The following is a 57,671-nucleotide window of genomic DNA, read 5'->3' on the forward strand; positions in this document are numbered from 1 at the left end:
GCGTCATCATCCCCTTTAGAGCGCGTGTCTGGGCGCACAATAATTACGGCAAAATCTATTAGCCAGTACTGTCTTAATCCCCTTTAGATCGGGTCTAGGTTCGGACCCAAAAACAATTTAAGGTCAACCATCAAAATGGGTCTTAATCCCCTTTAGATCGGGTCTAGGTTCGGACGCCTAAGGCTGTCGAACTCGCCAATTGGCTTGGTCTTAATCCCCTTTAGATCGGGTCTAGGTTCGGACCATGGACAAGGCACGACTACAGGAAAGCAAGAGTCTTAATCCCCTTTAGATCGGGTCTAGGTTCGGACGAGTCGATCAGTCAACTAGCATCGAAAGCAAGTCTTAATCCCCTTTAGATCGGGTCTAGGTTCGGACCTGCTCGACGCCAGGGAGCCTTTATAATCAACAACCTGCAAAGGGGGTTGCAGAAAATTTTGGCGACCTGAAAGTTCACATGCAGCGCATCGGTATCGAGCTGTCCAGATCAAGAGGTTAGAACCGGCAGACGGAGCGGTCAAGCGCTGGGTGTCGATGCTGATCGAGCCGCCAACTGCACACTCGAGGTAGAGGGATGTTGGGCTCGGCACATCGCGGCTTCCGCACGTCCCCCTTAAGACTTCAGTAATGCCTTCATCAAGGCCTTGGCCTGATCGTACTTGTCGGGGTTGGTCTTGTTCGAGAGGTTTTCTCGTGGCTTACGACCAAGGAAATAGGCGATGCGCTCGGCGTTGCTGCCAGAGGGATGCGGCATGCCGCGCAGAACCCGCGGTGGCCGCACGCCATGATGCGCTGCAACCCAGCCGATGGCGGCCTCTGGCTTTGGACCGAGCGGCACGATGACCGCGTTTTGCAAGGTGTCGAGCATCGGCATCAGGTGCGAGGTCATCAGGTCGCGCAGCGCTGGATGGCCGGTCAGCGTTGGGCTGCTGCCACCATAATTCTTGCCGTCGACGAAGGTCGGAAAGACGATGGCCGACAGGGATTGCAGCCAGTCGCGGTGCTCGCCGAACAGACTCGCGCAACTGTTGATCCCGAGATAGGCATTGAGGCCGACGCTGTCGAGCATGGCGATCAGCGGCTCGCGCATCGTGCCGCTGAAAGCCGCACCTTCCCTGGCCTTACGCAAGATGTCCTGCTCGGCGCTGCCAGCCTCGATCTCGGTGCGGGCAATGCGCAGCGCGTTATCGGCCTGCGTCAAACCGGGGGTGATGCCGAGCAACACGACCTTGGCACTGGGGTTCGGGTATTCAAACGGCGCGTAGTAGATGCTCAGTGGGCCGTCGCGGCTGATCAGCAGCTCATCGGGTAGGGCTGCGGGCTTGCGCGCGCCGGCGCCCGAAGCGAGCGGATAGCGGGCAATGGCATCGCGGTAGCGTGGAAAAAGAGGCTGGAACATCTCAATGACTCCTTTTGGGTGGACGGCCAGGTCGGCCTTTGTGCTTGGTACGCGCGGGCGGTTCTTCAGCCGCGCGTCGGTCCTGCTCGGCGACCATCGCCAGCAGGGCTTGGGTGAGACTGGCATCGGAGGGGAGGTCAATGCCGCCGGGTAGCCATTGGCGGCCATACTGCTCGGCATCGAACTGCATTGGCAGCGGATAAACACGGATGTCATCGCGCGCGGGCTGGATGATGTCATCCAGGGCGGCGAGCAGCTGATCAAGATCGCGCGTGGTCCCCACCACCAGGAACACCGAATACTGCAGCGCCATGCCGGAACCGCGCACGGTGCGATGCACGCGCACCAGGCGCTTGGGATCGGCGATGTCGTAGGCCAGCAGATAGGGGCGGCGTTGATTGGCGGGCATGATGGGGGCCGGTGCTAGGTCGCGTTGATGAGCCAGCGATGCAGGCTGTTGGTGATGTCGCGTCCGCGTTGGGAGATGCGCGCGGCGCGCGACTCGAACAAACGCACCGTGTCGATATGTCGCGGCAGACGCAGCGGCTCGCGGCGATGCTGCGCAGCATCAAAACGCCGACGCAGCCAGCCGATGCGCGGTGGTTCCAGATACCACATCAACAGCTCAGCCAAGTCCCGTGCCAGACTGGGCTCGCCGATCTGGCCAAGCTCGGTGTTGCGACCGAAGCCCAGATCGTGCAGATGCGCTGCGGTCCATTGGTAGGCCAGCGAGCGCAGCCATTGGCGGGTGCGCTCGGCGCCACGGCTGCCACCATATTGCTGTGCCTGATGCTCGATCCAGGCGCGGCCGGTGCGCGAATCGCGCGCGCCCTCGGGTGCGCCAAGCCGAGCGCTGGCCCAATAGGCGATGCGAGCGCGTGTTGTGGCGAGCCAACGCCCATAGATCGCCTCAGCCTGCGGCAACATGAGCAGCTCCTCGAAGCGCCACAGCAGTTCATCGCGCTCGCCGGGACGACCCAGCAGGCGTGCAGCGATCTCACCGTCGTCGCTGACAAAGATGACACTGATGCCCTGCTCGGCACAGGCCAGCAGGGCCTCGCTGCTCCAGGACACACGGGTGCTGCTGTGCACGCGCGAGAGGCGTTGCAGCGGAAAGAACTGTTCAGCGCGCTCCTCGCGTTGGATGCCCAGCGCGCGCCCGGCAAGCCAGATGCGGGTATCGCTGCCGGCGGCGATGTAGAGCGGCCGGGCGTCGAGCCGCACTTGCTGCGCCAGTTCAAGCGCCTGCGGCTGACGGTTCTGGGCGGTACGTACCATCATCGGTTTGCAATCTCCTTGGCATCCTCGGCGGCGAGCGTTGGCAGGGTCTTGCTCGCGACGGCGACCTGAGCGCCGGAGGCGGCGAGGCGCACCGCCAGGGTCCGACAGAGCCGCCGTAGCAGCCGACGCTGCGAGCGCACAAACAGCTCCCAGGCCGCATAGAAGTGTTGCCGTCCGCTCTTGCCGAGCAAGCAGGCCTCACCGTCGCGGCTGAACTGATCGGCGCGCAGATGGCGGCTACGGAACTGCGCCCAGACCCAGGCGTCGACCAAGGGGCGTAGCGGCTCGATCAGGTCCGAGGCCAATGACTCACGACCGAAGTCGAGCACATGGTAGTAGCCGATGATCGGGTCCAGGCCAGCGCCATAGCAGGCGCGCACGGCTTCCGAGTGCAGCAGGGTGTAGCTGAGCGAGAGCACCGCGTTGACGGGATCGCGCGGTGGCCGGCGGTTGCGGCCGGTGAACTGCAGCTCAGGCGCGAATAGCGCGCAGTAGGCGCTGAAGTAGGCCGCCGCGCCGCCACCCTCGATGCCGCGCAGGCTGTCGATGGCGCTCGTGCTGGGATCGGCCGCGCGCCGGCGCGCTTGCTGCAACTGATCGCGGGCCTTGAGCAGGGCTTGGCGCAGGTCCGGGCGTGCCTCCAGTGCGCTGACCAGCAGGCGTTGCTGGCGGCGCAGCTTGCCGCTGACCAGCCGTCGGGTCCAGGCCAGGCACCAGGTAGGATCATCGACCCGGCGCAGTTGGCCGATGCGCCGAGCGCCGTCGTTGTGAGACGGACCATGCACCTGCGCAACCTTGCGGGCATGGCGGCCACCGAAGATCACCACGCTGACACCGGCCTCGGTCAGGTTGGCGAGCAGGCTACTCTCCAGCGTCACGGCACTGCGCATGATCACCGACTCAAGGAGGTTGATCGGCACCGTGCCACGGCGCTGCTCATCGGTATAGATGGCCAGGGCGCGGCCCTCAAGCTTCAGGCGCGTGTCGCGGCGATCGAGATACAGGGTCGTCATCGGCGTTATCCCACATAGAACCAGGGTGGATCGACGGGCTTGAGGCCCTTGCCGCGCACGCGCACCTTGCCGCGCGGCTCTAGGCGCAGCAGGAAGAAGCGGTCTTCAATCGGGTCGAGCAAGTCTTGGATTTCGCTGACCAGCGCGCGACGCTCGGCGTCGGTCAGGAAACACTCGAACACCGACTTTTGGCGGCCGCTGGCATAGCCCTTGAGGACCTTCAGGGCGTCGCGCAGCCGAGCGTTGTCGGAGACGTCGTAGGCAGCGATGTAGAGCGTGCGGTGTGGCATGCAGACAGGCTAGCGCCGGTCTGCCGGGAGGGCTGGAGCGGCAAGGTTGCCGGCGACCGGTTGATCCGTCTGGGGTGGATTAGCGTTGCCAGAATGGGGCTTGTGGCAGCTGTGGAGCCAGGCGCTTGAGGCCGGCGCGCGCCGCTTGGGTGTGCAGCAGTGGGATCAGCGCAGCCTCGATCCAGCCGCCAAAGGCTTGCCAATCGGCCTTGGCGATAGGCTGATCGCCATGGGCGAGGATCGAGTAGTTGCGCTTCTTCAGATGGTCGAGCATGTGACTGCCCTCGGCGTCGACGAAGGCTTGCACCTCGCCCCCGAGATGATGGGCGGCCAATGCCCAGGCCATGCGCAGCCCAGCTTGGCGTTTGCCGTCCGGGTTGGCGGCGATGGGCAGGCTGTCCGGGATCTGCTCGGCGCGAAGATCGCTGGTGTCGATGCCTTGGGCGCCGAGCAGCCATTGCGCGGTCCATTCGAGCAGTCGGTAGCCGCGCGCGACGGCATCGTCATAGCGCCCTTGGGCTGCGCGCCGTTGGGTGTTGAGCCAGAGATCCCAGAGTCGGGCCGGGGTGCGCTTGGGGCTGTCCGGCGCGGCATTGAGTTCCTTGAGGGCGGTGAACAGCGGGCCGATGACCGCACCGGCCTCTTGGCCGAGGCGTTGCCGATAGAGCTCCAGGTCCTGCTCGGCAGCGGCATGATCGAACCGATCCCAGGCATCGAACACCCGGCTCAGCCCACGCGCGAGTTGCAGCTCGGCGCGCAGCTGGCCATCACGCGGCAGCGGCAACTGAGCAAACCCATCGGCCGCTTCGCCATAGGCATAGCGTTGCCAGGCGTCGAGGAACGGCCGCATCCCCCGGCGCAGGCGAATCCCCTCGACGCCGACCGCCAAGCCCGCCTGGCTGCCGTCGGAAACCTTGAGCAGATCGGCCCGCAGACCGGTGATGACCTGCAGCGCGATGTCTTGCGCCTCCACCGCCACCATCACCAAGGCCGCAGTCATGGTCTTGGTGCCGCCGGTGTAGTCCGCCACCAGTGCAGCGCCCGGGAAGCGCTGACGCAAGCCCTCGATGGTCGTCGCGATCAGGGTCACGGCCTGATCGAGTTCATCAGAGGGGATCTCCTGGGCGGCGAAGGCCTCCGGCGCAAGGCCGAGTTGAGTGGGGATATTCGGCAGGCGCTCGATCACCTCGGCCCCGCAGCGCACCTCGACCGGCGTGCCCTTGCCGGTGATGGTGCTGATCGAGCCGGCGCGACCAGTGGTGGCGTCGGTGCCGCTGGCGAAAAACTGCACGAAGGTGGGCGCGCACTCGCGGATGGCGGTGAGGATCGGCTGGTGGGAGCCGCCGACGGTGCAGAGGAGGATGGTGTTGTTCATACCTAATCCCAGCTCGCCCGCTCTTGGGCGATGTAACGATCAATCTCTTCGCGGGTCCGTGGCTTGTTCGGCAAGGCATCGATCTCTTGAAACAGTTCTGTCAGCGATTGCTGCGGCTGCTCGACGCCCGAAGTTCTGGATGCCGACGGAAGATCACGCTCCTCGATCACATCAACACGAAACGGCAGGTCACTATCCTCAAAATCAGCCCGCAAGCTTGCCAGCGCCAGATCGGGAATCGGCTCCGAGCCCATCACCAGCAGGTCCAGATCGGAATAACGCCAAGCGCGCCCGGTGACGCGTGAGCCGAAGGCGCGGACTTGGCGATGGGGAACATGCCGCGCCAAGATGCGACGTACCGTCTCGAGCTGGTCTGGGTTGAGGTCAAGCATCGCTCTTCGCTCCACGTTCGCCTAATCGTTGCAACAGATTCTGAGCATCCTTTGCGAACGCCGGAATCACGGAAGCGACTTCGATGGCCTTGGCCTCGTCGTAGGTATGCGAGGTCATGTTGCGTTTGTCGCGATAGACCATCCAGGCATCGACATCCTGAACCAGCCCTTGCTCAGCACCGGCGCGCATCAGCTCCCGCCAGGTCATCGAGTCCACCGCTTGCGCATTCGGCAGGTCGAGCTGCAGCCGACGCTTGAGCATCTTCCAGCTCAGCTCGAAGGTGAATTCGAAACGCTGGATGCAGGCATCGCGCAATTCCTCGTCGTGTGGGCAAGCCAGCCACCGCGTTAAGCCCCGGTCGAGGGCGGCGGTGGCTTTTTGCAAGGGGGTTAAGTCAAGCATCATCTTACTTGGCCTTTGCTCTGACTGCAGTGATCAGATCCTTGCGCATTTGCTTTTTCTTGCTGCCTGGCCAGCCAATGAAGCCGTGGATCTCTTCGGCCAAAATGGCGAGTTCCGCGCAAACATCGCCTGACCAATGCTCCTTCGCCTCCTTGAGCAATAGCGCCAGTTGGTTGGCAAGCTCTCCGCTCTTCTCGTTGCGCCCGGCGGCTCGATCCTCGGCCAAGCGCTCGCGCAGGTCCTCGAGCTGGAGGGCTTCGTCGCTCAGGTTGGCACGACGCTCGGCCTTGGCCTGCTCGGCTTGTGCCTCGCGCGCGGCGGCCTCTGCACGTTGTTGCTCGCGGGCATTGCGCTCGGCGGCAAGTGCACGCAACGCGATGCGGCGTGCATGGATGCGTTGCGACCAGGCGGTGGCATCGACACGGGTTTGATCGGCCAGCGCCTCGCGTAAAGACAGGGGCCAGTGGGGTAGCGGCTTGCCCACCGGAGCCGCCTCGATCAGCACCCAGCCGAAGGGCAGCATCTCGGTGCGCTGCTGGATATCGCCGGCGGCAAGCCAAACCGTTTTCGTTGTGGACATTGTTTCGTAACGTGTTCGTTGGGTCTCTGGATCTTTGCCCATGTTGATCCGGATATCTCTAACGCCATCCAGGGTCAGCGACTCGGCTCCGCTGTGACGCCCGACGCGCAGCAAGAACGCCTGATTGGCCTCCAGTGCGGATTGGCGATCGGTCAGCAGCTGTTGCAGGGTGTCGATCCAGTCGGCAGACAGATAGCCACGGCCTCTGAGTTCCAACGTCTCGCGTTGAAGGATCGGGCGGTAGAACCGGTTACAGGCCGCAGCAATGTCGGCAAAGGACCAACGCAGGGTCGAATCGGGCAGTTTCGGACTCGACAGGCCAGCCACGTCCTGGATGCCCAGTTGGCCCAGGAAGGCCTGTGGGCGCAACAGTGGCACGCATTCGAGCACCTGGCGTAGATTCTCCGCCTGGGCCGGGATCTCGCGGCCATCCTTGATCACCGGCTGGCGTTTGCGGTTGACCGCGTAGCGCACCTCGGTGGCGAAGCTGTCTGGGTCGCTCAGGTCGCGGGCATCTCCGATTTGGACCAGACGCATCGGGTCGAGGTCGAACTGACGATAGTGGAACAGCTTTTCCTGGAGTGCCCGATTCCGCTGACGCGGTGGCCTCGAGTTGACATCGGCTGGCAGTGAACGACCAGCGTTCTCAACATCCAACAACGCGGTGCGAATGGCCCCCTTGAGGCTGCTACCAGGCAAGATCGGTCGGCCGCTGGCGGCATCCGTATAGGTGCGGGCAATCGCCAGCTGGTTGATGATCTCGCGGCCGCTCTCCTCACGTTGAGCGGTCTTGCCGACGCGCTGCTGGTATTCGGCGGCAATGCTCGGTAGTACCGGCATGGCGTGCTCGGCCTCGGCGATCAAGGCCTCGCTGTTGCGGTGGAAAAACGCCTGCACCTGCTTGATCAGCTGCACCGTCGGTGCCGCCCCGAGCACCTTGGTCAACTCCTCGCGGGCCGCCGCCGGCAAGGCCCGCAAGGCCGCCTCGGGGCTGAACAGATAAAGATCCTCGCCATCGATCACATAACCGGTCGGCTCCAGATCCTGGCCGGTGCCGATATGCACCGGCGCGAGCGCAGTGATCGCCAGTTGATGGACGGCGTGTCGCTGCTCGCTCATGGCGCAATCTCCTCGGGCAGATGAACCGCCACACAGGGCGCATAGCCCTGTTGCACGGTCTCGGGGATGACCTTCGACAGCTGGCCGTTTGCACCCAGGCCCTGACCGATGATCGGGTCACTCGGCAGACTGGACGGCGTCAGCAGGGCGCCGGCGCGTGCCAACAAGACCGGTGTCTTGAACGGATTGCCGAGCTGGACCGCGGCATCGCCGTGGCGGCCGAAGCGGGTGAAGACCTCGTAGAAGCTGCGCTCGGCGCGGCAGCCCTGGCCTTGCGGCGCGCAGGGGGCGAGCGTCAGGCAGGCATTCGGATCGGGTTGACCGGGCCAGGGCGCGGGCAGCGGCTCGACCTCGAACTTGCCGAGACCGATGCTGGCATCCCGGCCAAAGCCGACGCTGCCGATGTCGTTGAAGAGATCGGTCAGCGTCTCGGCGCTGATCCGCTCGGCATCGAAGACCAGGCGCAGACAGCGATCCACACCGTCGACTGACCAGCGCTGCATCTGGGTGTAGGGGGCGAATTCGCCCCGGCCGGTGGTGCCAGTCAGACGGTTGATGCTGTTGTGCGGTTGTGGATGCAGGGTCATCAGCGCCTGTGAGTGGTGCCCGGCGGGGGCCTCAACCGGCGTCGCCGGCGCACTGACCGCGATCACCTCCGCCTCGCTTTGGCAGTGTCCGAGCCACTCGGTCATGGGTCGTTCCAACGCCGCAAGCGGCAGCCAGAGGCGCTTCTTGATCTGCTTACGGTCGGTGCCGGCAAGCTCGGGGAACAAGGATAAGGGCAGCGCCGGGCGCGGCAGATAGCCTATTGGCAGGGCATCGGAGACGACCGCAAACGGGCGCCCGGCGGTGTAGCCCTGCAAGCATTCTTGCAGAGACGCATCGCCATCACGATTGCGCAGCGCCCAGCACAGCTGACCGAACAGCATATCGCCGAGCAGCGGCGAGCCGAACGGCGAGCGCAGCTGTAGGCGCAAAGTGAGCGTATCCATGCGTGACTCCACTTAGTCGAGGCTGAGCTGGTCCAGACGCGCCTGCAGATCCTCGCCCTGCAAGGCAAGCCCGGTGAAGCGCAGCTTGCCGTAGCCGCGTGAGCCGGAGCCGCCGAGGCCGGTGAGTTCGAGCAGCTTGAAGCCGACCAACAGCTCCTCGAGCAGATCCTCCTCACCATGGACCTTGAGGGTGAGCTGGAAGTCGAAGCGTGCCCCGGCTGGAACCCGTTCAGTGTTGCGCGGGTTCTCGGCAACGCCGGCAATGCGGTCGATCGCATTCTCGGTCTTCTGCTCGGTGAGCAGCAGATTGCGATCATTCATCTCGGCGACCCAGGCGGGATCGAGGTTGCAGTCCCAGAACGCGAGCCGGGTGGGACCGATCTCCTTGAGCAAGGCCTCGTCCGGATCGCCCTCGGGGGCGCCGCCGAAGAGCTTCAGCAGGGCCTTGCCCTGGTCCTGCTGCGCGTCCTCGAGCTGGCCGATGTGCTGGAAGCCGAGCGGTTTGCCCTTGGTGAGGCCGACCACGCCGGCGCGCCATTCAAGCAGGCTGCGCATCTTGCCCTTGAGGCTCGAGCCGGGGATGTAGGGCTGGTTGGTCACCGGGTTCTTGATCACCGGGTTGTCGGTGCCGCCGATGTGCATCTCGGTGTTGCCACCGCCGATGTGCAGGCCGCTGAGCAGTTCCAGCGTGCCGGTGATCTTACGGATATGGGTCAGTTGCATGATGAAGCTCCGAGGGACCGTTGTTATTTGTTCTCGCTGGGACGCACTTCCTTGTAGAAGCCCAGGAAGGCCTCGAAGAAGAGCTTGGCGTAGCCGAGGGTCTTGGCGTCTTCCGCCTGGCGCAGACAGTGCTCGAGCAGCTTGACGAAGTTGGCATCGACCAACTGGCGACCCTCGGCGTAAGCGGCCTTGGCGTTGAGCATGAGGATGAATGGGCGCACCTCCTGAAAGCGCGCGTCGTCGGTGCCAACCTTGGTTTGCCACATCACCAGCTCGTCGTAGAAGCGGCGCAGCTGGCTCGGCTTGTTGCGGCGATCGTTGCTGCCGATGGTCGCGGCACAGCGCTTGGCGATGCCGTTGAACAGCTCGGGATCGAGCGGGCCGCTGAAGCGGATCTCCTGCACCGAGAGGTCCGGCGTATAGGCCTCTTCACGCGCCCTGCCGCCCTGGTTGCCACCGCGATAGCCACCACCGCCCTGGGCGCGTCCGCGCGGATTCTGTTGTCTGATTTCAGCCATGCTGGCGTGCTCCTAATCGCGTGTTTGATAGAGATGCGTGAACAGTGGAATGCGGTAGCTGCCGCCGAAACGCTCGATACCACCTGCGGCAATGACCTGCGCCAAGCGCTGCTGCAGGCGGCGGCGTTCCTCGACCTTGGAACGGTCGCGTAAGCCCGGTGCGCGCTCGAGCATGCGCGCCGTGCGGTACGCAAACTGACTGTGCCAGATGGCGTTCTCGGGACGCTGGTGGACGTGCTCGGCCTTCTCGATCAACCCGAGCAGGCCGTAGATGAAGCCGGTGCTGAGCGCCAACTCATCGGCAAGCGCCTTAAGTTCGGCCCCAGCCTCACCGAGCGCGACGAACTCCGACCAAGGGACGGTCTCGCCGAAGCAGGTGACGGCGTTCTTCTCCGGGCGCAGCCCCTTGGCCTGCTCCAGCGCCTGCTCGCCCAGGGCGGCTAGGTGGCGGATCGGCAGTCCCGGCTTGGTGGTCGAGAGCCCGGCGGAGAAATGGATCGCTGGGTTGTCGGCGACATAGCGCGCAAACTCGTGCTGCAGCCGCCGCGCCAGGGCCATTTGCGAGCGCCAAGGGCCGATCAGGAAGAAATCATCGCCACCGGCGAAGACGGTGTAGGTGTTGGGATACTCGGTGGCACAGAGCCAGGGCAGGTAGACGGCAAAGAAGGCGTTGGTTTGCCGGGAGAGCGCGGCCATCTTGGCGAAGGTCGGCTCTGCGAGTCCTTGCTGGAAGATCAGCCCCAGGTTGTCGATGTCGCCCTTGAGGGTGCTCAGGGCACGAATGCCCACCCAGCGCTCGCGTTCATTGATCCATTGGTCCTCGCAGGCCAGATGATTGAGCGTCTTTGGCTCATTGGGCGAGACATCGCCATCGGCCTCGGGATCGCAGCGGGCGTATTTGTCCTGCTCGTAGGCACTGGTTTCGGTGCCGCTGAAACGCGGGATATAGCCATTGATGTAACGCCGGGCATAGCCGTTCCAGAGCGCGCGCTCGCCATCGGCGGCGGGCAGGCTGAAATCCCAGGCGCGCAGCAGATTGTCCTCGCGCACCGCCGGACCAAAACGTCCGCTGTCGGCCTCCTCGCCGGTAAAGCTGATGCGATAGCCGAAGAGGTCAACGTCGAGGGTGTGCTGGCCGATGCCCTCGCGGGTGACCAGGAGGCGCTCAAACTGAGTGAGCCAGTTGCCGATGTTGATCTGATCCTTGGCCAAAAGGCTCAGCGCCAACGCGCGGCCCTGATGCACCTCCTCACGCTCGGCCGGCGAGCGGCCATCGATCTGGCAGACGCCGAGGCGGTTGTCGAAGCGATCGAGAAAGCCCTCGAACACCGGCTCGGCCGGGGTCTCGCTACAGAGCCCGAAGCGTTGCGCCTTGGCTAGATCGAGCTGGGCAAAGAGCCGCTTCATCAGCGTGCGGAAACGCTGATGGCTGTTCTTCGGATCACCGCGCGCGCTCAGGAAGTCGTTGCAAGAGGCCTCGAGCCAGGCCAAACCGACACCGGCCTGTCCAAAGCTGTGCGCGAGGAACCAGGTATCGAGGGTGCGGCGCACCTCGGCCAGCGCGCTGCGTGTGGCCTCGGTATTGGGCGCGACGATGAGAAATTTGCCGGCCGCGTTGATGATCTGGCTGGTCGGCGGCAGGGCCAGCGCATCGAGCACACGCATGGCGGCGCACTCGGTGAGTAGACCGACATAGAACGAGCGCCCGCGTAACAGCTTGGCGGCCCGACGCTGGGTCTCGCCACCGGCAGCGAAGATGAAATCCTGGATGCCAAACAGATCGCCCTGGATCAGCAGCAACTTGGGTGTATCCCAGTCGGCACGCTGTTGTTGGGAGTCGATGATCGCCTGCGGCTCGTCATCGCTTGCCTGATGCCAGCGCCAGAGTGCGGTGGCCAAGGCCGCCACCGCCTTGCTGTGATCGTAGAGCGAGACCTCGGGTTTGACACCGAAAGCGGTCGCGGCCGGAATCGCGTGCGCGTAGGTCGCCAGCAGCGTGTCGAAGTGATCGAGCCACAGATCGAGCCGGTCCTGATGGGAGTCAGGAATCGCTTTCAGGGCTTCGGCAAACTGGTCCCAGAGCGCTCGGTATTGCTGCGTCGCCTTGACGCGGTCGCGTTTGTTCGGCTCACAGGCTTTGGCCGGCTGCGGGAAGATCGCCATGGGCGAGAGCGGCTGCAGCGCATAGCGGTAGTTCAGGGCCGGCTGCTCAGACGGCGACTCGTCGAGGCGGATCTGCTCGAACAGGGTGAGCTGCCGCGAGGAGAAATGATCGCCGCCCGTGGACGTACCCTCCTCAGCATCGTTGTAGCGATCGAAGGTCTCGCGCTCGAAACCGGAGGCGACCCGATCCGCAGTGGCGATGAGCCATTGCAACGCCGTCTCGGGCTTGTGGTGGCGGGCGGCGGCGTTGATCAGCGAATCATCGACATCGGGTGCATCCCAGGCCGCGAACGGGGCGACATCGGTCCCCACAAGACGTGGAAAGTGGCGCTCGAGCAGGTCGATCGCGACAGCGGTGTAGGCGCCATGGCGGTGCGTGAACCACTGCCGGCCACCGGCCTGCTGGCGGCGGGCGTACTGGTGCAGATTCGCATCCAGCAGCTCGGCACCCGGATCGAGTCCGGCGCGCTCGGCGAATTTGCCGATGTCGTGAATCAGTCCCGAGAGCGCGACGCGACTCGAGGCGGCGAGGAGTTCCTGTGGTGTCATAAAACGTTTCCGATCAGCGGTCCCATTCAACAGCGACCTGTGTCGCCAACAAGCGCCAACACAGCGTCTCGTTCATCGTCCAAGCGCCTGCCCAGGCGGCAACCTTGCGGCCAGATCATCCCGATGGCAGAGGGTTATGGCGTGGTGACGCGCAACAGCATGCGCTCAACAGAGGCGTACAAACCGGGAAGATCTTGCTCGATCACGCTCCAGACGAGCTGGGTATCTAACCCCAGGTAGCCGTGGGTCAAGACATTGCGAAACCCGGCGATGTCACGCCAGGGGATCGTCGGCTCACTGGCTTTGATCGGATCACTCAAACGCTGGGTGGATTCGGCCAGCGTTTGGAGATTGCGCATCACGGCATCTTGCACCAGATGTGAGCCGACAAAGGTCGCATGGTCACCTCCGGTGTATTCCTGAATCCGCTCAATGCCTTCTTTGATGTGCCGTAGCAGCGCCTCATCGGTCTCCTTTCCCGGTGTCATAACGGTTGCGCCTCGCGCAAAATCCGCTCACGCAACGACGGCGCGAGGCTCGCTTCCGTGACAACGTCGACGTTGCGCTTGGTCAACTCCTTCACATCCATGAGCAGTCCGCCCAACGCTAGGCCACTCTGACCGGAGGGAAGCGAAACCAACAGATCGATATCGCTTTGGCGCTCGACATCAATCTCTCCCTGCGCCATCGAGCCAAAGACGCGGACGTCTTCAATGCCACGTCGGGCGGCGAGCGCTCGGATGGCGCGTCGATGTTGTTCAATGAACGGATGCATTCACCAGACCTCCGTCAGATAACCTTCGTCACACAGTCGATTAAAGCGTTTCTTGCCTGTCACAACGCTGGGCTGACGGGACATCATCCGCGCCAGTCCCGCACCAGATCCCGCAGCTGTTGCAGTTCCGCCGGCGGCACCAGACGGATGCGCGCACGCCGCGCACGGGCGATGAGCGTCTCGGTCGGCTCACGTGCGGAGAGCAGCCAGGTGTGGCCGAACAGCCCGCGCACGTCATCGCCGAGGCTGTCGAGCTTGTAGGCGATGGCGTTGTCGTTCTCGTCGCGGTAGCGCAGCGTCTTGCATTCGATGTGCAGGAGCTGGTTCAGGTGGCAGGCGAGCACGTCGAATTCGTTGGCCATGGCCTCCTGGCGATCCCAGTGACCCTCGACGCCAAGGCGCGCATCATGCACACCGGCATCGTGCACGGCGTGATAGGCGTAGTCTTCGAGCCAACCGCCGCGCACGAACTGCGCTGCGGCCAGGTCGGTGAAGCGGAAAGACGCCGAGCCGGGCTCCCAGGTGAGCACCTCAGCAGCGGCCAGCTGCGCCATCGCCTCCGACCAGAGCCCGCGTGGCGAGCGCGGAAAGGATTGCACCGGCGCCGCCAGACGCTCATCGCGGCTGTCCGGCAAGCGCTCCAGGGCCTGGTCGGCCAGGTAGTTCAGGGTGCCGATCAGCTGCTGCAGGCTGGGATCGGCGATGCGGCGGCCGAGGAATTTACAGGCGGCCTTGCGCGCTGCGGCGAGCCTGCTCCAGCTGGGATTATCGGAGACGGCGCGCTGAAATTGGAAGCCTTGAGCGCGCAGATAGGCGGGCACGTCGAGCACGTTGCTCATCGGCGTCGGTGCGGGGACCGAGGTCGGCCCGTCCTGGGCGCTGCTAGCCAGGTACTCGATGCACCGATGGGCGGTGTCGGTGTAGAGGATGCGGCTGGCCAGCCCGCGAAAGGCCTCGACGAAGGCGAGCGACATCAGCTTGGTGCCACCGGTGGCGTTGAGCACGATCGCGGTGTCGGGGTCGACGTTGAGCACGCGCTCGGCGACCTGATGGGCGAAGTGTTGGATCGCCGGAAAGCCGCTATCCGGACAGCCCAGGCAGCGGATGAGCTGTGCGTCTGCGTCACGCAGTTGGTTGGTGAGACGCCGGTCGGCACCGCGCCGAGCCATCTCTTCGGTGAGGACCAGAAACACTCGCGCCGGGCGTTCCATCAGGATCGGGATCAGGTTCTGCAGCACTTGATCGGAGACCAGCACCACCTGGGTACTCATGCGCCGGCCTCCTGGTCCCGATCCTCAGCGGCCCGGTCGTCGCTGTGCGGACCAACCGCCTCAGCGATGGACCCGAAGCGAATCGCCTCGGGCTCGATGCGCAGCCCATAGCGGGTGTGGGGACGGCGGCCGTCGGCCTGGATCAGGTAAGGCCTGGCCAGTGGCGCGCCGAGTGCCTTGGTCAGCGCCTGGTTGGCGCGCGAGCGGCGTTGATCGAAATCCTCGGCGCTCATGCCCTCGGCAAGCGCGGCCTCGGCGCGCTCGACGTCGCCGGAATGCGCGCCGACGATACGCCGGTATTCGTGGAGGTACTGCGCCGCGAGGCCGTCGCTGTTCCAGCGCGCGGCATGCAGCCCCTGTTGGCGCCGGCGCGCCATCAGGGCATAGAAGGCCAGTGGCGCGGGCTTGAGGCGGAGGGTCTCGCCGGCGGCCTGCAGGCGGCGGCCTTCGAGATCGATCAGCAACCGGGGTGGCTCGAGCGCGCGCTGGGCGGCGGCGATGCTGTCGCCAAAGCTGGCTCGGCCCTCCAGCAGGCGCGTCGGTAAGCCTTCGCGCAGGCGCACGAAGGGCACCTCGGCGAGGGTGACGCGGGCGTCGCGGGTATCGGCGAGGCGCTTGTCCTGGGTCTCGATGACGCGCGAATAGGGGGTCGGGTAGAAGAAGTTCCAGCTCTGCTCGAAGGGCGCGGCGACCAGCACATGGCTGAGACGATCCTGGGCGCGACCGAACAGCGACAGCGCATAGCCGGCGTAGTAGCCCATGGTCTTGCGCCCGCCGGCCAGGGAGACGTGCAGGGCGCAGTCGGGGTCGGCGGTGAGGTCGCGGACCCGCTCGATCAGTTGATCGGCCACACAGGCGTTGTCTTCAAGCTCACGGATATCGTCAAGCGCGCGGCCGTCGGCGTCGGTGATGAGCTGGATCTGGGCGGCGCCGAAGGTGATCGGTGGTAGCTGGTAGTCGCGGCACAGGCGGGCGAACCAGCCGGGATCCTCGGAGAGCAGGCTCAGGCGCGCGCGCTCGGCGCCTTCGACGGTGGTGAGGATCTGGATCTCGGTCGGCACGAAGGGCGGATCGGTGGCCACCGCGAGCGCATAGAGCGTCTCGGTGAGGATCTGCGGCGAGAGTCCGGAGACAGCGAGCAAGACACGCCGTGGATAGTCATGCGGGGCGCGTCTGGGTGGCTCCTGATCGGCATCCGGCAGGGGGCCATGCTCGTGTTCTGCCATGCGTTCGAGTTCCTTAACTGCGGGTTGATCCGTCATCCGTCTGGCGTGACGCAAAGGTTACCCCAGGATGACGATGACTGTCAGTGTTGGTGTCGTCGGTGCATCCCTGCCTCCTTGTCCCTGGCAGCGATCCCGCGACCCGTGGTGACGACAGCGGCGAGGATGCGCCTTGGTTGAGCGGCGCGTTGGGCTGGCAAGGTTGCGGCGACCTCAGTCGCGGGTGGTTTGGTCAGGGACGAGGCGATAGCGCCCGAGCCCAAAGCTGGTGTTCTTACCGACATGCAGCCATTGGCCGAGGACGATCAGCGGCCAGAGTGCCGGCAGACCGGGGCCACGCAGGCGGAAACGCCCGAGCAAGCCACCGAGCTGCATGTGGGTGCCCTGGCGCGAGGAGTAGCGGGTCCAGTCGACCCAGCGCAGATCGGCGTGCTCCAAGCGCACCTGCGCGATGGCCGTGCGCAGCGGCGCCTGATCCAGATGCCCAGCCTCGGGCTGGTAGTGCTCGAGCAGCCGCGCAAACCGGGTGAGGAGGGTGCCGAGCAGGGCCTCGGCATCGAGCTGTGGCGGGCGCAGATAGTGCCCGTGGCGTTTGAGCCGCAGCGGGGTGCGCAGCTGGATCGACACCACCGCCGGCGCTGGCCCCAGGGTGGCGGCGGTGGTGCGCAGCGGTTCGAGTCGGCCCTGGTCGGCGACGAAAACGCACTGCCAGTCCTCGCCGCCCAAGGTGGCTTCCTGCAGGACCTGGCGCAGCCGAAAGCGCCCGCCCTCGCGTCCAAGGCCGCGCTCACCGGCCCGTTGCAGGGCATGGATCAGATAGGGCAACTGATCGCCGGCGCGGCCGATCAACGTCAGACCGAGGTGTATGGCCTCACCGGGCGCGACCTCGCGCTGACCCGCCGGCGGCGGCTCGAGCACGAACGGATGCGGCAGGGCGTTATAGCGCTGGGCGGTCTGCTCGGAGGTGGGCGGCGACTCGAACAGGGTCGAGTAGACACAGTGCGTGCGCAGCAGGCAGCCGTCGCAGGTCGGCGTGCGGGTGACGCAGACACTGCGCCGCAGGCTGTGTCCGAGCAATCCGCGCCAGGCCGAGCCGCTGTAGGTCGGCAGGCGGATCGGCTCCAGCGCCTGGAACGCAACGCACAAGCGCTCAAGGCTCAGCGTTGGGAGGGCGAGGGCGGCAGGCGCCGGCTGGGCAACGCGGGAGAAGGCAACAGCGGACATGGTTCGACCCTGAAACAAGCGGACAGCAGGGTTGCAGGGTACCGATTCCATCGCGCCGATGGACAGCGGCAAGGTTGCCAGCCCGGCAGCACACCGATCACGATGCAGTCATCGCGACGCTGGAGCGGCGCCCATCACAGGAGTACACCCTCATGACACCAACGACAAACCGGCTTTGGCATTTGAGCCATCAAGTGCTGGGCAACACGGGCATTGCACTCGTACTGCTGACCGCACCGCTCGCCGCAACGGCGGCGGTTGAAGATGCATGGCCCTCTCGGTGTCGCGGCCTCAGCCGCTGTTCAGTGAACGCTACCCGGCACGGTGATCTGATCCAAAAAGGCGCCCAGGGACTGCTGATACTGAGGCTGTGAGCGCAGGAAACCCTCGTTATGGCCACCGCGCAGTTCGACGAAGCGCTTTGGCTGTGGAGCTGCCGCATAGAGTCGGCGCCCCAGCCGGACAGGTACGATCTCATCATCGGGACTGTGCAGGATCAGCACTGGAGCTTGCACGGACGCCATCTGCTCAACGGCCGGGAACGCCACCCGCAGCGGGATCAGGCGCGCGAGCAGCGGATAATGCACCTCCGCCAGGCTCTGCATCCGGTCGAAGCTGGATTCGACAATCAAGGCCGCCGGTGAGGTCCGCGCTGCCAGCCGGGTCGCCACCGCGCCGCCGAGCGAGCGCCCGAAGAGGACGATCTCTTCGGCTGGGATGCCGCGTACCTGGGTCAGCCAGTTCCAAGCGGCTGCGGCATCCCGGTACAGCCCATGCTCAGAGGGCGAACCCTGGCTGCGGCCATAACCCCGATAGTCGATGATGAACACCTCGAGCCCGAGATCGGTGAAGATGCTGATCGAATCGCCCCGGTGCGAGACATTGCCGGCGTTGCCATGGAAGAACAGTAGGGTCTGCGGCGCTGTAGCACGCGGTTTGGGCGTGCTCACCAGCCAGCCATGCAGCGCGACCGCATCCTCGGTGACCAGCGCGACCTCCTCGTAGTCGAGCCCCCAATCGGTCGGTGATGCCACCAAGCGCTCAGACGGAAAAAAGATCATCCGTGGCTGCAGCCACCAGAGCAGCAGGCCGAACAGGAACAGGCCGAACAGGGCGATGAGCAGCAGTAAGGAAGGCTTGACGAGCATCAGGCAAACGCCTCTCAGGCGACTGCACCGCGCTGCCGTCGCAACTGCGCCTCGGTCCTCACCGGGGCGTCCCGTTTGGCTCACCAGGTCTCATCGGATGTGTCCGGCACCGTCAGGTAGGTCTTCGGCAGATCGGTGCCGACAACCTCGATCACGCTGCTCTCGAAGAAGCTGCCGATCATCGCTGTTTGGCCGGCGGGATACTCGCCGATCGGGAACGCACTGCCACGCAGCACATAGGATCCCTCTCCCGGTGGCAGCTTGAAGAAGACCCGGCAGGGATTGGAGTGGCACATGCCTGTGTCACCCGGCGCGAGGGCGATCTCGCCCCAGTCGCTGACGAAGTGGCCGGTGGTGGCACACCCCGCGAGCAGCAGCGGGAGGACAGCCAGCACGGCGTAACCGCGCTGCATGTCAAGCAGGCCGGCGTCGAGTGCATTGATCGCCATGTCACATCTCCATCTTGAATCAGCGGAACAATCTCCCGAGGTCAGGCAACAACCCTGTTGGCCTTGGCGAGACGAGCAAGCGCGAAAGCCCCAGTGGCAAGACCGGGTGCAGTGAAGTCTAGTCCGCAGTCACTGTCCAGGTCACGTCGATTGTTCCCCGAGATTAGCGGACTTGCGAGGCGGGAAAACGTGCTCAGTCGCCCTGGCTTGTGAACAACTCGCGCGGCGCGGCGCCGAGGTCGCGCCAGTGCTCCGGGTGGCAGGTGAAGAGCAATAACTGATGGCGCTGCGCGGCATCGAACAGGATGCGTTTCATCTGCGCGAGCCGGTGGCTGTCGCTGTGGACGAGGGCGTCATCAAGGATGATCAGCGTTGGCCGGCTGGCCTGCTGTAGCAGGTCGGCGTAGGCGAGCCGGCTGATCAGACCGAGCTGCTCGCGGGCGCCAAAGCTGAGCGAATCGATCAGCTCGTGTTCGGCGCCGGCGTTGCCGTTGCGGGTGAGCTGTTGCGGGATGAGCTGCTCATCGACGCTCAGGCCGGCGTGCGGGAACAGCAAGGACAGGTAGCGGTTGATGTGCGTCTGGAGTGGCGCTTGCAGGCGCTGCGTGAGCGCTTGTCGCTGCTGCTGGAGCAGTGTCTGCAGCATGGACAGCGCCTGGGCGCGGCGCTCGAGTGCACGCACGCGGCGCGCCAACTGCTCGCATGCGCGCTGGCATTCTCCGCGCTGTTCTTCCAAACCCTCGGCGCTGAGGGCTTCCAGATGGCTCTCGAGCCGGTTCAGCTCCAGCTCGCGCGCCCGCGCGGCGCTTTCGCTCTGCTGGGCACTGGTCGCGAAGCGTGCCACATCCTGCTTCAGGATCTCGGGGCGCGCGGCCTCGATCCGCTGCTGACGCGCGTCGATCCGCTGCTCGAGGGTCTGCTGCTCGGCAAGCGCGTCGGTCAGCGTCTGATTCAGTGACCGCAGCTGGGTTTGGCGCTCCGGCGCTTCCAGCTCGGCCTGCAAGCGTTGTCGTTCGTTGGCGCTGTTCCGCGCCTCGCTCTGCGCGGTGTTGAGCGCGAGCTGATGGGCATGCTGGGCCTGCTCGGCCGTCTTCAGCGCGTGATGAGCAGTCTCGAGCTGGGCCTCTGCCTGGGTCGGGTCCAGTTCTGGGTCCAACTTTGGGGCCAGCGTGGTCTTTGGCGCGGTCTCTGGTGCAATCGCTGGTGCAATCGCTGGCGCGATGTCGAGTTCGGCGGAACGATCAGGCTCGGCTATCGGCACCATTGTCTCTGTCTGACTCGGGGCTTGTGGTTGTGCCTCCAACTCGGCGCGGATGCCGGCGCGCTGTTGTTGCAGCTCCTGTTGCTGTTGCGCGAGCAGATCGACGCCCTCGGGGGCGAATGAACTCAACAGCGCCTGATTGGCCTGGATCTTGGCGGTGAGGGTTTGCTCGCTCGCCGCGCGTGCCTCGGCTTCGGTGAGGTCGGCGACCTTGAGTTGCGCGCGGAGAGTGCTGATGCGCTCGTTGAGGTGCTGATGCTCGCGGGCGAGTGTGCCTAGGTCTTCACCGCCGGGGATGATCTGGAGCCGGCCGACCTCGGGAATCAGGAGTTCGGTTGGCTCGAGCAGTAGTTCCTCGCCGCTATCCGCGAGAGTGGTATTGCCTAGCGTTAGCTGCTGCCCAGGTTGCAGCTCGAAGCGGACGCAGGTGGCGATGCTTTGGCGGCGGATCTCGAGTTCGCTGCGGGTTTGCTCGGCGCGGCGCAGCTCCTTGAGCCGGCGCGGGTCGATCTGGTCGCGCTGCAGTTGCTGGCGTTGTTCGAGCAGCTCGGCCTGGACCTTGCGCGCTTGCGTGAGGCTGTGATCGAGCGCCTTGAGTTGTGGTTCTAGCTGCGCCAGGGTTTGCTGGAGGTGGCGTCGTTGCTGCTGTTGTCGCGCCTGCCGCACGCGATGGCGGGCCTCCTGGTAGTCGGCTTGGGCTTGCGCCAAGGCCTCGGCGAGGGCAGGGCCACGGGCGTTGAGGGCGGCCAGTTGATCGCGCGCCTTCTGCTCGGCCGCTTGCCGTTGCTCGAGGGTCTTGCGTTGCTGCTCCAACCCATCGAGCTGGCCGCGCAGGAGTTCGAGCTGGCGCTGCAACTGCTCGCGTTGTTGCTCGTCGTGCCGTTGCGCCTGTTGCAGCTGCTCGACCTGGTCGAGCTGGGCCTGGGCGGCCTGCTGTTGCGCGCGCAGCGCCTCCCAGGGCTTGTCGCGCCGATCCTTGGCATGCTGTTGGCGCAATGTCGCTAGGCGGTCGACCTGGTCGCGGTAGGCGGTGATGCGCGCGTCCAGCTCGGTCAGCGCGTGCCGCCGTTCCTCGAGCGTTTGCTGTTGCGCGCTGTAGTCGCCGCGCGGGCGGCCTTTGTCGGTCAGCAGTGCCTGCTTTTGTTTCTCAACGGCTTGGATGATCGCATCGCCGCAGCTGCTGGCGACATCGCCGAGTTCGCCGCCGAGCGCTGAGTGCAGGTGATTGCCTGCATGCGAGACCGCCTCGCGTAGCTCATGGCCGGCACCTTGCTCGATCCAGAGTAGGCCGGGGATGCCCCAATGCTCGGCCTTGCTGGCGCCGCGGCCAGGGTGGCTGAAACCGAGCAGCTCGGCCAAGCGCTCCTCGGCCTCATCGCCGTTGAGTGCCTCACTGCTGGTCTCGCTGGCGATGCGCAGATCGCAGCGCTTGCGGGCTAGAAAGCGCTTGCTGAGATGCCAGGCCCGATCCTGCCAGCAGAACTCGAGTTCGACCTCGGGCGCGGCCGAGGAGTCGCCATGCGGTTGCAGATCGGTGACGCTACCGGAGCGATGGCGCTCGAAGAAGGCGGCGCGGATGGCGCGCACCAGGGTGCTCTTGCCGGATTCGTTGGGGCCGGTGATGAGGTTGATGCCGGGCTCTAGGTCGGCCAGCTCCAGCGGTTGCTGAAAGCGGCGCAGTTGGGCGACGCGCAGGCGTTTCAGCTGCATATCGCCTCTCCGTCGAGAGACCGCTGCTCGCGCAGTAGACCGGCGAGGATGACCAACGCCTCGCGGGCGATCTCGCCCTCGTCGCCTTGTTGGCGCTCGCGCAGGTTGGTCACCACCTCGCCGAGATAACCATCGACCTGGAGGGCCGCGAGATCGGCATCGGTGGGCGTCAAGCGCAGGCCGTCGGCGTCGATCCCGAGGCTGCGGCAGCGGCCTTCGACGACCTCGAGCGCGGCTTGAAGGCGTTGATAGGCACTTAGGTCGAGCGTGCCGCTGAGTTGTAGGCGCAGCACGCTGTTCGTCTCCAACGCCCGCAGACGCTCTATCAGCGCCTCGGCATCGCTGACCAGCCGCAGGTCCGCTTGCCAGCGCTGCCATTGGTAGGTTCCGATCGGGTAGGGGGTGAAACGCGGTGCGGCTGGAAACCCCGCTAGGGGCGGCGCCGAGGACGCTGCGGGGGATGCGGGCTGAGCCATCTCGACGATCAGTGCCTGCCCGGCGCCGTTGTCCTTGAAGCGGTCTTGCTCCGGGGTGCCGCTGTACCAGGTGCGCGCATCGATCTGTTTGAGGCCATGCCAGTCGCCGAGCGCGAGGTAGTCGAGCCGGGCGCGCTCGGCGCGGTCGGCCGCGATCGGATTGGCTGAGTCGATGTCCTCGGCGAGCAGCCCCTGCACGCTGCCGTGCGCGAGGCCGATGCGCAGCAGTTCGGGAGGCGTCTCGGCCTGGTCGAACCAGGCGGTCAAGTCAGCCATGGTCTGGCGCTGGGTGAGGGGGGCCGGGAGTATCGCAAAACCAGCCTCGGGATAGAGGCGTGGCTCCGGCTCGAGCAGGAGTTCGACGTTGGCCGGCACCGCGCCGATGCGTCGCGCTCGAGTCCAGACGCTCTCGGCGAGCGCGGCATCATGATTGCCGGGCAGCAGGAGCCAGGGGCCGGCATAGCGCTGCAGCGCATTGAACAGTCGGCGGATGGTCCGGTCCGAGACGGTCTGCGCATCGAACACATCGCCGGCGACCAGTACCGCATCGACCTGTTGCGTGCTGGCCAGTTTGGCCAGGTGCTCGATCGCGGTAAAGCGGGCTTCGGCGATGGCGGCCGCGTCCTCGGGCGCGAAACGACCGTATTGACGTCCAATCTGCCAATCGGCGGTGTGCAGAAAACGCGGCATCAAAGTCCCCCTGAATCCTTCGCGACGGTCTAGCATAATCGGGAATGAGACAGGCAATACCGACCATGAGGCTGAAAACCATACCATGCCGACGACATCCATCCCCAAGGTGGGCTTCATCAGCCTCGGTTGCCCGAAGGCAACGGTCGATTCCGAGCGCATCCTGACCCGACTGCGGGCGGATGGCTATGCGATCGCGTCCGACTATGCCGGGGCCGATCTGGTGGTGGTGAATACCTGTGGCTTCATCGATGCTGCGGTCGACGAATCGCTGGAAGCGATCGGTGAGGCCTTGGATGAGCATGGCCGAGTGGTGGTGACCGGCTGCCTGGGTGCCCGCGCGGAGTTGATTCGCGAGGCCCATCCCGAGGTCTTGGCGGTGACCGGTCCGCATGCCGATGAGGAGGTCTTGGCGGCGGTGCACGCGCATCTGCCGCCGCCGCCACACAATCCGTTCACCGATCTGCTGCCGGCGCAGGGGGTCAAGCTGACACCGGATCATTACGCGTATATCAAGATCAGCGAGGGCTGCAATCACCGTTGCCGCTTCTGCATCATCCCGAGCCTGCGTGGCGACTTGGTGAGCCGGCCGATCGGCGGCGTGCTCGACGAGGCCGCGCGTTTGGTCGACGCCGGGGTGCGTGAGCTACTAGTGATCTCCCAGGATACCAGTGCCTATGGGCTGGACCAGCGCTATCGCACGGATTTCTGGCAGGGCCGGCCGCTGCGTACCGATATCGAAACCCTGGCGCGCACGCTCGGCGAGCTACAGGCCTGGGTGCGACTGCACTACGTCTATCCCTATCCGCAGGTGGATCGGCTCATCCCCTTGATGGCCGATGAGCTGATTCTGCCTTATCTGGATATGCCGTTGCAGCATGGCAGCCCGAGCGTGCTCAAGGCGATGCGCCGCCCGGCCGCGACCGAGCAGGTGCTCGAGCGACTCGCCAACTGGCGCCGCCTCTGCCCGGAGCTGGTGCTGCGCAGCACCTTCATTGTTGGCTTTCCGGGCGAGACCGATGCGGATTTCGAGCAGTTATTGGGCTTCCTGCACGAGGCGCGGCTGGATCGGGTCGGTTGTTTCAGCTACTCACCGGTCGCGGGCGCGGCGGCGAATGCGCTGCCCGACCCGGTGCCGGAGGCGTTGAAAGAGGAGCGCCGAGCGCGCTTCATGGCCTTGCAGGCCGAAATCAGCCGCGAGAAGCTCGCCGAGCGGGTCGGCAAGCGCGAGATCGTGCTGGTCGACGAGGTGCGCGAGGAGCAGGTGATTGCGCGCAGCGCCGCCGATGCGCCGCAGATCGATGGCCGGGTGCTAATTGAAGGTGCCTGGGAGCTCGAGCCCGGCGATTTCATCGAGGTCGATCTGATCGCCAGCACCGAACACGACCTAGTCGGCGAGCCGGTCACCGCCGATTGATCTCGCGTTGAAACGCGATCCTAATCGGCTGTCTTTCATCCGAATCGCGGCGGCCAAGTTCCGTGCTTGAATGGCTTCCTGGGCGCCCAGTGCGGCCTGTCCAGACGGCGTCTTAGCCCTTGTCTTTGGCCCCTTTCGCGTCCTCGGGCTGACGCGGAACCTGGCAGGCATCGAAGAAGCGATAATGCTCGATCGCCTCGAGGATGCCGGCCGCGAACGGCTGCTCGGCGAAGTAGATGCTCTCGGTATCGGTGAGCCGCGAGAGTTCCTCGTGGTGGCGGTTGGCGACCACCACGGCGAGGGTGTTGCCGCGCATCATGTCCTCATCGGCACCGGAGCCGCCGGCGGTCAGGCAATGCTCGAGCGGGATGCTGAACTGATTCGCGACATAGCGCAGCGCCAGGCCTTTGGACGCCCGCGCCGGCACCACGTCGAGGAACTGACCGAAGGAGAGGTTGAGATGCACGTTGAGATCGGCCTGGTGCAGGATGCTGCCGATCTCCTCGAGACAGGGGGCGTGCTCGGGATCGATGTAGAAGCTCACCTTGTAGCGGCTCTGTTCGGACTTCGGCTGGCGCTTGATGCCGGGGAGATCCGCGAGGACGTCGCGCACCCGTCGCGGATACCAGAGATGGTCGATGTGGCGCGCCCAGGCGTCATCGGCGGTCAACTGCGGGGCATAGTAGATCTCGGTGCCGAGCGCGGTGATCAGCACATCCGGGCGCGGGATGCCGTAGCGGCGCATCACGGCGAGCGCCGAGTCCAAGCGTCGACCGGTGGCGATGCCGAAGCTGGTGCAGCGGTGGTTCTCACGCATGATGCGCAGGAAATCGGCGAGCGAGTCCGGATCACCGAGCAGGTTCTGATCGAGGTCGGTAAAGATGGCGCGGTCGTGATAGAGCATCGGCCGGCGCGCGACCGGTGCCATGGGTGGCGGTTCGACCTGCTCCAGCAACGGCCGGATGGCCTCCATATAGCTCTCGGCGTGCGCCTCCCAGGAGTAGTGCTCCTTGACCCCGGAGAGGCCGTTCTTGGCCAGGGTGCGCCAGCGCGAGGCATCGCTGACCACCTTCAGCAGGGCCTTGGTGATGTCCTGCTTGTCGAGCGGGTCGATCAGGATGCCGTTGTTGCAATGGTTGATGATGTCGATTGGGCCGCCGTCCTCGGTGGCGACGATCGGCAGGCCACTGGCGGCAGCTTCGATCAGGGTCAGGCCAAACGGCTCGGTCAGCGCGGGATTGACGAAGACCCCGCGCGAGGCCGCCGCGAGTTGGTAGAGGATCGGTACCTCATCGGAGGAGTGATGCTTCGGGTAGGCGACCTTGCCATAGAGATCATGCAGGTCGATCAGGATCAGGATGTCGGTCAGCACTTGCTGGGCGCCGCTGTCGAGATCGCGGATATCGTCGCGGTTGCCGGCCACGATTACGAGGTTAGCCGGCTGCTGCAGCTCCTCGTACTCGCCGAAGGGGTCGACCAGGGTGGCGATGTTCTTGCGCTCGTCCGGGCGCGACAGCGCGAGGATGATCGGTTTCTTCGGCTCGCGCAGGAAGCGCGCCAGCTCCTGCTTGATCGGCGCCTTCTGCTCACTGCCATCCGGTGGATAGAAGCGCGTCAGGTCGGTGCCGGGCGGGATCACCGACATGCGCTCGGGCTGGTAGTGATCGTAGAGCCCGTATTGCTCTTGGATCTCCTGGCTGGTGCTGGTGACCACCAGACTGGCGGCGCCGAGCGTCTCCTCCTCGGCATCGATGCGCCGATCCATGTTGTAGCGGTTGTCGATGACCTCCTGCTTGACGCCCGAGGCCAATAGCCGGCGGCGCTTCACGCGCCCGAGCGAGTGCCCGGTATGCACCAGCGGCACACCGAGCTGATTCGAGACGCGGGTGCCGACATAGCCAGCGTCCGCATAATGTGTATGGATGAGGCTGGGTGCGATATCCTGATCACGCAGAAAGCCGAGCATGTTGTCGGCGAAGGTGTCCAGATAGTCCCAGAGCTGCTCCTTGGGCAGATATTCAGCCGGACCGGCTTCGATGCGCACGATGCGCGCATCGGGGCCGATGTCTTCGAGCGGTTGGCGATAGTCCTCGCTCACATGGTCGTCATCGACGAGCCGGGTGAACAGATCGACGCGATCGACATCATCGCGCTGGGCCAGCGCCCGGGCGAGTTCGACCACATAGAGCGTTTGTCCACCGGTATCGGCATCGCGACCAAGCTCGAGTTGCTGGCCGCGAATGAGTCCGTGGACACTGATCAGGACAATGTAGCGGGAGTCGGGTTGTGGTGTCATACGGCTGCTGATGTCGATCGACTGGAAGGCGCCTAGCCCCGAGAATATCCGATCCGCAGCTGTGGTGTCTGCGGGAATCGAAAAAACCCGGCTGTCGCCGACCCCCTGCTTTCACGTAGAATCCACGCCCCATGGACCTGAACTTTCTCGAATTCGAACAACCGGTCGCCGAGCTTGAGGCGAAGATCGAAGAGCTGCGGCATATCGGTGCCACGCTGGGTGCTCAACATCTCGCTCGGCACGATGCCGACGATGAGGATGGCATCAATATTGCCGACGAGATCAAGCATCTCGAGACCAAGAGCCGGGCGCTGACCGAACAGATCTTCTCGTCGCTGACGCCGTGGCAGATCTCGCAGTTGTCGCGCCATCCGCTGCGGCCCTATTTCCTGGATTATGTCGATCGCATCTTCGACGGCTTCCAGGAGCTGCACGGGGATCGCGCCTTTGCCGATGATCGCGCCATCGTGGGCGGCTTGGCGCGTCTCGAGGGCCAGGCGGTGATGGTCATCGGCCAGCAAAAGGGCCGCGATACCAAGGAGAAGATCCAGCGCAATTTCGGCATGCCGCGGCCCGAGGGCTATCGCAAGGCGCTACGGCTGATGCAACTCGCCGAGCGGTTTGGGCTGCCGATCTTGACCTTCATCGATACCCCGGGCGCCTATCCCGGCGTCGGCGCCGAGGAGCGCGGGCAGAGTGAGGCGATCGCACGCAACCTGCAGGTGATGGCCGGGCTACGGGTGCCGATCATCGTCACCGTGACCGGCGAGGGCGGCTCCGGCGGGGCCTTGGCCATCGGCGTTGGCGACCGACTGATCATGCTCCAGTTCAGCACCTACTCGGTGATCTCGCCCGAGGGCTGTGCCTCGATACTGTGGAAGAGCGCCGAGAAGGCGCAATCCGCCGCCGAGGCGATGGCCATCACCTCCGATCGGCTCTACGAGTTCGGGCTGGTGGACGCAGTGGTGCCGGAACCGCGCGGTGGCGCGCATCGCAATGTCGACGATACCGCCGCGTCGCTGAAGATGGTGCTGGTCGATGAGCTGGCGCGGGTCTCCAGTCAATCGCTCGATGAGATCGTCGAGGCGCGCTACCAGCGCTTGCGCGGCTACGGTCGCTTCAAGAGCTGATCGTCGCGCCCCTGTGGGGCGCTTTGGCGTTTGGGCCACTGTCCTGTCCCAAGCGCGCTGATCGCGTGGATTCGCCATCGTCGACGCGCGGCATCATGTGATGCCTGAGCCGTTACCATACGTTGCTACAGGGTGATCAACGGGTGCCCGCGTTCTCGATCGATCGCCTGCGCGCCATCCTCGGCCAAGACCCGCGCCCGGCGCGGCTCTGGATCGCCTACAGCGGTGGTTGCGATTCCCATGTGCTCTTGCATGCTTGTGTCGCGCTGCGCGCGACGCTTGAGTTCACACTGAGCGCGATCCACATTGATCATGGCCTGCATCCCGATGCTGGCACCTGGGCGCGCCACTGCCGTGCTGTTTGTGATCAGCTCGACGTTGAGTACCACGAGCGGAAGGTCCAGATCGACCGCGCGCCGGGCGAGAGTCTCGAAGCGCTCGCGCGCACAGCGCGCCAGCGTGTTTTTGCCGACTGCCTGGGGCCTGGCGATTGGCTCGCCACCGCGCAGCATCGAGACGATCAGGCCGAGACCCTGCTGCTCGCGTTGCTGCGCGGCAGCGGCGTGCATGGCCTGGCGGCGATGCCGACGCGCGCGCCGCTGGGGGCGGGGAAGCTCATCCGGCCGCTGCTCGGATGCGCTCAGGCGGATCTGCGCGCCTACGCCGAGCAGCATCGGTTGCGCTGGATCGAGGATCCGTCGAATGAGGATCTCGGCTTCGATCGCAACTTGCTGCGCCATCGGATCATGCCGGTCTTGCGCCAGCGCTGGCCCTCGGCGGCGACCACCATCGCCCGCAGCGCCGCCCACTGTGCCGAGGCAGCCGTGTTGATCGATGCGATGGCCGATGAGCAGTTGCCGACGGTCGCCGGCTCGCGACCAGGGACGCTGTCGGCCACTCGCTTATCGGCGCTCGCGCCCGAGCGTGCGCGCGCGTTGCTGCGGCGCTGGCTGGCCCAGCACGGAGTGAGACCGCCGGCTGCGACGCAGCTGGAGACGATTTTGAGCGATGTCCTCTCGGCCCGCGCCGATGCAAGCCCGTTGGTCGCTTGGGAAGGGTGTGAGCTGCGCCGCTATCGGGATGACTTGTTCGCGCTTGCGCCTCTGCCGTCACGCCCCGAGGGTGAGCTGCGTTGGGATGGTCGGAAGCCTCTTCGGCTCCCTCAGGGGCTGGGCACGCTCAGCCTCGAGGTCGATGACGCGGGGCGGGCGGTATTGAGCCAATGGCAACCGATGAGAGTCTGTTTCGGGTCGTCTGGCGTGTTCGGGTTACCTGGCGTATTCGGGTCACCGGGCTTGCGCTGCCGCCGTTTGAACCGACCGAGTCGTTCACTGAAGCACCTGTTCCAACAGGCCGGCATCCCGTCCTGGCTGCGCCCCTATGTGCCGCTGCTGCTCGACGCTCAAGGTGAACTGCTGGCGGTTGCCGGTGTTGCGGGCTGCGGTTCAGCACATCCGCATCCGCACCTGCGCCTGCGCTGGGAAGAGCATCCTTGGACGTCTTTCGACTGGTTGACCGAACCCGTGGAGATCAATCTCAGTCCTCGCCGAGAGGCACAGACCTAGCGCAGCCTGCCTGGCTCAATACAAGCTACTCAGCATTTTGGCTCGATAACGGGTCACCAGTTCACCACCACCGAGCAGATCGAAGATCGCGACCATCCCCTTGCGTGCCGCGTCGTCACCGTACTGACGATCGCGCTTCAGGAGGGTCAGCAGGTGCTCGAGCGCCGCCTCATGGTCGCCGGCAAGCACCTGATGCGCCGCCAACTGATAACGCGCCGTGCTGTCGTTGGGGTTGGCCTCGAGTTGGGCGGCGAGCGCCTCGACCGAGGGCGCATCGGTCACGGCGGCGCTGAAGGCAAGCCGCCCGCGCAGCGCGGCGAGTTCTGGATCATTGGCGAGATCGAGCGGGGTGCGCTCGAGCAGCGCCAGCGCGCCCTCGGCATCGCCCTCGGCCGCTTTCATCTGGACCTGAGCGACGAACACTTGGCTATTGTCCGGGTCTTCGCGCTCCGCGCGTTCGATCAGCGCCGCAGCTTCGGACAGATCGCCCGCAGCCATCGACTGCCGGGCCTGATCGAGTAATCGATCCGACGCCCGGCTGATATGTCGCGACAGGAATTCTCGGATCTGCCCCTCGGGCAGTGCCCCCATGAACTGATCGACCGCCGCGCCATCCTTGAACAACTGCACTGTTGGCAGGCTGCGGATACCGAACTGGGCGGCAAGTGCTTGTTCGGCCTCGGTGTCGACCTTGGCGAGGAAGAATTGACCACTGAACTCCTCGGCCAATCGCGACAGGATCGGCATCAACTGCCGGCAAGGCGCGCACCAGTCGGCCCAGAAGTCGACCAGCACCGGCCGCTCGAACGAGCCCTGGATGACGATGCGCTCGAAGTCGGCGGTGGTGACGGCGGCGATGTGGGCGGAGTCGGTCATGGCAGGCCTCTTGAATCTGTTCTCGTTTGAGCGGCTTGGAAAACGGCCGCAGTTGGCGCTAGTCGATGTGTTGGAAAATAATTGCCGGTCATGCGCCAATCAAGCCGCCGCGTCGTCCCTGGCCGAGGGGCACGGCATGGCGATGCGTTTCGGCATTCGCAGTCCACTCTTTAGCGGCGCGCATGCTGCAGTGCAGCACCGTCGATGGACAGGGCGCTAGGGTTTCGCTAACATTCTGTCCGTTTTGCAGTGTTGCAATCGTCGTCGTCGCGTTGGCTCGGTCGCTGTGATTCGTTCGGTTGCCGTTGGACGCCACGCGGTGGCCGGCGGCGATGATGAAACCAGCCTTGTGTCTGGGCCTGCTCATCCATTCCCGTTTTTCCTCAGGCGCGCTTCGGTCATCCAATGCGTCCTGCACCACCGACTGCCTCGGAGACAGCGTTGACTCATCCTGCGATTCTGGTCCTGCAAGACGGTTCGGTCTTTCGCGGGACGTCCATCGGCGCCTGCGGCCAAGCTGTGGGCGAGGTCGTGTTCAACACGGCGATGACGGGCTATCAAGAGATCCTGACCGATCCGTCCTATCGGCGTCAGCTGGTCACCCTGACCTACCCGCATATCGGCAACACGGGGACCAATGACGACGATGAGGAGTCGCCCAAGATCCAGGCCGCCGGCTTGATCATTCGCGATCTGCCCGTGCGCGCCAGTAACTTCCGCCGCCGCGAGACCCTGAACGACTACCTCGAACGCAGCGGCGTGGTCGGCATTGCCGATATCGACACGCGTCGCCTGACGCGGCTGCTGCGCGAGAAGGGGGCGCAGAACGGTTGCCTGATCGCCGGGGATGAGTTCGACGAGCAGGCCGCCCTGGCTGCGGCGACCGCGTTCCCGGGCCTCAAAGGGATGGATCTGGCGCGCGAGGCGGGCGTTGATCAACCCTTGCGCTGGACCCAGGGCACATGGAGTCTGGAGCAGGGCCTGCCGGCGCCACTCGCCTGGGATGACAACCGCTTGCGCCATCACGTCGTGGCCTATGATTTCGGCATCAAGCGCAATATCCTGCGGCTGCTGGTCGACCATGGCTGTCGGGTCACGGTGGTGCCGGCGCGCACCCCGGTCGCCGAGGTACTGGCGCTGGCGCCCGATGGCGTCTTTTTGAGCAATGGCCCGGGCGATCCCGAGCCCTGCGATTACGCCATCGCGGCGATTCGCGAGCTGCTGGCGCACGAGGTGCCGTTGTTTGGCATCTGCCTCGGTCACCAGCTGCTCGGCCTCGCCACCGGCGCGCGCAGCGTGAAGATGAAGTTCGGTCATCACGGTGCCAATCATCCGGTGCAGGATCTGGCCACTGGCCAGGTGATGATCAGCAGCCAGAATCACGGCTTCGCGATCGACGAGCAGAGCCTGCCGGCCGAGGTCGAGGCGACCCATCGCTCGCTGTTCGACGGCTCCCTCCAGGGACTGCGCCATCGCCAGCATCCGGCCTTCAGCTTCCAGGGCCATCCGGAGGCGAGCCCCGGACCGCGCGATGTCGAACCCCTGTTCGCCCAATTCAGCGCCCTGATGGACGCGCGCTCGACGGCCGCTTGAGGACACCGCTGCGCATCGCCCCTAAACGCCCTTTTCAAGCCCCTTTTTCAAGCTTCGGACCTCGGACACCCTTCAGCCCATGCCCAAGCGCACAGATATCCAGAGCATCCTGATCATCGGCGCCGGACCGATCGTGATCGGGCAGGCCTGCGAGTTCGACTACTCCGGTGCCCAGGCCTGCAAGGCGCTGCGCGAGGAGGGGTTCCGGGTGATCCTGGTGAACTCGAATCCAGCGACGATCATGACCGATCCAGAGATGGCCGATGCGACCTACATCGAGCCGATTACCTGGCGGGTCTTGGAGCGCATCATCGCCCATGAGCGCCCGGACGCGCTGTTACCGACCATGGGCGGGCAGACTGCACTGAACTGTGCCTTGGACCTCGTGAGCGAGGGCGTGCTCGAGCGGTATGGGGTTGAAATGATTGGCGCCTCGCGCGAGGCCATCGACAAGGCCGAGGACCGCGACCTGTTTCGCCAGGCGATGCGCCGTATTGGCCTCGACATGCCGCGCTCGGCGATCGCCCATAGTCTCGAGGAGGCGATTCAAGTCCAGGCCCAGATCGGCTTCCCAACCATCATCCGGCCCTCGTTCACCATGGGCGGCAGCGGCGGCGGCATCGCCTACAACACCGAGGAGTTCGAGGAGATCTGTCAGCGCGGGCTTGATCTCTCGCCGGTCAATGAGCTGCTGATCGAGGAATCGGCGCTGGGCTGGAAAGAGTACGAGATGGAGGTGGTGCGCGATCATCAGGACAACTGCATCATCATCTGCTCGATCGAGAATCTGGACCCGATGGGCGTGCATACCGGCGACTCGATCACGGTCGCGCCGGCGCAGACGCTGACCGACAAGGAATACCAGCGCATGCGCGACGCCTCGCTCGCGGTGCTGCGCGAGATCGGCGTCGACACCGGTGGCTCGAACGTGCAGTTCGCGATCCATCCCGAGGATGGGCGCATGATCATCATCGAGATGAATCCGCGCGTCTCGCGCTCCTCGGCGCTGGCCTCGAAGGCGACCGGCTTCCCGATCGCCAAGGTCGCTGCCAAGCTCGCGGTGGGCTATACCCTCGATGAGCTGCGTAACGAGATCACCGGCGGCGCGACCCCAGCCTCGTTCGAGCCGGCGATCGACTACGTCGTCACCAAGCTGCCGCGCTTCGCGTTCGAGAAGTTTCCGCTCGCCGATGCCCATCTGACCACGCAGATGAAATCGGTGGGCGAGGTGATGGCGATCGGCCGTACCTTCCAAGAATCATTGCAGAAGGCATTGCGCGGGCTCGAGACGGACAAGGATGGCCTCAACGAGATGCTGAACCTGTCCGATCCGCAAGCGCTGAGCCGACTGCGCACCGAGCTGCGCCAGCCCGGCGCCGAGCGCATCTTCTATTTGGCCGATGCGTTGCGGGCCGGGATGACGACCGATGAGGTGCAGGCGCTGACCGGGATCGACCCCTGGTTCTTGGCGCAGATCGACGAGCTGGTGGCGATCGAGCATGCGGTGCGGGTGCAGGGGGTTGCCGGGCTCGCTGGCGAGCGCTTGCGCTGGCTCAAGCGGCGTGGTTTTTCGGATCGGCGCCTGGCCGCATTGACCGGCGCGAGCGAGGAACAGATCCGCGAGCGCCGCCATGGGTTCGGCATTCGGCCAGTCTTCAAGCGCGTCGATACCTGTGCCGCCGAGTTCGCGACCAGCACCGCTTATCTGTACTCGACCTATGAAGAGGAGTGCGAGGCGGCGCCCACGGATGGCAAGAAGATCATGGTGCTCGGTGGTGGGCCGAACCGGATCGGGCAGGGCATCGAATTCGATTATTGCTGCGTGCACGCGGCCTTCGCACTGCGCGACGACGGCTTCGAGACCATTATGGTCAACTGCAACCCGGAGACCGTCTCGACCGACTACGACACCTCGGACCGGCTCTACTTCGAGCCTTTGACCACCGAGGATGTGCTCGCCATCGTCGAAACCGAGCGGCCTTATGGCGTCATCGTGCAGTACGGTGGTCAGACGCCGCTGAAGCTGGCGCGCGACCTGGAGGCCGCCGGGGTGCCGATCATTGGCACCTCGCCGGATAGCATTGACCATGCCGAGGATCGCGAGCGCTTCCAACGTCTGATCACCCAGCTCGGCCTGAAGCAGCCGCCGAACGCGACCGCGCGGAGTGAGGGTGAAGCCGTGGAACGGGCCGCCGAGATCGGCTATCCGCTGGTGGTGCGTCCCTCCTATGTCCTCGGTGGTCGCGCCATGGAACTGGTCTACGACGAGCCAGATCTGCGCCGCTACATCCGCACTGCCGTCAGCGTTTCGAACGCCGCGCCTGTATTGCTCGATCGCTTCCTCGAGGATGCGATCGAGGTCGATGTCGATGCCGTCTGCGACGGTGAATCGGTGCTGATCGGTGGCATCATGGAGCACATTGAACAGGCCGGCGTGCACTCGGGTGATTCGGCCTGCTCGCTGCCGCCCTACACCCTGAGCGCGGCGCTGCAGGACCGGATGCGGCAGCAGATGACCGAACTCGGCCTGGCGCTCGGCGTGCGCGGTTTAATGAACGCCCAGTTCGCGATCAAGGGCGATGACATCTTCGTGCTCGAGGTCAATCCGCGGGCCTCGCGCACCGTGCCCTTCGTCTCCAAAGCGGTGGGCGTGCCGCTGGCCAAGATCGGCGCGCGCTGCATGGCGGGGCGCTCCCTAGCGGATCAAGGCATGCTGCTGGAGGTTGCGCCGACGCGCTACTGCGTCAAGGAGGCGGTGTTCCCGTTCGTCAAGTTCCCCGGCGTGGATACCCTGCTGGGGCCGGAGATGAAGTCGACCGGCGAGGTCATGGGCATCGGCCGGACCTTCGCCGAGGCCTTCGGCAAGGCGGTCGAGGGCGCCGGCATGGCGCTGCCGCGCCCCGGCAAGGCTCTGCTCAGTATCCGCGATGCGGATAAGCCACGGCTGCTGGAGGTGGCCCGTCAGCTGCTGGAGCTTGGCTTCACCCTCTATGGCACCCACGGCACGGCGCGCGCGGTGCAAGAGGCCGGCATGGCGTGCATCGGCGTCAACAAGGTCAAGGAGGGACGCCCGCACATCGTCGATATGATCAAGAATGGTGAAGTGCGCTTTATCGTCAACACCACCGAGGGTGCCGAGGCGATCGCTGACTCGGCCGCGATTCGACGCGCGGCCCTACAGCACAAGGTCAGCTATACCACGACCATCGCCGGAGCCGAAGCCACCTGCCTCGCGCTCAAGGCCGGTGACCTGCTCGAGATTACTCAGTTACAGACGCTTTACTGAGTGCTCGCGCGCGGTTAGTCTCTCCCTTAACGTCTCGCCCCGCTAGACGGGGCCTCCCCAGGTCGCGCCAATGCGCGTCGACCGATCGTTCGGTACCCCATCGAGCGTACCGCGTCTTACCCGACCCACCTTCGACGAGAAGGCCAATCCAAGATGGGGCGGTGTCCGCCGACGAGTCGGCATCACCGCCCGAGTGACGTATTCAGTGGGCGCCGAATCGCGCGTTCAACACTAAGAGGTTTCCCCGAATGAATAGAGTCCCTCTAACGGCTAGAGGTGCCGAGCAGTTACGCGAGGAACTCGATCGCTTGAAGCGCGTCGAGCGCCCACGCGTCATCGATGCGATTGCCGAGGCGCGCGCGCATGGTGATTTGAAGGAAAACGCCGAATATCATGCCGCCAGAGAGCAGCAAGGCTTCATCGAGGGACGGATCCAGGAAATCGAGGGCAAGCTCTCGAATGCCGAGATCATCGATGTGACCAAGCTCAACCCCGGTGGTCGGGTGGTGTTCGGTGCCACCGTCGATGTGCTCGAGATCGACAAGGACGAAGAGCATACCTTTATCATCGTCGGTGATGACGAAGCCGATATCAAACAGGGCAAGATATCGATCGGCTCGCCGATCGCTCGCGGGATGATCGGTAAGGCCGAGGGCGACACGGCGTTGGTCGAGGCCCCCGGCGGCAAGCGCGAGTTCGAGATCCTTGAGGTGCGCTACGAATAGGGCGCGCCAAGCGGTATTGAGAGCCAAAGACCTCGATGGAACCTGGCCAAATCACCACGATCGATTTAATCGTCATCGCTGGCTATGCCGTGCTGATCATCGTGATCGGCATCGTCACCGCGCGGCGCACGCACAGCGGTGACGATCTCTTCCTCGCTGGTCGGCGGCTCGGTTGGGCGCCGATCGGGCTCTCGCTGTTCGCGTCCAATATCTCCTCGACGACCCTGATCGGGCTGGCTGGCGCGGCCTATACCTGGGGCATCGCGGTCGCGAACTATGAATGGATGGCGGCGCCTATCCTGGTGTTGATGGCGCTCGTGTTTGCGCCGCTCTACCTCAACGCCCGCATTGGTACCGTGCCGGAATACCTTGAGCGACGTTTCGACTGGCGCTCGCGGCGCTACTTCTCGGCGTTGACGCTGGTCTCGAATATCGTCGTCGACACCGCCGGGACCCTGTTTGCCGGTGCGCTGGTGCTGACCGCGTTCGTGCCGCAACTGGACCTATTCACCGCAGCCTTGCTGCTCGCGGCCATTGCCGCTTTGTATACCGCCGCTGGCGGATTGGCCGCAGTGGTCTATACCGACGTGGTACAAGCGATTCTGCTACTGGTCGGGGCGGTGCTGGTGACGCTGCTGGGCTTCGCGCGCATCGATTTCGACTGGTCGGTCGTGGTCGCGGCGACCTCGTCGGAGCAACGCTCGCTGTTCCTGCCGCTGTCCGATCCGAATCTGCCTTGGCTCGGCGTACTGGTCGGGGTGCCGGTGCTCGGGTTCTACTTCTGGTGTACCAATCAGTTCATCGTGCAGCGCGTGCTGGGTGCCCGTAGCCTGGCGGATGCTCGCGCCGGCGCCTTGTTCGCCGGCCTGCTCAAATTGCCGGTACTCTTCATCATGGTGCTGCCGGGGCTGATGGCGGTGCTGATCCTGCCACCGTTGGAGAATCCGGATCAGGTGTTCCCGGCGCTCATCAGCGAACTCCTGCCGGCTGGTCTGAGTGGGCTGATCCTGGCGGCATTGGTGGCGGCCCTGATGTCCAGCATCGATTCGACCCTGAATTCAGCCTCGGCGCTGCTGACCCTGGACTTCATCAAGCCATGGCGCCCAGGCTTGAGTCCGCGCCAGCTTGGCTGGATCGGGCGCGGAGCCATCGTGCTGTTCATGCTTTTAGCGGCGGTGATCGCGCCGCTGATCGGGCATTTCGAGGGCTTGTTCCATTATCTGCAGACGGCGCTGTCCTATTTGGTGCCGCCAGTCGTCGTGGTGTTCCTGTTCGGCGCCTTTTGGAGGCGGCCCGATGCGGTCAGCGCGCTGGCGACCCTGATCGGCGGCCATGCCGTCTCGGCATTGCTGTTCGTGCTGTGGCTCAGCGGTTTGTTCACATTGCACTTTACGCTGGTGGCGGGCCTCGGCTTCGCCGTCAGCGCGCTGATCCTGATCCTGACCACGCTGCTACGGCCCACGGGCAGTGCCCCCGCGCCGGGGACCGTCTGGCGCCCGGCGATGGCCGTGCCCGAACCTCTCCAGGGCCGCCGTCGTCCGCTTTGGACCGACTACCGACTCCAGGCCCTGATCCTGCTCCTGCTGACCCTGCTGTTGGTGTTGGCCTTTGCCTGAGGCGGCTGTGGCGTGGGACTGTCTTCGCTCGCTCGCCGGCCCATGCGGCTTGCGGCCGTTACCCGAGCGCCCTTAGCATGGACACTCTTTCCGATCGCCTCAGCTCGCGGAGTGCAGCATCATGCCGTTCGACCATCAACAGCCGCCGCTCGTCTTCGGCGAAGCCTTGTTCGACTGTTTCCCCGATGGCGCCGAGGTGCTGGGTGGAGCGCCGTTCAACGTGGCCTGGAATCTGGCCGCGTTTGGGCTGAATCCGGTCTTCTTGAGCCGCGTCGGCGAGGATGCGCTCGGCGAGCGGATCGAGGCGGCGATGCGCGAGCAGGGCATGGCGACCCTGGGCCTGCAGCGCGATCCCGCGCATCCGACCGGCACCGTGCAGGTGTCTCTCAGCAACGGTGAGCCGAGCTATGAGATCGTCCCGGACCGCGCCTATGACCACATCGACGCCGCCGCGCTGCCGCCACTGCCCGAGCAAGCCTTGCTCTACCATGGCAGCCTAGCGCTGCGGCAGTCGGTCTCGGCCGATGCGCTGCGTGCCTTGCGGGGACGGATCGCCCCGGCGGTGTTCCTGGACGTGAACCTGCGCGACCCCTGGTGGCGCAAGGAGCAACTGGTAGAACTGCTGGAGGCCGCGACCTGGGTCAAGTTGAACGCCGATGAGCTGGGCTTGCTGGCGCCCGATAGCCAGGCTGAGGATGACGTCGAGACCCGCGCCCAGCGCGTGCTTGAACGCTATGAGCTGGAAGCGGTGTTCGCGACATTGGGTGCCGATGGAGCCTGCGCGGTGGGCGCCGATGGCGCGCTGAGCCGGATCGCGCCCGCCGGCGATATCCAAGTGGTCGATGCGGTCGGCGCTGGCGATGGTTTCGCCTCGGTCTTGATCCTTGGGTTGATGCGACGCTGGCCGTTGCCACAAACGCTGGAGCGGGCACAAGCCTTCGCCTCGGCCATCGTCGGTCAGCGCGGCGCGACGGTGCGCGATCCCACCTTCTACCAGCCCTTTCTCGCCGACTGGGGCCTCGCCGGCGGCGCCTGAGCATCGACCATGCCTATGCCAGCAGACGCCCCCAACGCGCGCGTTCCGGCGCTCGCCGCCTTTTTGGCCGAGCACCGCAGCAAGGCGCATCGGGTGATGCACCATCTGATCGGGCTGCAGCGCCCATTCCTGCTCAAGAGCGATCTGCACGACACGGTCGAGCAGCTCTGCCGCGATGACGAGCAGCTTGTCGATACGCCCCTGGCGCGCGCGCTCTTCCAGGCCCAAGAGGCGGCCATCAACGCCTCCTGGGTCTATCTGGCGCTGCGCCGCCGGGTCGCCAAATGGAACTATCTGCGCATCCACCTCGAGACCATGGATCTGAACGAGGTGACGATCTCGGAGTTCCTGCGCTTCAAGGAGCATTTGGCCACCGGAGGGCACGACGACCCCTTCGGCCTCGAGATCGATCTGCGTCCCTTCTACCGTGAGCAGCAGAAGCTGACCGAGGAGGGTTCGATCGGCCGTGGCGTCGAGTTCCTCAACCGCCGCCTCTCGAGCCGGTTGTTCGACGAGCTGGGCAAGGGCGATCAGCGCCTGCTCGGCTTCCTGCGGATGCACAGCTACCGGGGTCATCAGCTGATGCTGAATGACGCCATCGGCACGGTCGCAGAGCTGCGCAATGCCTTGCGTCAGGCGATGATCCCGCTGCGCCGGCGCCCAACGCATACCCCTTACGCCGACCTGGCCTCGGAACTGCGCGGCTTCGGCTTCGAGCCCGGCTGGGGCCATGACGCGGCGCGCATCCGCGAGACCATGAGCCTGTTGCTCGATATCCTCGAGGCGCCCTCACCGCAAGCGCTCGAGAGTTTCCTCAGCCGGGTGCCGATGATCTTCTCGATCGCCATCGTCTCGCCCCATGGTTGGTTCGGCCAGTCCAACGTGCTCGGCCGCCCGGATACCGGCGGGCAGGTGGTCTATATCCTTGATCAGGTGCGGGCGCTCGAGCGCGAGATGCATCAGCGCCTGGCCGAGCAGGGCATCGATATCGAACCGCGCGTGGTGGTGCTCACCCGGCTCATCCCGGAGGCCGAGGGCACCATGTGCAACGAGCGCCTAGAGCCCATCGCCGGCACCCGCAACGCGGTGATCCTGCGCGTGCCGTTCCGCAACGCCGCCGGCGAGGTGCTGCCGCACTGGGTCTCGCGCTTCCACCTCTGGCCCTACCTGGAAGGTTATGCGCTGGACGCCGAGCGCGAACTCTTGGCCGAGCTTGGCGGCCGGCCGGATCTGATCATCGGCAACTATTCGGATGGCAACCTAGTCGCCTCGCTGCTCTCGCAGCGGCTCGGCGTCAGCCAGTGCAACATCGCCCATGCGCTGGAGAAGACCAAGTATCTGTTCTCGGACCTGTATTGGCGCGACAACGAGGAGCGCTACCACTTCTCGGCCCAGTTCACCGCCGATCTGATCGCGATCAACACCGCCGATTTCGTGATTACCAGCACCTATCAGGAGATCGCCGGCACCGACGACAGCGTTGGCCAGTACGAGAGCTACACCAGTTTCACCATGCCGGGGCTCTATCGCGTCGTCTCCGGGGTCGATGTCTATGATCCAAAGTTCAACATCGTCTCGCCTGGGGCCGATGAGGACATCTATTTCCCCTACAGTGACGCCGAGCGGCGCTTGGTGCATCTGCACGACGAGATCGAAGAACTGATCTTCGGCGGGCCGCGCGAGGGCGAATCGCGCGGCGTGCTCGTCGAGCGTGAGCGGCCACTGCTGTTCACCATGGCGCGGTTCGACCGCATCAAGAACATGACCGGGCTGGTGGACTGGTACGGTCGCAGTGCCGAACTGCGCGAGCAGGCCAACCTGGTGATGGTGGCCGGCCATGTCGACCCGGGCCGCTCCGGCGATGACGAGGAGCGCGAGCAGATCGAGGCGATGCATCAGCTGTTCGAGCAGCACGGACTGGATGGGCAGGTGCGCTGGCTCGGGATTCATCTCGAAAAACCGCTCGCTGGGGAGTTCTATCGGTTTGTCGCCGAGCGGCGAGGTCTGTTCGTGCAGCCAGCGCTATTCGAGGCCTTCGGCCTGACCGTGATCGAGGCGATGAGCTGCGGCCTCCCGGTCTTTGCAACCCGTTACGGTGGCCCGCTCGAGATCATCGAGGACGGACTCTCGGGTTTTCACATCGACCCCAACCATGGTGCGGCTGCAGCCGAATCGATCGCCGATTTCCTGCGGCGCTGCGCCGAGGATGCGGGTTACTGGCAGGCGATCTCGGAGGCGGCCTTGGCGCGGGTCGAGGAGCGCTACACTTGGCGGCGCTACGCCGAGCGCATGATGACCTTATCGAGGGTCTACGGCTTCTGGAAATATGTCACCGACTTGGAGCGCACCGAGACCGCGCGCTATCTGGAGATGTTCTATGGGCTCCAGTTTCGCCCGCTGGCGCGGGCGATGGCCTGGTGATGGTTCACTCTCAACTTTTCCGCCCTGACGGGCGGAGTCTCTTGCGGAGGATTTGATGATTGACGCATACCGATGCGGCTCGTTTCTCGGGCTCGCGGGTCGGCTTCTGGCTATACCTGCCCATCCACCGGTGCTTAGCGCACCAGGCTTGCTAATTCTGCTGGTACTGGCGTTGCTGGCGCCCGGTGCGGCCCTGCAGGCCGGCGAAGACTTTCAGCCTGAGCGGCTCGATCTGATCTGTATTGAGCAGCCGATGCGAGCGGTCGCTTTTGGCGAGCCGGGCGAGCTGAGCTACGGCGAGCAGGCGCCAAAGGAATCTGATCCGATTGACCTGCTGGCCACCAAGAGCAGACCAGGCGAGGATTTCAACTACGACTTTGCCATCATCGAAAGCAGCGCTGGCTATCTCGAGACCGAGGACGCGATCTGGCTCGGCGGCAAGCAGATCGAAGCCCAGCAGGGGCGCTTCAAGATCAACCTCTCGAATCTGGTCATGACCCTGACCGAGACCGACCCGGACGGCAGCGCGCGTTTCCGGCGTTTCGAATGCGAAAAACGCTCGGGAGAGGAGGCGGCTGCGGAGAGTGATTAATCGCTATAAACGACGGGGCGTTGGATGCCACGCCTGAGCAGGATCAAAGACCAGTATTTGATCCTGTGGCCGGTTGCACTGGGCGCACACTGGTGACCAACGCACTGTCGGTATCAACCTGCCAATGGATTTCCAGAGCATAGAGCTGCAGCACGAATTCACGGCGCTCTGGATAGCGGTCCATGTAGCCCGGACGCGGATCCTGGGCGATGACCTGTTCGATCAGCTCGCGCAGCCGTAGACGGGCGTCGGTGTCCTGCTCGGCGACCTGGCGGTGGGCGACCTTGCTGAAGCTGACCTGGAAACGGGCTTGCGGACGGGTATTGGCGAAACCGCCCTCGGCGTCCGGGATGGCATCGGCATAGGGTACATAGGGCTTGATGTCGAGGATCGGCGTGCCGTCGAGCAGATCAGCGCCGGCGATGCGCAGCGCGAGCCGTTTGCCCTGACGCTCGAGTCCGTGCTGGGCGACCGCCGAGATCCCGATCGGATTCGGCCGATAGGGCGAGCGGCTGGCGAAGACGCCGACCTTGTCGCGCCCGCCCAGTCGCGGTGGCCGCACCTGCGCTCGCCAACCCGCCTCGAGGCAGTCCTGGTGGAAGACAAACATCAGCCAGACATGGGAGAAGCCTTCGAGCCCGGCGAAGGCCTCTTCGCGGTCATAGGGCGGTAGGAGTTCGATCCGCGCCTCGGCGGCGGTGACCAGCCGTGGCTGCCGCGGGATGCCGAATTTGTCGGTATAGGGTGAGCGGCAGAGGCCGATCGGTTCGAACTCGAAACGCATGCTGTCGGGTGCCATTTTAAAATGCGAGCGTCCGCTGAGAATCTAGTGTATCAACGCGTAAATCGTGATCCCCCGGTGCGCCGACTTCAGTCGGCACCCTGACTCCCGGTTGACTGAAGTCGGCAGCGCGCAGAGTCGGATCAAACCGACGTACCCATGCAGCTGTCACCGGCAAGCCCGTCGTGAGTTGGCGTGCCGCTGTTTATGCGAAGCCTGTCGCTGATCCAGACCCTGGGCTCTGGGCTCGCGTATCATCTGCGAGTTGATCCCCGCGTTTCCTGATTTGGAGTCCGTTTGATGCGCATCTTGCGCGGCGCGCCCGCTTTGTCTGATTTTCGTCTGTCCAAGCTTGAGGCGCGGTTGCGCGCGTCCGCTGTTCCCGACTGTAAGTTGTCCGCTGAGTTCCTGCACTTCGCCGACCTGGCGCGGCCGCTCGATGCCGAAGAAGAGGCCGTGCTGATCAGGCTGCTGCGCTACGGGCCGGCGCCCGAGATGTCTCCAGATCAATCAGCGGCGGAGTCCAAAGCAGAGTCCACCCAGGGCTTGGGGGTCAGCGCAAGCGCCTCCGCTGGCGCCGATGTGCTCGCCGACGAAGCGCTGCTACTCGTGGTGCCAAGACCCGGAACCATCTCGCCCTGGTCATCAAAGGCGACCGACATTGCCCAGCATTGTGGACTGGATGCCGTGCGGCGGCTCGAGCGTGGTACCGCCTATCGTTTGCAGCCGATGTCCGCAGAAGGGCTCGATGGGAGCGCGCTCGCGACCGCTGCGGCGCTGCTGCACGATCGCATGACCGAGGTCGTGCTGCGTGATCCGGCCGAGGCCGAGCGCTTGTTCGTGCAGGCCGAGCCGCGCGTGTTGGCGCGAGTCCCCTTGCTGGGCGACGGACGCGCGGCGCTGGTGCGCGCCAATGGCGAGCTGGGGCTGGCGCTCTCCGTCGACGAGATCGATTATCTCGCCGAGCGGTTTACCGCGCTCGGCCGCGATCCAACCGACGTTGAGTTGATGATGTTCGCCCAGGCCAACTCCGAGCACTGCCGGCACAAGATCTTCAACGCCGATTGGGTCATCGACGGCGAGCTACAGGCACAGTCGCTGTTCGCGATGATCCGCAACACCACAGCCTGCTCACCGGCGGGCGTCCTCTCGGCCTACAAAGACAATGCCGCTGTGATCGCGGGCTGGCTAGGCAAACGCTTTGCTGCGTCCGGAGAGGGCGACGGCCGCTATCGACGCAGCGATGAGCCGCTGCACATCCTGTTCAAGGTCGAGACCCATAACCATCCAACCGCGATTGCGCCCGATCCAGGCGCGGCGACCGGCTCCGGCGGCGAGATCCGCGACGAGGGTGCGACGGGGCGTGGCGCCAAGCCGAAGGCCGGTCTCTGCGGCTTCTCGGTCTCGAATCTGCGCATCCCCGGTGCCGAGCAGCCCTGGGAGCACGACTGGGGCAAACCGGGGAGGATCTGCTCGGCGCTCGAGATTATGCGCGATGGGCCGATCGGCGCCGCCGCCTTCAACAATGAGTTTGGTCGCCCGAACCTGGCCGGTTATTTTCGCAGCTTCGAGCAGCAGGTACCGCGCGCCGGGGGCGGCGTCGAGCTGCGCGGCTATCACAAGCCGATTATGCTCGCCGGCGGCGTTGGCACGGTGCGCGCAATGCATGTCGAGAAGGGTGAATTTCCGGCTGGCGCGCCGCTGGTCGTGCTCGGCGGCCCGGCGATGCTGATCGGTCTCGGTGGCGGCGCAGCCTCGAGTATGGCCAGCGGCGCCAGCGCCGAGGATCTCGACTTTGCCTCGGTGCAGCGCGCCAACCCGGAGATGCAGCGCCGTTGTCAGGAGGTCATCGACCGCTGCAATGCGCGTGGCGCGGCGAGTCCGGTCCTGTTCATCCACGATGTCGGCGCCGGCGGCCTGTCCAACGCGTTGCCGGAATTGGTGCACGATGGCGGCCGTGGCGGGCGCTTCGAGCTGCGCCGGGTGCCGAATGCCGATCCGGGGATGTCGCCGATGGAGATCTGGTGCAACGAGGCGCAGGAGCGCTATGTGCTGGCGATCGATCCGGCGCGCCTGGCCGAGTTCGAGGCGATCTGCGCGCGCGAGCGCTGCCCCTATGCGCTGGTCGGAGCGGCGACCGATGATGAGCAGTTGATCCTCAAGGACGCCCAGTTTGGCTCGGTACCCATCGAGATGCCGCTGTCGCTGCTGCTCGGCAAGCCGCCGCAGATGCAGCGCGACGTCAGCTCGGTCGTTGCCGTCGGCGATCAGCTTGATCTGGCTGCAATCGACCTGGCCGAGGCGGTTGGGCGGGTACTGCGTTTGCCGACTGTGGCCGCTAAGGGCTTCCTGATCACGATTGGCGATCGCAGCGTCGGTGGCTTGGTCGCGCGCGATCAGATGGTCGGCCCCTGGCAGGTGCCGGTGGCCGATTGCGCGGTCACGCTGACCGATTTCGATGGCTTCCACGGCGAGGCCATGTCGGTTGGTGAGCGTGCCCCGATCGCGCTGCTCGACGCGCCGGCGTCTGGGCGGATGGCGGTGGCCGAGGCGGTCACCAATCTCGCGGCGGCCGATGTCGCCGCGCTCGGCGATCTGCGCCTGTCCGCGAACTGGATGGCTGCGGCTGGACATCCGGGCGAGGATGCGCGGCTGTATGAGACGGTGCGGTCAGTCGGCCTCGAACTCTGCCCGGCGCTCGGCATCGCGATCCCCGTCGGCAAGGACTCGATGAGCATGAAGACGGTCTGGGAGCGACCAAGCGATCAGGGCTTGCGCAATGCTGCCGCGCATGGCGCCGAGCGCGAGCCTGTCGAGATGGCCGCGCCTATGTCGTTGGTGGTCTCGGCGGTGGCGCCGGTGCCTGATGTGCGCCGCTGCATGACACCCTGGCTGCGGCTCGACCGTGGCGACACTGTGCTGGTGCTGATCGACCTCGGGCGCGGGCAGGATCGACTCGGCGGCTCGGCGCTGGCCCAGGTCTATGAACGCATTGGCGAGGTGCCGCCGGATCTGGATGATCCCGAGCTGCTCAAGGGCTTCTTCGCGGCGATCCAGGGGCTGCGTGCCGACGGGCTGCTGCTCGCCTATCACGACCGCTCTGACGGCGGCCTGCTTGCGACACTCTCTGAAATGGCCTTCTCCGGGCGCTGCGGGATCGACTGCGATCTGGGCGGGCTGTCCGGACTCGGGGGTGCGGCCGGCGAAAACGAGGCGGTTTCGACAGCACAGCAGGATGCAGTGGTACCCGGTGTCGTTGGCGTGGCTGGAGGCGGGGTTGTGACTGTGACGAGGCGCGACTCGCTCGCGGCGCTGTTCGCCGAAGAACTTGGCGCCGTGCTGCAAGTACCCACGGCTGAACGGGCGGCTGTGATGCAACGGCTCGCCGACCATGGCCTCGGCGCCTGCGGCCAGGTGATCGGCGCGCCGCGCGCCGACGGGCTGATCCGCATCCGCCAAGGCGATCGGCTGTTGTTCGAGGCGACCCGTGCCGAGCTGCAACAGGTCTGGTCCGAAACCAGCTGGCAGATGCAGCGCCTGCGCGACAATCCGGACTGCGCCGATGAGGAATTTGCCCGCATCGCCGCCGACGAGCCGGGCCTGAGCGCGACCTTGCCCTTCGATCCGGCCGAGGACATCGCCGCGCCGCTGATCGCGACTGGCGCTCGGCCACGGCTGGCGGTGCTGCGCGAGCAGGGCGTCAACGGCCAGATCGAGATGGCCGCCGCCTTCGATCGCGCCGGCTTCGACTGCATCGATGTGCACATGTCCGACCTGCTTGAGGGCCGTCTCGGGCTCGATGGCTTCCAGGGACTGGCCGCCTGCGGGGGCTTCAGCTATGGCGACGTGCTCGGTGCCGGCGAGGGCTGGGCCAAGACCATCCTATTCAACCCCCGCGTGCGCGAGCAGTTCCAGACCTTCTTCGCGCGTGCCGACAGCTTCGCGCTTGGCGTCTGTAACGGCTGCCAGATGCTGGCCAATCTGCGCGAGCTGATCCCCGGTACCGAGCATTGGCCGCACTTCGTCCGTAACCGCTCGGAGCAGTTCGAGGCGCGGCTGCTGATGGTGGAGGTGGGGCCATCGCCATCGATCCTGCTGCAAGGGATGCAGGGTGCGCGGATGCCGATCGTCGTCTCGCACGGCGAGGGCCGCGCCGAGTTTCGTGATGCGGCGCAGCAGCAGGCCGCCGAGCCCATGACCGCGCTACGCTACATTGAGGCTGATGGCGCGCCGGCAATCCGTTACCCGGCCAATCCGAACGGCTCGCCGGAGGGCATCACTGGTCTCTGCAATACCGACGGTCGCGTCACCATCATGATGCCGCACCCGGAGCGGATCTTCCGTACCGTGCAGCAGTCCTGGCATCCCGATGATTGGGGCGAGGACAGTCCCTGGATGCGGTTGTTCCGCAATGCGCGTACCTGGGTTGGCTGAAGCCGCAATGGATGCGGCCGATCCGCGCCTGGCAACCGGGGAGGCGGCCTGGATCGAGGTGATCCGCAAGATGGACGAGACCTATGCGGATCTCGTCCACTACCAGGTCGAACTCGAGCAAAAGAACAGCGCGCTGGAAGACGCCCAGCGCTTTATCGCCAGCGTGCTTGCATCGATGACCGATGTGCTGATCGTCTGCGATGTCGAAGGCCGGGTGCAGCAGGTCAATCAGGCGCTCGAGGAGCTGGTCGGACGCACCGAGGCGGAACTGCGCGGGCGCTCGTTCCTGGAGCTGATGGCGCCGACTTCGCTCGCCGAGGCCGAGGGGTTCGGCGCCCGCATCCGGCACGCGTCGGTGCACGACTGCGAGGTCGCGTTGATCGGTCAGGATGGCGACGATGCGCCCTTGGCGATGAACTGTACCTCCCGCTACGATCACCGTGGGCGGCTGGTTGGCATGGTGCTGATCGGCCGTCCAGTGGGCGATCTGCGCGAGGCCTATCGGGCACTCGAATTCGCCTACACCCAGCTCAAGCAGGCGCAGACACGGCTGATCGGGGCCGAGAAGATGGCCTCGCTGGGTCGGCTCGTGGCCGGCGTTGCCCATGAACTCAACAATCCGATCAGCTTCGTCTACGGCAACGTGCATGCGCTCTCGCGCTACCGTGAGCGCCTGCTGCGCTACTGCGAGGCAATTGATCAGAGCGATCCGCCGCCCGAGCTGGTCGCGCTGAAACACGACCTGCGCATCGAGTCGTTGCTGGCCGATCTCGAGCCGCTGATCAAGGGCACGCTCGAGGGCGCCGAGCGGGTGCGTGACATCGTTCAGGATCTGAAACGCTTCTCCTCCGGGCAGCAGGGGGCGTTTACCGAGTTCGACCTGGTGCATGTGATCCGCACTGCGGTGCACTGGGTGACCAAGGGCAGCCGACGCGACCTGGTCATCGCGCTGGACCTGCCCGAGCGGTTGGTGGTCACCGGCCATCCCGGACAGCTGCATCAGGTGGTCATGAACCTGGTGGAGAACGCCCTGGATGCGATGCAGGATTGCGACAGCGCGCGCCTAGAGGTTGCCGCCGGTCGCAGAGAGAGCGACGGGAGCGGCGGGAGCAGCAAGCACGGCATTTGGTTGACGCTGCGCGATACCGGCCCTGGCATCGCGGAGGCGGACCTGCTCAAGGCCATGGATCCCTTCTTTACCACCAAGCCGGTCGGCAAGGGTACCGGGCTCGGCCTGTCGATCAGCTACGGTATCCTGCGGGATCACGGCGGCGAGCTGAGCATCGAGAACCATCCCGAGGGCGGCGTGATCGCGCGGGTGCTGTTGCCGTCCGGCGATCAAAATGATCGCGGTCCGGAGCGCGATTCAGAGCGCCATGCCCCGGCATGCGAAGCCAACTCGCCAGCGGTGCGCACCTAGACGCTGGAGCGAACAGCATGAACCTAATCTGGCTACAATCCGGCGGCTGTGGTGGCTGCACCATGTCGCTGCTCTGCGCCGAGTCGCCCGATCTGTCGCGGCGGCTTGGCGCGGCGGGCATCGAGCTGCTCTGGCATCCATCGCTGAGCGAGGCCAGCGCCGCCGAGGTGCTGGAGCTGCTGCAGGCGGTCATCGCCGGCGAGCAACCGCTGGACCTGCTCTGCATCGAAGGCTCGATGCTACGGGGCCCGAATGGTAGCGGTCGCTTCCACTGTCTGGCCGGCACCGAGACGCCGATGATCCACTGGGTCGAGCGGCTCGCGGTGCGCTCGAGGTACACCTTGGCCATCGGCACCTGCGCCGCGTTCGGCGGCATCACCGCCGGCGGCTCCAACCCGACCGAGGCCTGCGGACTGCAGTTCGACGGCGCCCACCTCGGCGGCCTGCTCGGCTCCGACTATCGCTCCAGCGGTAGGCTGCCGGTGATCAATGTCGCCGGCTGTCCGACGCATCCGAACTGGGTCACCGAGACGCTGGCCGCGATCGCCCTCGGTGAACTCGATGCTGACGGCCTGGACGGGCTCGGCCGGCCGCAGATGTTCGCCGATCAGCTCGTCCATCATGGCTGTCCGCGCAACGAGTTCTACGAGTTCAAAGCCAGCGCCGAGCAGCCCTCGGACCTCGGCTGCCTGATGGAGCATCTCGGTTGCCTTGGCACCCAGGCCCATGCCGATTGCAATATCCGCCTCTGGAACGGCGAGGGCAGCTGCACCCGTGGCGGCTATGCCTGCATCAACTGCACCGCCCCCGAATTCGAGGAGCCTGGCCACCTGTTTCAGCGCACCCCGAGCATCGGTGGTATCCCCGTCGGCCTGCCGACCGATATGCCGCGCGCCTGGTTCATCGCGCTCGCTTCCTTGAGTAAGGCCGCGACCCCAGAGCGTCTGCGCCGCAATGCGGTCTCGGACCACATCGCGGTGTCGCCGAGCATTCGAAAACCAAAGCCTCGCTGATGCTGCGTTGCCGATGAAAACGCTGGTGCTCGGCCCCTTCAATCGTGTCGAGGGTGATCTCGAGGTGCGGCTCGAGATCGCCGATGGCGCCGTGCGGTCGGCGCGGGTCAATTCGCCCCTGTATCGCGGCTTCGAGCAGATCCTGCATGGCAAGGAACCGCTGGATGCGTTGGTGATCGTGCCGCGCATCTGCGGCATCTGCTCGGTCAGCCAATCGCTGGCTGGCGCCCGTGCGCTGGCCGATCTCGGCGGGGTGTGGATGCCGCCGAACGGGGAGCTGGCGACCAACCTGGTGCTGGCCTGTGAGAACCTGGCCGATCACCTGAGCCACTTCTATCTGTTCTTCATGCCCGATTTCGCCCGCGAGGTCTACGCCGATGAGCCCTGGTATGCGGCGATCGAGCAGCGGTTTCGGGCATTGACTGGCAGAGCCTCAGGCGCCGTAATCCGGGCCCGTGCCGAGTTGCTGCACCTGATGGGCACGCTCGCCGGCAAGTGGCCGCATTCGCTTAGCCTACAACCAGGTGGCTCGACCAAGCCGGTGCAGCCGCAGGAACGGCTGCATCTGTTGGCAACCCTGGCTGCGGTGCGAGACTTCTTGGAGCAGCAGACCTTCGGCGACCGCCTCGAGACCCTGGTCGCACTCGACAGCGCCGATGCGCTCGAGGCTTGGGCAGCCTCGGCGCCGGTGGAGCAGGGCGATCTTCGACGCTTTCTGCAAGTCTCCCGGGCGCTCGGGCTTGATCGACTGGGTCCTGGTCCGGGACGCTTGATGAGCGTCGGCAGCTTCCTGCGCGATGGTGAGCCGCTGTGCCACACCGGCTTCCGCCGTGGCCTCTGGTACGGGAGTGGCGACGATGATGAGGGCCGCGACCTTGAGCTGGATCTTGCGCAGGTCACCGAGGATCTGAGCACGAGCTGGATGCGCGGCGGCGAGCCGCTGCACCCGAGCTGTGGGGTGAGCCTCCCGGATGCCGACAAGCCCGATGCCTACAGCTGGTGCAAGGCGCCGCGTCTGGCGGGCCAGCCAGTGGAGGTCGGCGCAGTGGCCCGCCAGCACATCGATGGCCAGCCTCTGATCCGCGACCTGGTATCGAGCGCGGGCACCAATGTGCACAATCGCGTCGTCGCCCGACTGCTCGAGAGCGCACGGCTGATCATTGCAATGGAAGCCTGGGTGCGCGCCCTGCGCCCAGGCGAGCCCTTCTGCGAGCCGGCGCGATTGCCGGACGAGGGTGAGGCGGTCGGCCTTACTGAAGCTGCTCGCGGCAGCCTTGGCCATTGGCTCCAGGTCCGCCACGGGCGCATCCTCAACTATCAGATTATCGCTCCCACCACTTGGAACTTCTCACCGCGCGACGCGCGCGGCGTTCCAGGACCGCTCGAGCAGGCCCTGGTCGGCGCGCCGATCCGACCGGGCGAGCAGACAGCGATTGCCGCGCAGCATATCGTGCGCTCGTTCGATCCTTGTATGGTTTGCACCGTTCACTAACCGCTAGCCTGGGTCTGCGTCGGTAGTGCCATCTCCCCTAGCTGACGAGTCACCATCCCGGCCCGGACATGCGGGCCTTCAGATGCGCGAATACAGGTACTCAGACTCGTCGGACGCACGGAAACACCCCGAGAGCGTCTTGACCCCGGTACACGGCAACGAGGCCTACGAGATCCGCGCCCGCGCCGCCGCAATCCGGGGAGAGCCATAATGCACCCTATCTCGGCGGCTAAGTTCCGAGCTTAAATGGCTTTTGAGAGGCTAATTCATGCTAATAAACATCCACCGGATCAGCGTCAAGTATGCCAGCGCCTTCATCGGCGTGGCGCTGTCGCTGCTCATTGTCGTCGTCGCCAACTTCTTCCTCGTCGAATCGCTCAAGGGGCGAATGGTCGAATTCAGCACCACCTTCAACCAAGCCATCTCGAACGTCCTCAACGCCGATCGCGACCTCTATCAAGCACGGCTAGCCGAGATGGAATACCTGCGCGCCGCGCCGGACACCGACAAGGCACAGAGCGCGCGAACCGACTATCGGGAGAACGCCCAGCAGGCCTTCGATCGCATGCAGGACTTCAAGACGCTGATGGCCGGTTATCCCGATGTCGTCGCCAAGCTCACGGCATTCGATGGGCTTTTTGAAGCCTGGTCGCAGCACTCCAGCCGCGTGTTCGAACTGCAGGCGGCGGGTAACAGCGCGGCGGCAACGACACTCTCCGACGGCGCCTCGCTGCAGGCGTTCGGCGCCTTGCGTGAGGTCTACAACTTGGGCGGTGAGGCGGCCGACGCCAAGGTCGCCGAACTCCAGGCCCTGTCGCTGGCACAGATCAAGACGCAGCGCTGGATCATCGGTCTGTTCTCGCTGGCGGTGTTTTTCGCCGCGACGACCCTCGCCCTGCTCGGGCCGCTGCTGATGTCCCGAGCGATCCGCGCCGTCACCGCGCGGATCAAGGATATCTCCGAGGGCGACGGCGACCTGACCGCGCGTATCGACTCGTCCCGCCGTGACGAGATCGGCGAGCTGGCGAGCCAGTTCGACGACTTCATCGCCTACATCGACTCGACCCTGAAGGCGGTGCGCACCAGCACCCAGGGCGTGAGCATTGCGTCCGACGAGATCGCCAGTGGCAGTGTGGATCTCGCCACTCGGACCGAACAGGCGGCTTCCAGCCTGCAGGAGACTTCGGCGTCGATGGAGCAGATCTCGGCGACCGTCAGCAACACCTCGGAAGCCGCCATGCAGGCCAGTCAACTGGTCAACTCGACGGCCGACGTCGCCCGCGAGGGTCACAAGGCGATGCAGCAGCTGGAGCGCACCATGGATGAGATCAACACCTCGGCCTTGGCGATCAGTGAAATCATCGGCATGATCGACGGCATCGCCTTCCAGACCAACATCCTAGCGCTCAACGCCTCGGTCGAAGCGGCCCGTGCCGGCGACCACGGCCGCGGCTTCGCGGTCGTCGCTCAGGAAGTTCGGACCCTGGCCAGCCGCTCCGGCGAAGCGTCGAAGAACATCCGCGAACTGATCGATACTTCGGTGGCCCGCACTCAGTCCGGCAATAAACTAGTCAAGCACACCGGGCAGACCATGGAACAGATCGTCTCGAGCATCGAGCAGGTCACCGACATGATCGGCAATATCAGCGCCGGCACCAAGGAGCAGAGCCAGGGCATTGGCCAGGTCAACGCCGCCGTCAGCGAACTCGACACCATGACTCAGCACAACGCGGCGATGGTCGAACAGCTCAGCGCGGCGTCCAGCGAGATGCGCAAACAGGCCGAACGGCTCAACGCTCTGATCGGCTCGTTCCGCCTGAGCGGCGAGACGCCCGCTGCGACGCCAACCGCACGCTTGGGGCGACCCAAGCAGGAATCGCCCGTTACGCCTCGTCCGACGGCGCGGCGTTCTTCCACGTCGCCGGCCGAGGACGAATGGGCGAGCTTCTAGGAGCTACGCGGCACGAAGCGTAGCGCTGCCGGTTAGCGCGCTCGCTCAGCATCAGTTCGTATTCTGATTCGCCAAGTAGTTGGTCATCGCCTTCTTGGAGGTGTTGGATGATGCGGTTGCTGTTCAGGACGATAGGCTCTCTTGGTGATCAGGAAGATGGCGAGGATGACGACTTGAGGCGCTCTGTATAGAAAGTTTTCAATTTGGCGTAAACCGTAAAGAATGTTATCGATCTAAAAGTTGATCGACCGCAATATTGTATGCATAAGATATTGGTTTTTAAGTAAGTTTTAAAGCTGGCCCGGCCCCTGCATTGACAATTGTCAGTGAGAAACCCGAGGGGACCGAAAGAGGGCCAAGCGCCGATGCCAACCACCGAAACCTTCTATGAGGTGATGCGCCGCCAGGGGATTACCCGGCGCAGCTTCATCAAATACTGCAGCCTCACGGCGACCGCGCTCGGCCTGGCGCCGAGCTTCGCCGGCAAGATCGCCCATGCCATGGAGACCAAGCCGCGCACGCCGGTGCTCTGGCTGCATGGGCTTGAGTGCACCTGCTGCTCCGAGTCCTTCATCCGCTCCGCCCATCCGTTGGTCTCGGATGTGGTGCTGTCGATGATCTCGCTCGACTACGACGACCTGATCATGGCCTCGGCCGGGCATCAGGCTGAGGCCATCCTCGAGGAGATCACGCACAAGTACAAGGGCAACTACATCCTCGCGGTCGAGGGCAACCCGCCGCTGAATCAGGAGGGGATGAGCTGCATCATCGGCGGCCGGCCGTTCCTCGAGCAGTTGCAGGAGGTGGCCAAGGACTGCAAGGCGATCATCTCTTGGGGCAGTTGTGCCTCCTGGGGCTGCGTGCAGGCCGCGCGTCCGAACCCGACCCAGGCGACGCCGATCGATCAGGTGATCCGCGACAAGCCGATTATCAAGGTGCCCGGCTGTCCGCCGATCGCCGAGGTGATGACCGGGGTGCTCACCTACATGCTGACCTTTGAGCGCATCCCGCAGCTCGACCGCCAGGGCCGGCCGGTCATGTTCTACGGCCAGCGCATCCACGACAAGTGCTATCGGCGGCCGCACTTCGATGCCGGCCAGTTCGTCGAGGACTGGGACGACGAGGGCGCGCGCAAGGGCTACTGCCTGTACAAGATGGGCTGCAAGGGTCCGACGACCTATAACGCCTGCTCGACGGTGCGCTGGAACAATGGCGTGTCCTTCCCGATCCAGTCTGGCCATGGCTGCATTGGCTGCTCCGAGGACGGCTTCTGGGACAAGGGCAGCTTCTATCAGCACGTGACCGATACCCACGCCTTCGGCGTCGAGGCCAATGCCGACAAGGTCGGGCTGGGCGCGGTCGGGGTGGTCGGCGCCGCTATCGGTGCCCATGCCGCCTATTCGGCCGTTCATCGCGCCAAGCAGCAACAGCACGAGCCCAGCCCTTCCAATCCGGCAGATTCCACCCCGGCAGGTGACGACCGATGACCGCGACCCCGAATATAACCCAGAGCCAGCCTCAACCGCATAACCAGAGTGAGGCCGCCGCCCAGCCCGAAGTCCAAGACCAAGCTCAAGCGCCGGCCCAGCCGCAGATCCAGACCCCGAACGGCTTCAGTCTCGACAACAGCGGCAAGCGCGTCGTCGTCGATCCGGTGACCCGGATCGAAGGCCACATGCGTTGCGAGGTCAACCTGGACGAGAACAATGTGATCCGCAACGCGGTCTCGACCGGCACCATGTGGCGCGGGCTCGAGGTGATCCTCCGTGGCCGCGATCCGCGCGATGCCTGGGCCTTCACCGAGCGCATCTGCGGCGTCTGCACCGGCACCCATGCACTGGCCAGCGTGCGTGCGGTCGAGGATGCGCTCGGCATCCCGATCCCGGAGAACGCCAACTCGATCCGCAACATCATGCAGCTGACGCTGCAGGCGCATGACCACCTGGTCCACTTCTACCATCTGCATGCGCTCGACTGGGTGGACGTGGTGGCCGCGCTGAAGGCCGACCCGAAGGCGACCTCGGCGCTGGCGCAGTCGATCAGCGACTGGCCGATGTCCTCGCCCGGCTACTTCCGCGACGTGCAGAACCGGATCAAGCGTTTCGTCGAGTCCGGGCAGCTCGGCCCATTCATGAACGGCTACTGGGGCAATCCGGCCTACAAGCTGCCGCCCGAGGCCAATCTGATGGCGGTCGCGCATTATCTGGAGGCGCTCGATTTCCAGAAGGAGATCGTCAAGATCCACACCATTTACGGCGGCAAGAATCCGCATCCGAACTGGTTGGTCGGCGGCATGCCCTGCGCGATCAATGTCCACGAGGTCGGCGCCGTCGGCGCGGTCAACATGGAGCGGCTGAATCTGGTGTCCGGCATTATCGACCGGACTATCGATTTCATCGATCGCGTCTACATCCCGGACCTGCGCGCGATCGCCTCCTACTACAAGGACTGGACCTACGGCGGCGGTCTGAGCAGTCGGGCGGTGATGTCCTACGGCGACATCCCGGATCACGCCAACGACGATTCGGCCAGCAACCTGCTGCTGCCGCGCGGCGCCATCATCAACGGCGATCTCTCCAAGATCCACGAGGTCGATCTGCGCGACCCGGAGCAGATCCAGGAGTTCGTCGACCACTCCTGGTTCCGCTACGACGACGAGTCCAAGGGGCTGCACCCTTGGGACGGTGTCACCGAGGCAAACTATCAGCTCGGCCCCAACGCCAAGGGCACCTCGACCCGCATCGAGGCGGTCGACGAGGGCGCCAAGTACTCTTGGATCAAGGCCCCGCGCTGGCGTGGCCATGCGATGGAAGTCGGGCCGCTGGCACGCTACGTCATCGGCTATGCGCAGGGCAACCCGGAGTTCAAGGAGCCGGTCGACAAGCTGCTCAAGGATCTGGACCTGCCGCTGAGTGCGCTGTTCTCGACTCTGGGACGCACCGCCGCGCGCGGACTCGAGGCCTCTTGGGCGGCGCACAAAATGCGCTACTTCCAGGACAAGCTGATGGCGACTATCAAGGCCGGCGACACCGCGACCGCGAACACCGACAAATGGGAGCCAAGTCGCTGGCCGAAGCATGCCAAGGGCGTGGGAACCGCCGAGGCCCCGCGCGGCGCGCTCGGCCACTGGATCGTGATCGAGAAGGGCAAGATCGCCAATTATCAAGCCGTGGTGCCGACTACCTGGAATGGCTCTCCGCGCGATCCGCAAGGGAATATCGGTGCCTTCGAGGCGGCGCTGATGAATACGCCATTGGCCAAGGCCGATGAGCCGCTCGAGATCCTGCGCACCCTGCACAGCTTCGATCCATGCCTGGCCTGCTCGACGCATGTGATGGCGCCGGACGGCCAGGAAATGACCCGCATCAAGGTGCGTTAGGAGGTTGCCGATGAGTACCACATCAGAAGACCTCCTGAGCGAGAAGCGGCGCCAAAAACGCCGCGCTGGTATCCCGGTCACCAAACGCACCGCAGTCTATGTCTACCAGGCGCCGCTGCGGGTCTGGCACTGGGTCAACGCGCTCTCGATCACGGTGTTGGCCGTCACCGGCTGGTTCATCGCCAACCCGTTGCCGACCGTCACCGGCGAGGCGAGTGATCACTTCGTGATGGGCTATATGCGCTTCTTCCATTTCGCCGCCGGCTATGTGTTCGCGTTTGGCTTCCTGTTTCGGATCTACTGGGCCTTTGTCGGCAACCGCTACTCGCGGCAGCTGTTCACCCTGCCGTTCTGGCGTCGCAGCTTTTGGAGCGAACTCTGGCACGAGGTGCGCTGGTATGCATTCAAAGAGCCCGAGCCGCACAAGTACTATGGGCACAATCCGCTCGCGCATCTGTTCATGGTCGTCATCATCACCGTCGGCGGCCTGGTGATGATCGTTACCGGCTTCGCGCTCTATTCGGAGCAGGCCGGGCTCGGTAGCTGGCAGGACGAGCTGTTCGGCTGGGTGATCCCGCTGGTCGGTCAGAGTCAGGACGTGCGCATCTGGCACCATTGGGGCATGTGGGTGATCGTCGTCTTCGTGATGTTGCACGTCTATACCGCCATCCGCGAGGACGTGATGTCGCGTCAGAGCCTGATCAGCACCATGATCAGCGGCTGGCGGATGTTTAAGGATGACCGGCCATGAAGAAAGTGGTGAGTGCTGAGTGGGGAGTGGGGAGTGATTCCGGTGGAGCGCTGGCTCAGGAGCCGCGTGTGCTGCTGCTTGGGATCGGCAATCTGCTTTGGGCCGATGAGGGCTTTGGCGTGCGCTGTATCGAGGCGATGGCCTCAAGGTATCGCTTCGGGCCGAATGTCACCTTACTCGACGGTGGCACCCAGGGTCTCTACCTGGTCGATCAGGTGCGCGCGGCCGATGTACTGGTGGTCTTCGATGCGGTCGACTATGGCTTGCCGCCGGGGGCGCTGAAGCGGGTCGAGGGCAATGCGGTGCCGCAGTTCCTCGGCGCCAAGAAGATGAGCCTGCATCAGACCGGCTTCCAGGAGGTCCTGGCGCTGGCCGATCTGCTCGGCGACGCGCCTGACCGTCTGCTTCTGATCGGTGTCCAACCGGTCGAGCTAGAGGACTTTGGCGGTAGCCTGCGGCCCGAGATCAAGGCGGCGCTTGACCCGGCTATCGAGATGGCCCTGGATTATCTGGCCGAGCTTGGGATCAGGCCGCTCGGAGATACTGCATCGGCTGCGGCTGCCGATGCGGTTGTTGGCGCAGCTGCGGGCGCTAGCGCTGGTCCGATTGCCTCAAGGCGCATGGGGACCGGTGCCCATTCGGCGAAAGCTGAGGCCTGGTCTGCTATGGGTCAAGATGTGCGACCAGATCTACCACATCCAGCGCTGGATCTCGCCGCCTATGAGTTCGGACGGCCGCCGCCGGAGCTGGCCTGTCGCACCGGTGATGAACGGTTGCTGGCAAGGAGGATCACGCCGAGCACAGCGGACTTGGCCCATCCGAGCGAGAGCCAAACAGGGTGCCTGAGCCCTGATCCGTGCGTCGGGCCGAGCG

At 65.0% G+C, this 57,671-nt stretch carries 45 protein-coding genes and 1 CRISPR repeat array (1 of these 46 running past the window's edge); of the genes, 19 read left to right on the forward strand and 26 right to left on the reverse strand.

What is annotated here, in order from left to right:
* The first annotated feature begins 70 nt into the window (after positions 1–70).
* Positions 71–378: a CRISPR direct-repeat array (repeat unit 36 nt; unit sequence GTCTTAATCCCCTTTAGATCGGGTCTAGGTTCGGAC).
* A 235-nt stretch (positions 379–613) separates the two neighbouring features.
* From AC54T3_RS06470 to AC54T3_RS06575, 22 genes are all read right to left on the reverse strand, one after another.
* On the reverse strand, positions 614–1,399 hold the full coding sequence (locus tag AC54T3_RS06470; protein WP_496623351.1) for a hypothetical protein: 786 nt from the start codon (positions 1,397–1,399) through the stop codon (positions 614–616).
* Between the two features lies 1 nt (position 1,400).
* On the reverse strand, positions 1,401–1,808 hold the full coding sequence (gene cas2 / locus AC54T3_RS06475) for a CRISPR-associated endonuclease Cas2 (protein ID WP_496623353.1): 408 nt from the start codon (positions 1,806–1,808) through the stop codon (positions 1,401–1,403).
* Between the two features lie 14 nt (positions 1,809–1,822).
* Positions 1,823–2,680, reverse strand: a complete 858-nt coding sequence (locus tag AC54T3_RS06480; RefSeq protein ID WP_496623355.1) for a CRISPR-associated endonuclease Cas1 — start codon at positions 2,678–2,680, stop codon at positions 1,823–1,825.
* The gene (gene cas1, locus AC54T3_RS06485; RefSeq protein ID WP_496623357.1) at positions 2,677–3,693 is read right to left on the reverse strand and encodes a CRISPR-associated endonuclease Cas1; all 1,017 of its coding nucleotides are present in this window, start codon (positions 3,691–3,693) and stop codon (positions 2,677–2,679) included. Before cas1 ends, AC54T3_RS06480 begins: the two co-directional genes overlap by 4 nt.
* 5 nt (positions 3,694–3,698) lie before the next feature.
* Positions 3,699–3,983, reverse strand: coding sequence for a CRISPR-associated endonuclease Cas2 (cas2, locus tag AC54T3_RS06490; protein WP_496623358.1), 285 nt, complete (start codon positions 3,981–3,983; stop codon positions 3,699–3,701).
* A 79-nt stretch (positions 3,984–4,062) separates the two neighbouring features.
* Entirely contained in the window at positions 4,063–5,358 is a 1,296-nt protein-coding gene (locus tag AC54T3_RS06495; protein WP_496623360.1) for a TIGR02710 family CRISPR-associated CARF protein, read from the reverse strand.
* 2 nt (positions 5,359–5,360) lie between these two features.
* Entirely contained in the window at positions 5,361–5,750 is a 390-nt protein-coding gene (locus AC54T3_RS06500) for a nucleotidyltransferase family protein (protein WP_496623362.1), read from the reverse strand.
* Positions 5,743–6,156 (reverse strand): nucleotidyltransferase substrate binding protein, encoded by a 414-nt coding sequence (locus AC54T3_RS06505; RefSeq protein WP_496623364.1) that lies wholly within the window; start codon positions 6,154–6,156, stop codon positions 5,743–5,745. The genes AC54T3_RS06500 and AC54T3_RS06505 overlap by 8 nt, the downstream gene beginning before the upstream one ends.
* Position 6,157: 1 nt before the next feature.
* Positions 6,158–7,852 (reverse strand): type III-A CRISPR-associated RAMP protein Csm5, encoded by a 1,695-nt coding sequence (csm5, locus tag AC54T3_RS06510; protein WP_496623365.1) that lies wholly within the window; start codon positions 7,850–7,852, stop codon positions 6,158–6,160.
* Positions 7,849–8,844 (reverse strand): type III-A CRISPR-associated RAMP protein Csm4, encoded by a 996-nt coding sequence (gene csm4, locus AC54T3_RS06515; RefSeq protein ID WP_496623366.1) that lies wholly within the window; start codon positions 8,842–8,844, stop codon positions 7,849–7,851. Before csm4 ends, csm5 begins: the two co-directional genes overlap by 4 nt.
* Positions 8,845–8,856: 12 nt before the next feature.
* Positions 8,857–9,567: a type III-A CRISPR-associated RAMP protein Csm3 gene (csm3, locus tag AC54T3_RS06520; RefSeq protein WP_496623368.1), complete on the reverse strand. Its 711-nt coding sequence runs from the start codon at positions 9,565–9,567 to the stop codon at positions 8,857–8,859.
* 23 nt (positions 9,568–9,590) lie between these two features.
* Positions 9,591–10,085 (reverse strand): type III-A CRISPR-associated protein Csm2, encoded by a 495-nt coding sequence (csm2, locus tag AC54T3_RS06525; RefSeq protein WP_496623370.1) that lies wholly within the window; start codon positions 10,083–10,085, stop codon positions 9,591–9,593.
* A 12-nt stretch (positions 10,086–10,097) separates the two neighbouring features.
* Positions 10,098–12,797, reverse strand: a complete 2,700-nt coding sequence (gene cas10, locus AC54T3_RS06530; protein ID WP_496623372.1) for a type III-A CRISPR-associated protein Cas10/Csm1 — start codon at positions 12,795–12,797, stop codon at positions 10,098–10,100.
* A 134-nt stretch (positions 12,798–12,931) separates the two neighbouring features.
* The gene (locus tag AC54T3_RS06535) at positions 12,932–13,285 is read right to left on the reverse strand and encodes a HepT-like ribonuclease domain-containing protein (protein WP_496623374.1); all 354 of its coding nucleotides are present in this window, start codon (positions 13,283–13,285) and stop codon (positions 12,932–12,934) included.
* Positions 13,282–13,572, reverse strand: a complete 291-nt coding sequence (locus tag AC54T3_RS06540) for a nucleotidyltransferase family protein (protein ID WP_496623375.1) — start codon at positions 13,570–13,572, stop codon at positions 13,282–13,284. Before AC54T3_RS06540 ends, AC54T3_RS06535 begins: the two co-directional genes overlap by 4 nt.
* A gap of 83 nt (positions 13,573–13,655) precedes the next feature.
* Positions 13,656–14,843 (reverse strand): Card1-like endonuclease domain-containing protein, encoded by a 1,188-nt coding sequence (locus tag AC54T3_RS06545; protein WP_496623377.1) that lies wholly within the window; start codon positions 14,841–14,843, stop codon positions 13,656–13,658.
* Positions 14,840–16,069 (reverse strand): CRISPR-associated ring nuclease Csm6, encoded by a 1,230-nt coding sequence (gene csm6 / locus AC54T3_RS06550; RefSeq protein WP_496623379.1) that lies wholly within the window; start codon positions 16,067–16,069, stop codon positions 14,840–14,842. The genes AC54T3_RS06545 and csm6 overlap by 4 nt, the downstream gene beginning before the upstream one ends.
* Before the next feature lie 210 nt (positions 16,070–16,279).
* On the reverse strand, positions 16,280–17,290 hold the full coding sequence (cas6, locus tag AC54T3_RS06555; protein ID WP_496623381.1) for a CRISPR system precrRNA processing endoribonuclease RAMP protein Cas6: 1,011 nt from the start codon (positions 17,288–17,290) through the stop codon (positions 16,280–16,282).
* Positions 17,291–17,592: 302 nt separating this feature from the next.
* Positions 17,593–18,438, reverse strand: coding sequence for an alpha/beta hydrolase (locus AC54T3_RS06560; RefSeq protein ID WP_496623383.1), 846 nt, complete (start codon positions 18,436–18,438; stop codon positions 17,593–17,595).
* An 80-nt stretch (positions 18,439–18,518) separates the two neighbouring features.
* On the reverse strand, positions 18,519–18,887 hold the full coding sequence (locus AC54T3_RS06565; RefSeq protein WP_496623385.1) for a hypothetical protein: 369 nt from the start codon (positions 18,885–18,887) through the stop codon (positions 18,519–18,521).
* Between the two features lie 193 nt (positions 18,888–19,080).
* Complete coding sequence (locus tag AC54T3_RS06570) at positions 19,081–21,858, reverse strand: AAA family ATPase (protein WP_496623386.1); 2,778 nt, start codon at positions 21,856–21,858, stop codon at positions 19,081–19,083.
* Positions 21,849–23,024, reverse strand: a complete 1,176-nt coding sequence (locus AC54T3_RS06575; RefSeq protein ID WP_496623388.1) for a metallophosphoesterase family protein — start codon at positions 23,022–23,024, stop codon at positions 21,849–21,851. Before AC54T3_RS06575 ends, AC54T3_RS06570 begins: the two co-directional genes overlap by 10 nt.
* Positions 23,025–23,109: 85 nt before the next feature.
* Here AC54T3_RS06575 and rimO point away from each other — a divergent pair, with 85 nt between their 5' ends.
* The gene (rimO, locus tag AC54T3_RS06580; RefSeq protein ID WP_496623390.1) at positions 23,110–24,441 is read left to right on the forward strand and encodes a 30S ribosomal protein S12 methylthiotransferase RimO; all 1,332 of its coding nucleotides are present in this window, start codon (positions 23,110–23,112) and stop codon (positions 24,439–24,441) included.
* Positions 24,442–24,553: 112 nt separating this feature from the next.
* On the opposite strand, the gene AC54T3_RS06585 is transcribed toward rimO, so the two are convergent.
* On the reverse strand, positions 24,554–26,737 hold the full coding sequence (locus AC54T3_RS06585) for an HAD family hydrolase (protein WP_496623392.1): 2,184 nt from the start codon (positions 26,735–26,737) through the stop codon (positions 24,554–24,556).
* 131 nt (positions 26,738–26,868) lie between these two features.
* On the opposite strand from AC54T3_RS06585, the gene AC54T3_RS06590 reads away from it, so the two are divergent.
* Both AC54T3_RS06590 and tilS read left to right on the forward strand, forming a co-directional pair.
* Positions 26,869–27,867 (forward strand): acetyl-CoA carboxylase carboxyltransferase subunit alpha, encoded by a 999-nt coding sequence (locus AC54T3_RS06590; protein WP_496623394.1) that lies wholly within the window; start codon positions 26,869–26,871, stop codon positions 27,865–27,867.
* A 122-nt stretch (positions 27,868–27,989) separates the two neighbouring features.
* Entirely contained in the window at positions 27,990–29,432 is a 1,443-nt protein-coding gene (tilS, locus tag AC54T3_RS06595) for a tRNA lysidine(34) synthetase TilS (protein WP_496623396.1), read from the forward strand.
* Positions 29,433–29,447: 15 nt separating this feature from the next.
* Here tilS and trxA read toward each other — a convergent pair whose 3' ends face one another.
* On the reverse strand, positions 29,448–30,308 hold the full coding sequence (trxA, locus tag AC54T3_RS06600; protein WP_496623398.1) for a thioredoxin: 861 nt from the start codon (positions 30,306–30,308) through the stop codon (positions 29,448–29,450).
* Positions 30,309–30,396: 88 nt separating this feature from the next.
* Positions 30,397–30,729 (reverse strand): hypothetical protein, encoded by a 333-nt coding sequence (locus tag AC54T3_RS06605; RefSeq protein ID WP_496623400.1) that lies wholly within the window; start codon positions 30,727–30,729, stop codon positions 30,397–30,399.
* A gap of 20 nt (positions 30,730–30,749) precedes the next feature.
* On the opposite strand from AC54T3_RS06605, the gene carA reads away from it, so the two are divergent.
* From carA to AC54T3_RS06640, 7 genes are all read left to right on the forward strand, one after another.
* Entirely contained in the window at positions 30,750–31,901 is a 1,152-nt protein-coding gene (gene carA, locus AC54T3_RS06610) for a glutamine-hydrolyzing carbamoyl-phosphate synthase small subunit (protein WP_496623401.1), read from the forward strand.
* A gap of 79 nt (positions 31,902–31,980) precedes the next feature.
* Positions 31,981–35,187: a carbamoyl-phosphate synthase large subunit gene (gene carB / locus AC54T3_RS06615; protein WP_496623403.1), complete on the forward strand. Its 3,207-nt coding sequence runs from the start codon at positions 31,981–31,983 to the stop codon at positions 35,185–35,187.
* A 248-nt stretch (positions 35,188–35,435) separates the two neighbouring features.
* The gene (greA, locus tag AC54T3_RS06620) at positions 35,436–35,912 is read left to right on the forward strand and encodes a transcription elongation factor GreA (protein WP_496623405.1); all 477 of its coding nucleotides are present in this window, start codon (positions 35,436–35,438) and stop codon (positions 35,910–35,912) included.
* 35 nt (positions 35,913–35,947) lie between these two features.
* Complete coding sequence (locus AC54T3_RS06625; protein WP_496623407.1) at positions 35,948–37,528, forward strand: sodium:solute symporter family transporter; 1,581 nt, start codon at positions 35,948–35,950, stop codon at positions 37,526–37,528.
* 121 nt (positions 37,529–37,649) lie between these two features.
* Positions 37,650–38,564, forward strand: coding sequence for a carbohydrate kinase family protein (locus AC54T3_RS06630; RefSeq protein ID WP_496623408.1), 915 nt, complete (start codon positions 37,650–37,652; stop codon positions 38,562–38,564).
* Positions 38,565–38,579: 15 nt separating this feature from the next.
* Entirely contained in the window at positions 38,580–40,985 is a 2,406-nt protein-coding gene (locus tag AC54T3_RS06635; RefSeq protein ID WP_496623475.1) for a sucrose synthase, read from the forward strand.
* Positions 40,986–41,133: 148 nt separating this feature from the next.
* Positions 41,134–41,577: a hypothetical protein gene (locus tag AC54T3_RS06640; RefSeq protein ID WP_496623410.1), complete on the forward strand. Its 444-nt coding sequence runs from the start codon at positions 41,134–41,136 to the stop codon at positions 41,575–41,577.
* Between the two features lie 43 nt (positions 41,578–41,620).
* Here AC54T3_RS06640 and tsaA read toward each other — a convergent pair whose 3' ends face one another.
* Positions 41,621–42,376 (reverse strand): tRNA (N6-threonylcarbamoyladenosine(37)-N6)-methyltransferase TrmO, encoded by a 756-nt coding sequence (tsaA, locus tag AC54T3_RS06645; protein ID WP_496623412.1) that lies wholly within the window; start codon positions 42,374–42,376, stop codon positions 41,621–41,623.
* A gap of 282 nt (positions 42,377–42,658) precedes the next feature.
* On the opposite strand from tsaA, the gene purL reads away from it, so the two are divergent.
* The 9 genes from purL to AC54T3_RS06690 form a co-directional block, all read left to right on the forward strand.
* A complete protein-coding gene (gene purL / locus AC54T3_RS06650; protein WP_496623413.1) occupies positions 42,659–46,792 on the forward strand; it encodes a phosphoribosylformylglycinamidine synthase in 4,134 nt (1,377 codons plus the stop codon).
* Positions 46,785–48,212 carry a sensor histidine kinase gene (locus tag AC54T3_RS06655; RefSeq protein WP_496623414.1) on the forward strand — a complete coding sequence of 476 codons (1,428 nt, stop codon included), beginning with the start codon at positions 46,785–46,787 and terminating at the stop codon, positions 48,210–48,212. Before purL ends, AC54T3_RS06655 begins: the two co-directional genes overlap by 8 nt.
* 17 nt (positions 48,213–48,229) lie before the next feature.
* A complete protein-coding gene (locus AC54T3_RS06660) occupies positions 48,230–49,225 on the forward strand; it encodes an NADH-quinone oxidoreductase subunit B family protein (RefSeq protein ID WP_496623416.1) in 996 nt (331 codons plus the stop codon).
* 13 nt (positions 49,226–49,238) lie between these two features.
* Positions 49,239–50,717 carry a nickel-dependent hydrogenase large subunit gene (locus tag AC54T3_RS06665; RefSeq protein WP_496623418.1) on the forward strand — a complete coding sequence of 493 codons (1,479 nt, stop codon included), beginning with the start codon at positions 49,239–49,241 and terminating at the stop codon, positions 50,715–50,717.
* Between the two features lie 268 nt (positions 50,718–50,985).
* The gene (locus AC54T3_RS06670; protein WP_496623419.1) at positions 50,986–52,668 is read left to right on the forward strand and encodes a methyl-accepting chemotaxis protein; all 1,683 of its coding nucleotides are present in this window, start codon (positions 50,986–50,988) and stop codon (positions 52,666–52,668) included.
* A gap of 365 nt (positions 52,669–53,033) precedes the next feature.
* On the forward strand, positions 53,034–54,155 hold the full coding sequence (locus AC54T3_RS06675; protein ID WP_496623421.1) for a hydrogenase small subunit: 1,122 nt from the start codon (positions 53,034–53,036) through the stop codon (positions 54,153–54,155).
* Positions 54,152–56,047 (forward strand): nickel-dependent hydrogenase large subunit, encoded by a 1,896-nt coding sequence (locus AC54T3_RS06680; RefSeq protein ID WP_496623423.1) that lies wholly within the window; start codon positions 54,152–54,154, stop codon positions 56,045–56,047. The genes AC54T3_RS06675 and AC54T3_RS06680 overlap by 4 nt, the downstream gene beginning before the upstream one ends.
* Before the next feature lie 10 nt (positions 56,048–56,057).
* Positions 56,058–56,798 carry a Ni/Fe-hydrogenase, b-type cytochrome subunit gene (cybH, locus tag AC54T3_RS06685; protein ID WP_496623425.1) on the forward strand — a complete coding sequence of 247 codons (741 nt, stop codon included), beginning with the start codon at positions 56,058–56,060 and terminating at the stop codon, positions 56,796–56,798.
* Positions 56,795–57,671, forward strand: partial view of a HyaD/HybD family hydrogenase maturation endopeptidase gene (locus AC54T3_RS06690; RefSeq protein WP_496623427.1) — the 5' portion only. It continues 44 nt past the right edge of the window; 877 of the gene's 921 nt are visible here — the first part of the coding sequence; it begins with the start codon at positions 56,795–56,797; the stop codon falls past the right edge of the window. Before cybH ends, AC54T3_RS06690 begins: the two co-directional genes overlap by 4 nt.

Source organism: Halochromatium sp. NSM3, from assembly GCF_059621085.1.

Bases quoted from the DNA above. Each gene is read 5' to 3' on its own strand.
- AC54T3_RS06470 (WP_496623351.1), bottom strand. From the start codon at position 1,399: ATGTTCCAGCCTCTTTTTCCACGCTACCGCGATGCCATTGCCCGCTAT.
- cas2 (WP_496623353.1), bottom strand. From the start codon at position 1,808: ATGCCCGCCAATCAACGCCGCCCCTATCTGCTGGCCTACGACATCGCC.
- AC54T3_RS06480 (WP_496623355.1), bottom strand. From the start codon at position 2,680: ATGATGGTACGTACCGCCCAGAACCGTCAGCCGCAGGCGCTTGAACTG.
- cas1 (WP_496623357.1), bottom strand. From the start codon at position 3,693: ATGACGACCCTGTATCTCGATCGCCGCGACACGCGCCTGAAGCTTGAG.
- cas2 (WP_496623358.1), bottom strand. From the start codon at position 3,983: ATGCCACACCGCACGCTCTACATCGCTGCCTACGACGTCTCCGACAAC.
- AC54T3_RS06495 (WP_496623360.1), bottom strand. From the start codon at position 5,358: ATGAACAACACCATCCTCCTCTGCACCGTCGGCGGCTCCCACCAGCCG.
- AC54T3_RS06500 (WP_496623362.1), bottom strand. From the start codon at position 5,750: ATGCTTGACCTCAACCCAGACCAGCTCGAGACGGTACGTCGCATCTTG.
- AC54T3_RS06505 (WP_496623364.1), bottom strand. From the start codon at position 6,156: ATGATGCTTGACTTAACCCCCTTGCAAAAAGCCACCGCCGCCCTCGAC.
- csm5 (WP_496623365.1), bottom strand. From the start codon at position 7,852: ATGAGCGAGCAGCGACACGCCGTCCATCAACTGGCGATCACTGCGCTC.
- csm4 (WP_496623366.1), bottom strand. From the start codon at position 8,844: ATGGATACGCTCACTTTGCGCCTACAGCTGCGCTCGCCGTTCGGCTCG.
- csm3 (WP_496623368.1), bottom strand. From the start codon at position 9,567: ATGCAACTGACCCATATCCGTAAGATCACCGGCACGCTGGAACTGCTC.
- csm2 (WP_496623370.1), bottom strand. From the start codon at position 10,085: ATGGCTGAAATCAGACAACAGAATCCGCGCGGACGCGCCCAGGGCGGT.
- cas10 (WP_496623372.1), bottom strand. From the start codon at position 12,797: ATGACACCACAGGAACTCCTCGCCGCCTCGAGTCGCGTCGCGCTCTCG.
- AC54T3_RS06535 (WP_496623374.1), bottom strand. From the start codon at position 13,285: ATGACACCGGGAAAGGAGACCGATGAGGCGCTGCTACGGCACATCAAA.
- AC54T3_RS06540 (WP_496623375.1), bottom strand. From the start codon at position 13,572: ATGCATCCGTTCATTGAACAACATCGACGCGCCATCCGAGCGCTCGCC.
- AC54T3_RS06545 (WP_496623377.1), bottom strand. From the start codon at position 14,843: ATGAGTACCCAGGTGGTGCTGGTCTCCGATCAAGTGCTGCAGAACCTG.
- csm6 (WP_496623379.1), bottom strand. From the start codon at position 16,069: ATGGCAGAACACGAGCATGGCCCCCTGCCGGATGCCGATCAGGAGCCA.
- cas6 (WP_496623381.1), bottom strand. From the start codon at position 17,290: ATGTCCGCTGTTGCCTTCTCCCGCGTTGCCCAGCCGGCGCCTGCCGCC.
- AC54T3_RS06560 (WP_496623383.1), bottom strand. From the start codon at position 18,438: ATGCTCGTCAAGCCTTCCTTACTGCTGCTCATCGCCCTGTTCGGCCTG.
- AC54T3_RS06565 (WP_496623385.1), bottom strand. From the start codon at position 18,887: ATGGCGATCAATGCACTCGACGCCGGCCTGCTTGACATGCAGCGCGGT.
- AC54T3_RS06570 (WP_496623386.1), bottom strand. From the start codon at position 21,858: ATGCAGCTGAAACGCCTGCGCGTCGCCCAACTGCGCCGCTTTCAGCAA.
- AC54T3_RS06575 (WP_496623388.1), bottom strand. From the start codon at position 23,024: ATGCCGCGTTTTCTGCACACCGCCGATTGGCAGATTGGACGTCAATAC.
- rimO (WP_496623390.1), top strand. From the start codon at position 23,110: ATGCCGACGACATCCATCCCCAAGGTGGGCTTCATCAGCCTCGGTTGC.
- AC54T3_RS06585 (WP_496623392.1), bottom strand. From the start codon at position 26,737: ATGACACCACAACCCGACTCCCGCTACATTGTCCTGATCAGTGTCCAC.
- AC54T3_RS06590 (WP_496623394.1), top strand. From the start codon at position 26,869: ATGGACCTGAACTTTCTCGAATTCGAACAACCGGTCGCCGAGCTTGAG.
- trxA (WP_496623398.1), bottom strand. From the start codon at position 30,308: ATGACCGACTCCGCCCACATCGCCGCCGTCACCACCGCCGACTTCGAG.
- carB (WP_496623403.1), top strand. From the start codon at position 31,981: ATGCCCAAGCGCACAGATATCCAGAGCATCCTGATCATCGGCGCCGGA.
- greA (WP_496623405.1), top strand. From the start codon at position 35,436: ATGAATAGAGTCCCTCTAACGGCTAGAGGTGCCGAGCAGTTACGCGAG.
- AC54T3_RS06625 (WP_496623407.1), top strand. From the start codon at position 35,948: ATGGAACCTGGCCAAATCACCACGATCGATTTAATCGTCATCGCTGGC.
- AC54T3_RS06630 (WP_496623408.1), top strand. From the start codon at position 37,650: ATGCCGTTCGACCATCAACAGCCGCCGCTCGTCTTCGGCGAAGCCTTG.
- AC54T3_RS06635 (WP_496623475.1), top strand. From the start codon at position 38,580: ATGCCAGCAGACGCCCCCAACGCGCGCGTTCCGGCGCTCGCCGCCTTT.
- tsaA (WP_496623412.1), bottom strand. From the start codon at position 42,376: ATGGCACCCGACAGCATGCGTTTCGAGTTCGAACCGATCGGCCTCTGC.
- purL (WP_496623413.1), top strand. From the start codon at position 42,659: ATGCGCATCTTGCGCGGCGCGCCCGCTTTGTCTGATTTTCGTCTGTCC.
- AC54T3_RS06660 (WP_496623416.1), top strand. From the start codon at position 48,230: ATGAACCTAATCTGGCTACAATCCGGCGGCTGTGGTGGCTGCACCATG.
- AC54T3_RS06665 (WP_496623418.1), top strand. From the start codon at position 49,239: ATGAAAACGCTGGTGCTCGGCCCCTTCAATCGTGTCGAGGGTGATCTC.
- AC54T3_RS06670 (WP_496623419.1), top strand. From the start codon at position 50,986: ATGCTAATAAACATCCACCGGATCAGCGTCAAGTATGCCAGCGCCTTC.
- AC54T3_RS06675 (WP_496623421.1), top strand. From the start codon at position 53,034: ATGCCAACCACCGAAACCTTCTATGAGGTGATGCGCCGCCAGGGGATT.
- AC54T3_RS06680 (WP_496623423.1), top strand. From the start codon at position 54,152: ATGACCGCGACCCCGAATATAACCCAGAGCCAGCCTCAACCGCATAAC.
- cybH (WP_496623425.1), top strand. From the start codon at position 56,058: ATGAGTACCACATCAGAAGACCTCCTGAGCGAGAAGCGGCGCCAAAAA.